Below are 56,509 nucleotides of genomic sequence, written 5' to 3' on the forward strand. Positions count from 1 at the left end.
CGCCGACAAAAGCATCCTTTGGTAGCACTCTAGCGGTGCCGTGTTAGCTGGTCGAACACGCAGTTGCCGTTGATTATGACGCGTAGGGGTCCGGAGCCACGAAGCTGTTGGGCCGGTTCTTGGTCGTATCGACGAGCGAGTCAGAAGTTTCTGGCGCCATAATTGTTAGATGCACGGCTGGATTGCCGCTATTACTGACCGTCCGGTTATTGGCCGGCAGCAGTCTGTTATCGAGCGTCATCGTCTCGTAGCCGACGATAGCGCGTCCGTAACGCTGGATATGTGACGAGCAAACTGCATTGGAAATTTGGTCTTTAGTCAGAAGCGCTTTTTCTTGTTTAGAAAGCTGATGCCGAGCGCAACGATAAATGATCGAAGTGAAAGGCCTTTATTTTCACCGCGCAAGTCGAGTGTGAGCTTCCGGCGCCAACACAAAGACGATGAGCTACCCAATAAGTCACCCGATATAGGACAAGCGCATCCAACGAGGTGCGCAGCTAGGTAGACCGTGCCAAACACCCGATAGATAATAGTAAAATCCCCTTGGCGCTCAACAAATTAAGTCCTGCCCATTGTCAAACTGGGTCCTGGTCCCGAAATGGCGCGAGCTCGTGCTTTTCCGCACACGTATTAATAATTGAAACTAGGTTTCATAAGTTACGGACTCAACTCTGCTCCATGACCGCTATTGGCGATAGCAACTTTTCTGATAGGCAACGTATGTAGTTGTTGGTCTGGAAGCAACTTTCACTAGAGCCATGCGCTCCGGGCTTGAAAGCCTGCACCACTTTTGTATGACTTTGCACTTAATTCGTGCAAATGTGCTGTAATAACGCTCTTTGCGCTCATCCTTGGTGCAATGCCATCTTTTCTTCTTTCTATCTTGCGGCGCCCGCACCCGGTCGCCTTGCCACCGATCGGCCAGGCGCGGGCCGCGTTCGGTGCATTGTTCGGCCTGGCCCTGTCCGGCGTGCTGAGCCAGGTCGTGCTGGCCTGGAGCGCTCCCGGCGCCCACGTCGCCTGGCTGGTCGCCCCCATGGCCGCCTCCGCCGTGCTGCTGTTCTGCGTCCCCGCCAGCCCCCTGGCCCAGCCCTGGCCAGTCATTGGCGGCAATGTGGTCTCGGCCCTGGTCGGCGTCAGCTGCGCCCAACTGCTGCCCGACCCGATGTTCGCTGCGCCACTGGCCGGGGGGCTGTCGATCGCCATGATGTTCCTGCTGCGCTGCCTGCATCCGCCGGGAGGGGCGGTGGCGATGACGGCGGTGTTGGGCGGGCCGGCGGTGCACGAGGCTGGCCTGTCGTTCGCGCTGGCGCCGGTGGGCCTGAACACCGTGCTGCTGGTGCTGGCGGCGCTGCTGTACAACCGCGTGACGGGCGCGCATCACGTGCACAAGGCCGCTCCGGCGCCGTCCGACGTGGCGGCCGAGGACATCGACGCCGCGCTCGAACACTTCGGTGAAGCGCTCGACGTCTCGCGCGAGGACCTGGCCGTCATCGTCAACGATGCCGAGCACCATGCGGCCGAGCGGCGCGTGCGTCACCTGCATGCCGGCGACGTCGTGGTGCCGCCGCTGGCGCTGCTCGAACCCGACATGCCGCTGGCGACGGCGCGTGCGATCCTGCTCGAACATGGCTTGCCTTCGCTGCCGGTGGTGGATGGAGGAGGGCGGCTGCTTGGCGTGCTGACCTTGAAATCCCTGCTGCGGGCGGCTGCCGAGGCGGAGGCGTGGAGCATCAAGGCGCGAGCGCTGATCATACTGCGTGGCCGCAAGGAGGCCGAGCGGGTGACCGAGTTGATGATCGTCGGGATCGCAGTGCAGGCGGGGCAGCCGGCGAGCGATGTGGCCGCGCTGGCGGGCCGTCATGGCCTGGCGCGGGTGCCGGTGGTCGATGCGGCGGGGATGCTGGTGGGGATGGCAGGGCCGGTCGAAGTGCTCGATGCCCTGCATGGGGTGGCGTTGGCGACGCAAGGGTGGCGGCTGCGGCGCCGGCGCGGGGATTGATGCTGGTTCGGCGCCGATGTCGTACGCGATGATCGCGCTGCCAACGATCACCGCGTCGGCGGCATAGCCGCCGACCCTACAGGTGGATCAGATCGACAAAGTGAATCGGGCCGACACAGGTAAATCAAGCCGATTCAGCCCCGCAGCACTTCTTGTACTTCTTGCCGCTGCCGCAAGGGCAATCGTCGTTGCGGCCGACTTTCGCCTCCTCGCGCACCACGGTCTCGACCGCGGGCTTGCGCAACGGCAGCCAGAAGCGATAGATGGCCGGCACATTCGCTTCGATCTCCAGCGCCAGGGCGTGGATCTTGTGCGGGTTGTCGACCAGGGCCAGTTCTTCTTCCTCGATCTCGTCGGCGCCGAGCAGGTAGATCGGGCGGATCAGTTCGGCCACGTCGGAAGTCCAGATCGGATCCCAGGAATCGGCGCGCAGTTCGACGCCTTCCCAGAAGCCCCAGCACCAGGCTTCCGGATCGATCAGGGTCTTGCCCTCGAAGTCATGTTCGACGAACAGCGGTTCGAACTCCTTCGGCGAGACTTCGAAGGTGATCAGCACTTCGTTCATGAAGCGCATGATCAGGTTGACGATCTTTTCTTCTTCGCGCTTGTTCTTCCACTTCGGCGCGGCCGCCTCGTCCTGGCCCCAGACCAGCGGCAGCCATTCGGCCGGCATGATGGTTTCCGGACCGATCGCGATCGCGGTCAGGTAGCCGTGCAGGGTGTCCATCGTCATCGCTTCGTCGGAGCAACGGTCGGACAAGAGGAACTGGTCGAGTTCGTCGAATTCTTTTTCGGAGAGGGGCTGTTCGAGATGCATGGGAGTGTCTGGTGATGGCGCGCGGGCGCCGGTTTTGCGTAAAGGCGCCAGTGTAACGCCTGCGCCGCCGGGCGGCAGCAAAAACCTCGATTGCAGACGGGAGATGGCGCCGCGGCGCAACGGCCGCGGCGCCGGGACGGCATCAACGCTTGGCGTTGAAGGCCTTGGTCAGCTCGTCGGCCGCGAACTGCTGCGCTTCCTTGGCTTTCGGCACCACCGCGCCCATGCCGAAGAATTCGTGGGTCACGCCGGTGTAGTGGCGGTAGTTGACGGTCACGCCTTCCTTCTTGAGGCGGTCGGCGTAGGCCTTACCCTCGGTCATCAGCGGGTCGATCTCGGCGGTGATCACGGTGGCCGGCGGCAGGCCCTTGAGCGAGGTGGCCTTCAGCGGCAGGGCGTACGGGCTCTTCGGATCGGCGCCGTAGTGCTTGAAGAACCAGCCCATCATCGCCTTGTTCAGCGGCTTGGCGTTGGCGTTCTTCTTGTACGACTCGTTGTTCATGTCGTTGTCGACCACTGGATACACCAGCAGCTGGTGCACCGGCAACTGGGCTTTCTGGTCGCGCGCCATCATCGAGACCACGGTCGCCAGGTTACCGCCAGCCGATTCGCCGGCCACCGCCACGCGGGTGGCGTCGCCATTGAAGCTCTTGGCGTTTTCGATCGCCCATTTGTAGGCGGCGAAAGCGTCTTCCGGCTGGGTCGGGAACTTGTGTTCCGGCGCCAGGCGGTAGTCGGCCGAGACCACGATCGCCTTGGCCCCCTTGGCCAGCGCGCGCACCGACGCTTCATAGACCTTGGTGTCGGCGATCACGAAGCCGCCGCCGTGGTAGTACACGATGATGGGGAACGGGCCCTTGCCTTCAGGGGTGAAGATATGGACCGGGAAGCTGCCGCCTTTGCCCTGGACCGTCTGGGTCTTCATAGTGACGCCCGGCTCCGGCGCCGTGCTCTGGCCGGCATCGGACAGCACTTTTTTCACCGCATCGGCGGCCGACGGCTGCTTGCGCGCTTCTTCCGGGCTCAGGGTGTCGATCGGCTTTGGTTTCAGCGATGCCATCGCGTCGAGCACCTTCTGCATGCTCGGTTCGGCCTTCGGCGGCTGGGCGGCGGTCTGGGCAATCGCGGTGCCGGCCAGCATGCCGGCGGCCAATGCAACCATGGTCAGGGTCAGTTTCTTCATATTTTTCCTTATCGGGTTTCTCGCCCGGCGCGACATGCGCCAGGGGTGTTTCTGACATGAGGCCTTGTAACAATGTCGCTCACTGTGCGTGAACGAACTCAGCGCGGGTGAAATGCGGTCCATTTCCGCTTCGCGGTGCGCCGCCGTACAATAGGGACATGGATAACTTAACCACCGACAACGAAACGCCCGAGAATCCGTATGCGCGCCTCGATCCAGCCCTGGTGCTGGACGCGCTCGACAGTGTCGGCATGCACGGCGATGGCCGCCTGCTGGCCCTGAACAGCTACGAGAACCGCGTGTACCAGGTCGGCCGCGAGGAGGGCGGGCCGGTGGTGGTCAAGTTCTATCGTCCCGAACGCTGGAGCGATGCCGCCATCCTCGAAGAACACGCTTTCGTGGCCGAGCTGGTGGAGCGCGAAATCCCGGTCGTGCCCGCGCTGCAGATCGATGGCAAGACCCTGCATAGCTTCGAGGGCTTCCGTTTTTCGGTCTTCCCGAGCCGCGGCGGACGCGCGCCCGAGCTGGGCGACCCGGCGGTGCTGGAGTGGATCGGCCGTTTCATCGGCCGTATCCACGCCCAGGGCGCGGTCAAGGCCTATGAGCACCGGCCGGCGCTCGATCCGGTCACGTTCGGCCGTCAGCCTTATGACTGGCTGCGCAGCCATGATTTCATCCCGCCCGAGCTGATGGCAGCGTGGTCGAGCGTCGTGGAGCAGGCGCTGGACGGCGTGGCGCGCTGCTACGAGCGCGCCGGAGAACTGCCGCTGCTGCGCCTGCACGGCGACTGCCATGGCGGCAACGTGCTGTGGACGCCGGACGGCCCCCATTTCGTCGATTTCGACGATAGCCGCATGGGCCCGGCGGTGCAGGATATGTGGATGCTGCTCTCGGGCGAGCGCCACGAGATGGTCGGCCAGATGGCCGACGTGCTGGCCGGCTACGAGGACTTCTGCGATTTCCACCCGCGCCAGCTATACCTGGTCGAGGCGCTGCGCACCCTGCGCCTGATCCATTATGCGGCGTGGCTGGCGATGCGCTGGAGCGATCCGGCTTTCCCGGCCGCCTTCCCCTGGTTTAATACCCAGCGCTATTGGCAGGACCGGATTCTGGAGCTGCGCGAGCAGGTGGCCCTGATGGACGAGCCGCCCCTGTGGCCGGTGTGAGGGGCCGAATGGATGAGCTGAGCCAATATTGCCGTCCAGTTCCGCGTAGCATACTGAACGGATTTGCCGGATAATCGAACCGACCGCCGCCATTGAGACCTCGCATGGAACCAAACCCAGCCAAGCAAGACGAAGCCGACTTCTCGATCGACCTGTCGCAGGCCGCCGGGATGGCGCCGCCCGAAACGCCTCCCGAGGCCGCACCCGAAGTCCCTGCAGCCGCTCCGGCGCCAGCCGCGCGCAAGCCGCTCGAGATGCGCGAAATCCAGGAAGCGATCGCGCGCGTGGAAGCGGAGGCCAAGGCCAACGTCGCCTCTGAAAACCGCCAGACCGCCGAGTCGCGCGCACGCACGCTGGCCGACGAGCGCGCCGCCATCGATGTGGCCGCCGCCGCCGCCGCAGTAGCCAATTCGCAGGCATCCGAAGAGGCGATCGCGGCCAACCGCGACCGCCTGGAGTCCCTGCGCGCCGCCTCCAAGGCATCCGCCGAGCGCCTGGAAGCGATCCGGCAAGAGACCGCGGAGCTGCGCGCGCGCGTCAAGAGCGATACCGAGATCCGGCTGGCGCTGGAGGCCCGTTCGCGTTCCGAAGAAGAAGCGCGGCGCCGCGCCGCGGTCCAGATGGAAGCCGAGGCCGAGCTGGCGGCCAAGGCCGCCCGCGCCGCCGACGAGCTGGTGGCGCATACCGAACAGGCCAGGCTGCAGGCCGCCGAGCGCATGGCGGCGGTGGAGGCGGCCAAGGAAGAAGTGCTGCATAACGCCAGCGCCGACGCCCGCATCGCAATCCTGGCGCGCGAGCGCGAGCGCGCCGAAAAGGCCGCGCGCCAGACCGCCGAGAAACTGGCCGAGGCCGAGGCCGAGGCGCTCGACCTGACCCAGCAGCGCGAACGCGCCGACCAGGTGGCCCTGGCCTCGGCGTTCGCGCGCGCAGCAGCCGAAGCGCGCGCGCTGGAAGAAGCGCGCGCCATGGCCCACATCGAACAGGAGCGCGAGGCGATCGCGCTGGCCCAGGCCGAGTCCGAGCGCGTCGCGGCCCAGTCGCTGCGCATGCGCCTGCAGACAGAGAAGGAATTGCGCGACGCCGCCACCCACCGCGAGCGCCTGGAGCAAATGGCGGCCGCCAGCGCCGAGGCGCGGCGCGAGGCCGAGACCCGCATCCTGGCCGCGACCGAGGCCCGGATCGAGACCGACCGCAAGCTGCGCCTGGTGGCCGAAGACCGCGTCCGCGCCGAGGAAGAAGCGGACGAGCAGGTGCAAGCCCGGCTCGAGGCCGAGGCCGAGGCGGCGCTGGACGCGCGCGCGCGCGCCGCGGCCGACGAGGCGGCGGCAGCGGCGGCACTGCGCGAAGCCGAGGAACACCGGCGCGAGCAGGCCCTGGCCGAAGAAAAAGCGGCGCTGGCCCAGGCCGCGGCCGAGGTCCAGGCCAAGCGCAATGCCGACGAAGCGGAAGCGGTCGCATTCGAGGCCGAGCTGGTCGAACTGCAGCGCCAGGCGGCGCAGCTGGCGGCGAGTAAGCGCGAAGAAGCCGAACGCCTGGCCCAGCTCGAACGCGAGCGGGTGGCCGCCGAATCCCAGGCCCTGCTTGAGCTCGAGCAGAAAGTGGCGGCCGAGCGCGAATTGATGCTGGCGGCCCAGGCACGTAGCGAAGCCGAGGCTGCCGCAGCGGCGGCGCTGGCCGCCAAGGCGCAGGCCGAACGCCGCCTGGAAGAAGCCCAGCGCGCAACGTTCGAAGCGCAGCAGACCCAGACGGATGCGGTCGCCGAAGAAGCCACGCAAGCCGAGGCGACCCGCGACGCCCAGCAGGCGCATGCGCGCCGGGCGCAAGAACTGGCCCAGGCCCAGCAGGAACGCACCGAAGTCGAGCGCCAGCAGGTAGCACTCACCGAGCAGGCGATCGGCGCCGAGCGCGAAGCCACGCAAGCCGCGCGCGAATCGCTGGCCCTGGTCGAGCGCAAGCTGGCCGCCCAGCGCGCCCAGGCCACGGCCGACGCCCGCGCCAACGAGGCGCAGGCGGCGCGGCTGGCGTCGGAACATGCCGCCGCCCAGGCCGCCGAAGCGCGCGCCGAGGCCGAGGAAGCGCAAGCCCGGCTGGCGCGCGAGCGCGAGCTGGTCGAGCAGGCGGCGGTGCAGGCGGCGGTCGAGAAACGCGAAGCCCAGCGCGCGCTGCTGGAGCACGCCCAGGCCCACGCCGAGATGCAGCGCAAGGCGGCGCACGCCACCTTGCAGATGGCCGATGCGCGCAAGCACCTGGTGAATTTGGAAAGCAAGCGCCAGGACGAACAGGCCGCCGAACTGGCGGCGACCGAGCGCGTCATCGGCGAGCGCAAGGTCGAAGCCGGCCAGCGCTCGGTGTCGGCCGACCTGACGCGCGAGGTATTGGGACGGTTCAAGCAGTCGCAGGCCCGGGCCGGCGACACCTCGGCCGCGCAGGCGGCGGCGAGGTTGGCGGAAGTGATTGCTGCCCAGCGCGAACTGGACCGGGATCTGGATGGTAAAACGGACCGGGACTAACGGCGTGGGCTGCGCCTGCGTTTAACTGCGGCCCGCACCCCACGCACGTCGTTCCCGCGCAGGCGGGAACCCAAGTTTGCCGGCACTGATGGCACGTTCGAGGTAGCCGGCGACGCGAATAACTTGGGTTCCCGCCTTCGCGGGAAGTCGTTTCTGCCAGTGGCAGGAACGACGTAGCGGTATGCTTACTGTGCAGGCGCCGCTTGCACCGGCGCCCGATTTTCCATCCCACCCTGCGCCTGGCTCGGCGACACCGGATCCACCGGCCCCGTCACCGCACGCTTGACGAAATACTCGGTATCGCCAAAGCAGCTGGTCGGCACGCCCTTGTGCTGCTCGTACGAGATCTGCACGCGGCGGCCGATATTGCTATTGAGTTGCTGCACCACCGTCTCATCGCGCACGGTGAAGGCGAAGCGCTCGGGAATCGCTCCCGGCATGCTCGACAGCAGGATCTCGCCCTCCCAGGTCTTGCACAGCCAGCCTTTCTTGGAGAACGTCTGCAGGTAGCCGGCGCGGTCGCCCTCGGAATACGCCCAGGTCAGGGTGAACCAGGTGTACAGGGAACCGAGCACCGCCACGACGGCGACGACGGACAGCAGGATGGCGGTAGAGCGGGCTTTGGGCATGGTCGGGCAGGCGATCAAAAAGGTTGGCACGGGTTGGCACGGGTTGTCAATATGGCAGCGCATCTGCGGTGCGCGCTCATTCTGCCATGCCTTGCAGTAATCGCAAACTGCGAATCTCATCCGGGCCGCTAATTAACCGGTCCGCGCCGCCACCTCGGCTTCCTGGGCCGCGATCCTCCTGCGATAGCGTATGGACGACCACAGCGATACCAGGATGAAGGCCAGCCCCGACAGCCCGGTAAACCATTCCGGGATGTGATAGTGCACGCTGGCGAACATGATCAGGGCCAGGATGCCGATCGCGTAGTGCGCCCCGTGCTCGAGATAGACGAATTCTTGCAACGTGCCCTTGTAGACCAAAAACACCGTCATCGAGCGCACGAACATGGCGCCGATGGCCAGGCCCAGCATGATGATCACGACATCGTTGGTGATGGCGAAGGCTCCGATCACGCCGTCGAAGCTGAACGAGGCGTCCAGCACTTCCAGGTAGAGAAAGCCGCCGATGCTGCCCTGCGAGATCATGGCGCCGACCGAGGGGTCTTGTTCTTTCTCTTCGAGCAGTCCGCTCAGCCATTTGACGCCGATATAGACCAGCACCCCGGTCACGCCCGCGATCAGCACCGCCAGCTTGCGCTGCTCGGGCATCAGGCGCATGGCGCCGATCACGCACAGCAGGGTGAGCAGCACGGCTAGTCCCTCGGAGCCGTATTTACCGACCTTTTCCTCGAACCAGGTGATCCAATGCAGTTCTTTTTCCGTATCGAAGAGAAAGTTCAGGAACACCAGCATCAGGAAGGCGCCGCCGAAGGCCGCGACCTCGGCGTGGTGTTCGGTCAGGTGGCGCGAATACTCATTGGGATTGTCGATCGCCATATGCCAGACGTCGAACAGGCCGAGGCCGGTGGCGGCGGCGACGATCACCAGCGGAAACAGCAAACGCATGCCGAACACCGCCACCAGGATGCCGACGGTCAGGAACAATTTGCGCCAGAACTCGTTCCAGTGCTTGAGCACCGAGGCATTGACGACAGCATTGTCGAAAGAAAGCGACACTTCCAGCACGCCGAGGATGGCGGTGATCCACAGGGCCTGCAGCAGGCCGGGCAGTCCCCGGTGCTCGTAGCCCCACCAGCCGGCAAGCGCCATCAGGACGGCCGTGACGATGAAAGACCAGCGGAAGTGCCGCATACATACCTCTTGTCTGTATTGACTCGTTGGGTCAATATTACCGTTTCCCGGCCTGATGCATCCGTTCCAAAAGTCGCCCGTCAGGCCTTGCTTCTGAGATAATTCCGCCCAGCATTTTCACCTATAAGACATCATGGAAATTATCTACCTCGCAACGCCCATACTGACCTGGATGGTGGTCGGTCCGATCAAGTTTCTCATTTCCAGCGTCCGCCTGCGGCGTTGGGCCTTCGACCTGGTCGGCAATGGCGGCTTTCCCAGCAACCATAGTGCGGTCGTGTCCAGCATGGCCACCCTGATCGCCCTGCGCGAAGGCATGGACAATCCGGCCTTCGGCGTGGCGTGTGCGCTCGCCTTTATCGTCATGATCGACGCCAACAGCCTGCGCCAGCACGTCGGGCGCCACGCGGTGTCGATCAATCGCCTGCACGACGGCAAAGAGGACTACGTCATCCTGCGCGAACGGATGGGCCATACCAAGATCGAGATCGCTGGCGGCGTCCTGACCGGCATCGGCATGGGCTTCCTGATCAATGCCGTCTTCGGCGGCTTCTGATCATGTACATACGGCGGCGTCCACTTCCCGGACGTCCGCCTGTCCGTTTTACCCTGCATCCCGTCCTGGCAGGAATGCAGCTCATCGCCAAAAAACGCAGTTCATCCATCGAATTCGGCGTTACACAGGTTCGTCAATTGACGCCATCAGGGCCCTCCTGAATACTTCGCGCTGGCTGTATCTATTCTCATTTTTATAAAAAAGACCAAGTCCTTCTCTGGAGAACCACAATGCTGCGCAAAACCCTCCTCGTTCTAGCCATCGCTTCAAGCCTCGTCGCCTGCGGCAAGGATTCCGCCAAGGCCCCCGGCCAGGGCAAGGACAACAAGCCGACGCAGCTGACGGTGGCGCCCGAGGATGTATTGACGATCCAGAGCGATTCGATTTCGTCGGGCCCGGTGGTCACTGGCTCAATCCAGCCGGAACGCAAGGCCGACCTGCGCGCCGAAGTCTCGGCCATCGTGCTGCAGGTGCTCAAGGAGAACGGCGAGCCGGTCAAGCGCGGCGACGTGCTGGTGCGCCTCGATGAAACCTCGATCCGCGACACCCTGACGTCGGCCGAGGATGCCCAGCGCGCCGCCGGCCTGGCGCTGGAACAAGCCAACCGTCAGCTCGAGCGTCTCAAGACCCTGACCGCTTCGGGCATGACCTCGGCCAAGGCCCTGGACGACGCCGAAATGGCGCGCAATAACGCCCTGAGCGAGCTGTCGGGCGCCCGGAGCCGCGTCGCTACCGCGCGCCAGCAACTGGCCCGCACCACCGTCCGCGCCCCGTTCGACGGCATCGTCTCCGAGCGCAAGGTCTCCAACGGCGACACCGCCAATATCGGCAAGGAGCTGGTGAAAGTCATCGACCCGACCAGCATGCGCTTCGAAGGCGCGGTGTCGGCCGATTCGGTCAGCACCGTCAAGGTCGGCCAGAAGGTTAATTTCCGCGTCAACGGCTATGGCGAGCAGCAGTTTGCCGGCATCGTCAAGCGCATCGACCCCGCAGCCAACCCGGTCACCCGCCAGGTCGAGGTGCTGGTGGGCTTCGCCGACAAGGCCCAGCCGCGCGTGGCCGGGCTGTACGCCGAAGGCCGCGTCGATGCTTCCTCGAGCGATGCGCTGACCCTGCCCGAGTCCGCCCTCGTGCGGGTGGGCGACAACAACCATACCTGGCGCATCAAGGACAAGACGCTGTCGAAGGTCGCCCTGGTGGTCGGCGCGCGCGACCCGCGCACCGGCAACGTCGAGATCAAGCAGGGCCTGGCCGCTGGCGACATCGTGCTGCGCTCACCGACGTCGAACCTGAAGGACGGCCAGAAGGTCGACATGCCGGCCGCCCGTGTGGCCAGCGCCACCGCCCCGGCCCAAGGCAAGTAACGCAGGAAAAGAATAAGGAAAACAACGATGTTCCTGTCTAATTTCAGTGTCAAGAATCCGATCCCGACGGTCGTCATCATCGTCGCGATGATGGCGATCGGCCTCCTGGCCTTGTCCAAGTTGAAGGTCAATCAAGAGCCCGATGTCGAGATCCCGATCATCGTGGTCCAGATTCCCTATCCGGGCGCGTCGCCCGAGACCGCCGAGCGCGAGATCGTCAACCGCCTCGAGAAGCAGATGCTCGCGATCCAGGGCGTCAATGACGTCAATTCCGAATCGTACGAAGGCGGCGCCTCGATCTGGATGGAATTCGACTTCGACCGCAACCTGATCGAGGCGTCCGACGACGTTCGTAACGCGATCGCCGCGGTGCGCTACAAGCTGCCGATCGAGATGCGCGAACCGGTGCTGCGCCGGGTCGATCCCTCGGCCCAGCCTGTGATGTCGCTGGCGCTGTCCTCGAGCAGCCAGAGTCACGCCGAAATCTCGCGCTATGCCGAAGACGTGCTGGCCGACGAGTTCCGTGCCATCGACGGCGTCTCGACCGTCAACGTCAATGGCGCGCTGCGGCGCGAGCTGTCGGTGCTGCTCCGCTCGGAAAAACTGCGCGAATTTAACGTCTCGGCGTCGGACGTCACCAACGCCCTGCGCACCGGCAACACCAATGCCCCGGTGGGCAAGCTGCGCAGCGAACTCGACGAGAAAGGCATCCGCCTGATCGGCCGCATCGAGCGTCCGGAAGATTTCTCGCAGATTGTCGTCAAGCGCAATGGCGAACAGATCGTGCGTCTGAACCAGGTTGCCGAAATCCAGGACGGCTTTGCCGACATCAATACGCTGTCGATGCGCAGCGGCAAGCCGAATGTCGGCCTGCAGATTTCGCGTTCGCGTGACGCCTCGACCGTTTCGCTGGCCAAGAAGGTGCGCGAAGTGGTGGAGCGCGAGAATGCGCGGCTGCCGCAAGGCACCAAGCTCGAAGTGGTGCGCGACGGCGGCAAGGACGCCCAGTCGAGCCTGAACAACGTGATCGAAGCGCTGGTGCTCGGCGCCATCCTCACCGTGTTCGTGGTGTACGCCTTCCTCAATTCCTGGCGCTCGACGCTGATCACGGCGCTGGCGCTGCCCACCTCGGTGCTGGCCGCCTTCATCGCCGTGTGGTTGTGCGGCTTCACGCTCAACTTCATGACCCTGCTGGGGCTGTCGCTGGCGATCGGCGTGCTGATCGACGATGCGATCGTGGTGCGCGAAAACATCGTGCGCCACATGGAAATGGGTTCCGACCGCCGCACCGCCGCCCTCGAGGGCACCGCCGAAATCGGCCTGGCGGTGGCTGCCACCACGTTCTCGATCATGGCCGTGTTCGTGCCGGTGGCGTTCATGCCGGGCGTGTCCGGCGAGTGGTTCCGGCCGTTCGCCCTGACCGTGACGTGTTCGGTGATCGTGTCGCTGTTCATCTCGTTCACGCTCGACCCGATGATGTCGGCCTACTGGGGCGATCCTCCGGGCCACCACAGCGCGCCCAAGAAGGGCATCGGCGGCATGCTCGACAAGTTCAACGCCTGGTTCGATCACCAGGCCGACCGCTACGGCAACGTGATCGCCTGGGCGCTGCACCACCGTCGTTCGATGGCCGTGCTGGCGGTGGCGAGCCTGGTCGGCGCGATGGTCCTGCACCACTTCTTTGGCGGCTCGAGCTTCCTGCCCAAACAGGATTCGGGCAACCTGCAGATCGAGGTGCGTACGCCGGCGTCGTCGTCGATCGAGTATTCGCGCCGCAAGCTGGAAGCGGCCGCCGAGCTGGCGCGCACGCTGCCGGAAACCAAGGATACCAACAGCAACGTGAAGCTGTCTGGCGGGTCGATCTATGTCGACATCGGCAAGCGCGGCGAGCGCAAACGCAGCGCCAGCGAGATCGCGGTGGAATTGCGCGCCAAGATCAGCCGCCTGGTGGGCGCCGAATACACGGTCCTCGATGACCTGAACGGCAACGGCAAGCCGGTGCAGGTCGAATTCACCGGCCCGGATTCGCGCAAGCTCATGGAGCTGACCACCGCCTATATGGAGAAGCTGCGCGAAGTGCCGGGCGCGGTCGACGTCGCCCTGTCCGAGCAGGATCCGAAGAACGAGCTGCAGATCGTGCTCGACCGCGGCCTGGCCAATGCCATGGGCATCTCGGTCAACGACGCCGCCCAATCGCTGCGCGTGGCCTTCGCCGGTATCGAGGTGGGCGACTGGGTCGATCCGACCAGCGAGACGCGCGACGTGGCCGTGCGCCTGCATCCGGACGACCGTGTCAATACCGAAAGCATCGAGCGCCTGCCGATTTCGGTCACCGGCACCGGCATGATGGTGCCGCTCGAGCAGATCGCCACCATCACCATGGGCAAGGGCCCATCGGCGATCCGCCACAAGAACGGCGAGCGCATGATCACGGTCTCGGCCAATGCACAGGGCCGTTCGCCCGGCGAAGTCACGGCCGACGCCATGAAACTGGCGCGCACCTTCGACTTCCCGCCGGGCTACGGGCTGGCGCTGGGCGGCTCCGGCGAAGACCAGGCCGAACTGTTCAACCAGATGCTCATCGCGCTGTTCTCGGGCATCGCCCTGATGTACCTGATCCTGGTGATGCAGTTCGGTTCGTTCACCGCACCGATCGGCGTGATGCTGTCGCTGCCCTTGTCGCTCATCGGCGTGGTGCTGGCGCTGATCGTGACCGGCAACACGCTCAATCTGATGAGCATGATCGGCATCCTGATGCTCATGGGACTGGTGGCCAAGAATGCGATCCTGCTGCTCGACGCTGCCCGCGCCCTGGAACGCGAAGGCGTGGACCGCGAAGAAGCCCTGATGGCGGCCGGCCGCAAACGCCTGCGTCCGATCCTGATGACGACCTTCGCCCTGATCGCCGGCATGCTGCCGGTGGCGCTTGCCCTGGGCGACTCGGGCGAGTTCTACCAGCCGCTGGCGATCGCCATCATCGGCGGCACGATCACCTCGACCGTGCTGACCCTGCTGGTGGTGCCGACCTTCTACGACAGCATCGAGATCGCCCGCGACCGCATGGTGGCCAAGTATGGCCGCCGTGCCGAGCGCTGGAATACGCTGCCGGCCTTCCTGATGACCTTCGTGGAAGCGATCCTGACCCTGACCCTGGTGCGTCTGGTCTACCGCGTGATCGTGCGCATCGGCCGCCTCGTAACCGGCCGCGGCAAGGCCTTGCCGGCCTGATCGTTCCCTGAGTGCGGCGCCAGCCGTCTTTTGTCCCGACAAGGCCAGCCACGCGCTGGCCTTGTCGTTCCGGCGCTGCGCTGTGGGCGCCTGCTGCGGAATCGGCGGTATTGCGCCAGTGTTTCCTGTTGTTATGGTCTAATATCGGGCGCCGTGTGGGCAATTCGATACTGAACTGCTTGCTTTGCAGTACGCAGTTTCTTAAGAATCCCGTCTTCTGTCCCTTGCCGTAAGGTCTTCTCCATGTCCGTACTCCCATCATCCTCCACTCTGGCCGCTTCCGACCTGAACTGGCTCGCCGGCGGCGGCGAGATGGGTGAGCTGATCCGCAGCATGGACTGGTCTAAGACGCCGCTCGGACCGCTGTCCGATTGGCCGCAAAGCCTGCGCACTTCGGTCAGCCTGTGCCTGTCCTCGACCTTCCCGATCCTGGTGTGCTGGGGACCGGACGACATCCAGATCTATAACGACGCCTACCGCCCGATCTGCGGCGACCTGCATCCGGCGTCGATGGGGGCGCCGTTCAAGGTGGTGTGGGCCTCGGCCCTGCCGGTGGTGGGCGCGGCCTTCGAGCGTGCGCACCAGGGGGAGGGCGCCTATATCAAGGACCAGCAGATGTTCCTGGATCGCAGCGGCTACCTTGAGGAGGCGAATATGACCTTCTCGTTCTCGCCGATCCGCGACGAGTCGGGGACGGTGGGCGGGGTGTTCCACCCGATCACCGAGACCACGGCCCAGGTGCTGGGCGCGCGCCGTGCCCAGGGACTGCGCGACCTGACGGCCAGCCTGGCCTCGACCCGCTCGATGGCCGAGATCGGCCAGCAGTTGACGATCCACGTCGAGCGCATGAAGGCCGACGTGCCGTTCCTGCTGTTCTACCAGATCGACCAGGACAGCGGGACGCTGGAACTGCGCGGCGGCGGCGGCCTGCCGCCGCACTGCGCTTTGGCGCCAGGTTCGGCGCCCCTGGACGACGCCTGCTGGCCATTCGCGCGCTGCGCCTCCACCCATGCGGCCGCGCAGGTGGACGACGTCGCAGCGCGCCTGGCCGGGCTCACTTGCGGACCTTACGAGGATCCGCCGCGCTCGGCCCTGGTGCTGCCGCTGTCGCTGCCGGGCCAGCAGGAGCTGTTCGGCTTCGTGGTCGCCGGCGTGAGCGTGCGCCGCGCGCTCGATGCCGACTACCGTAACTTCTACGAATTACTGGGCGCGGCCGTGAATACGGCGGTCGGCAATGTGCTCGCCTACGAGCAGGAACAGCGCCGCGCCGAAGAACTGGCCAAGATCGACCGCGCCAAGACCGCCTTCTTCTCGAACGTGTCCCATGAGTTCCGTACCCCGCTGACCTTGATCCTGGGCCCGCTCGACGACGCCCTGGCCGACGACGCGGACAGCATGAGCGCGGCGCAGCGTAAGCGCATTGAGGTCACCCACCGTAATGCGCTGCGCCTGCTCAAGCTGGTCAATTCGCTGCTCGACTTCTCGCGCATCGAGGCCGGCCGGGTGCAGGCGAGCTACGTGCCGGTGGACCTGGCGCAGTTGACGCTGGACCTGGCCGGTGTGTTCGAATCGGCCATGGCCAAGGGCGGCCTGGCCTACCAGGTCGAGCTGCAGGACCTGGCGCAGCCGGTCTACGTCGACCGCGACATGTGGGAAAAAATCGTCTTCAACCTGCTGTCGAACGCCTTCAAGTTTACCCTGCGCGGCAGCGTCACGATCAGCCTGCGCGAGCATGCCGGGATGGCGCGGCTCTCGGTGCAAGACACCGGCACCGGCATCCCCGAACACGAGCTGCCGCGCATGTTCGAGCGCTTCCACCGCATCGAGGGCGCACCGGGACGCACCTATGAAGGCACCGGCATCGGCCTAGCCCTGATCCAGGAACTGGTGCGCCTGCACGGCGGCGCCATCGCCGTCTCCAGCACGTTCGGTGAAGGCACGCGCTTCGATGTCGACCTGCCGTTCGGCGATGCGCACCTGCCGCAGGACCGGATCCTGCGTGCGCCGGATGGCATGGAAGACCGCCAGCGCATGGGGGCCGCCTTCGTCGAGGAAGCGCTGCGCTGGCTGCCGGATGCCGAAGCCGCACCGCACGAGGAAGGGCCCGCGGCGCTGGTCGACATGGCCGGCCAGGCGCGCCCGCGCATCCTGATCGCCGACGACAACAATGACATGCGCGCCTACCTGAAGGCGCTGCTCGAGCCGCATGCCGAGGTGCGCGTGTGCGCCGACGGCCAGGCTGCCTTCGAGCTCGCGCTGGCCGACCCGCCCGACCTGCTGCTGAGCGACGTGATGATGCCGAAGCTCGATGGCTTCGGCCTGATCGCGCAGATCCGCGCCAGCGAGGCGCTGCGCCTGCTGCCGGTGATGCTGCTGTCGGCGCGCGCCGGCGAGGAGGCCAAGGTGGAAGGCCTGCAGGCCGGCGCCGACGACTACCTGGTCAAGCCGTTTTCGGCCAACGAGCTGCTGGCCCGGGTGCGCACCCAGGTGGAGATGGGGCGCGAGCGGCGCCAGATGGAGCGCGATGCGCGCGCGCGCGAAGCCCACGTGCGGGCGCTGATCGACGCTTCGCCGGCCATGTTCTGGACCACCGACAGCGACGGCCTGTGCACCTACCTCAGCCGGCGCTGGTACGACTATACCGGCCGCACGCCGCAACAGGACCTGGGCCTGGGCTGGCTCGAGAATACGCATCCCGACGACCGCCAGCGTGCGGGAGAGATCTTCCTGGCCGCGAACGCGGCGCATGAGCCGTTCTCGATCGACTACCGCTTGCGTTGCCACGATGGCAGCTACCGTTGGTTCATCGACTCCGGTCTGCCGCGCGTGAATGCGCAGGGAGAGCCGGATGGCTATGTCGGAACGGTGATCGACGTTCATGCGCGCAAGATGTTGCAGGAGCGCTTCGAGCGAGTGTCCGAGGCGGGCGACATCGGTGTCTGGTACGCCGATGCGCCGTTTACCGAGTTCCAGCTCAATGCCGAAATGGCCGTGCACTTCGGCCTCGGTGGCGCGCGCCCGGCCTCGGTCGACACGCTGCTGGCGGCGGTCGATCCGGAAGACCGGGAACGGCTGGCCGCCAGCGTGGCGCACGCGGTAGGTGCCGGCGCGCCGCTCGACCTGGAGTTTCGTACCGTGGCGTGTGGCGCGCCGCGCTGGCTGCGGGCGATCGGCTGGTGCGGCCTGGACAAGCACGGCCAGCCGGAGCGCTTCGACGGCGTGACCCTCGATATCGACAGCCAGAAATACGCCGAGCAGGAGCTGCAGCGCCTGGCCAGCGAGCTGGGACAGAAGAACCGCGCGCAAAGCGACTTCCTGTTCACCCTGGCGCACGAGCTGCGCAACCCGCTGGCCCCGATCCGTTCGGGGCTGGAGCTGATGCGCATCGGCGCCGCCGGCGGCGACGTCCAGACGATCATGCGGCGCCAGGTCGACCACATGGTGCACCTGGTCGACGACCTGCTCGACATGGCGCGCCTGGCCGAAGGCAAGGTCACGCTCAAGCTCGAGTGGGTGCTGCTGGCGGATGTCGTGCGTGAGGCTGTCGACATGAGCATGCCGCTGATGGAGGCCCGCAAACATGCACTGACCGTCCGTGCACCCGACGCGTCGCTGGCGCTCTATGCCGACCGCCACCGTGTGTCGCAGGTGCTGAGCAACCTGCTCAACAATGCCGCCAAATACACGCCGCAGGGCGGCGCGATCGAGATCGCGGCCCGGATCGCGGCGCAGGAAGTGGCGATTACCGTATCGGATAACGGCATCGGCATCGCCGCGCCGGCGCTCGGGACGGTGTTCGACATGTATGCCCAGGCCCATCTCGGCACCGAGATGGCGCAGGGCGGGCTGGGCGTCGGCCTGAACCTGGTCCAGCGCCTGGTCAAGCTGCACGGCGGCCGGGTGACGGCCAGCAGCGCCGGCGCCGGCATGGGCAGCCAGTTCACGGTGTGGCTACCGTTGCCGCAGGATGCGCTGGCTGGGCTGCCCGTCGACGCCGCACCTGAACCGGCGACCGCGCCGGTGTCCGCCACGCCGGGCGGCGTGCTGCGCATCCTGGTGGTGGACGACAATGTCGACGCGGCCGAGACCTTGCAGGCCCTGCTCGAAATGAACGACCACACCGTCAGCGTCGCCAACGACGGCGCCGCGGCCTTGCGCCGCGCGGGCGAAGACCTGCCGCAGGTGGTGTTCCTGGATATCGGCCTGCCCGATATGAGCGGCTACGATGCGGCCGAGGCGATGCGCCGCATTCCGGGCATGGAAGACGCCACACTGGTGGCGCTGACGGGATGGGGGGCGGAGCAGGACCGGCGACGTTCGAGCGAGGCGGGGTTCGATCATCACCTGACCAAGCCGGCCGATTTTACGATGGTGGAGAATCTGATTCGCGACGTTGCGGCGAACATGCGCAGGACGGACTAGCCGACTGCGGCAGGTGTGGGCCTGAAAAAAACAACCCGGCCGTGAGGGGCCGGGTGCTGGTATGGCGTAGGGTGCTACCCGAGCGCTACCCCGAGCGCGCCCCGCGAGCAGGGCGGCGTTCGGTGGCGGGCCAATATTACTGGCCGGTGGTGCCGGTCGGCGGCGTGGTGGTGGTCGCCGGATCGGTGGTGGTGGTGCCGGTGGCGCCTTCCGCGGTGCCGGTGCCGGTGGTGCCGGTGGTGCCCGTTGCGCCGCTGGTGTCGCCTGCGGTGCCGGTCGCGCCGGTGGTGCCGCTGGTGCCCATGTCGGTGGTGCCGGTGCCGGTGGTGCCGGTGCCGGTTGCGCCGGTGCCGACGTCACCCGTGGTGCCGGTGGCGCCCGAGGTGCTGCTTGGCATGGTCGCCGAGGTGTCGGCCGGGGTGGTGGTGGTCGCTGCGTCGTCCTTCTTGCAGGCGCCCAGCAGGGTGGCCAGGACGGCGGCGGTCAGCAGGATTTTTGGTGCTTTGGTCATTGCATTCATTGTTAACTCCTCGTTTACGTCTATCTTTGTGCCGCAGTTTCCAGCTCATTGTGGTGAGGCGCTGGAAGGTCTGCGGCGCCAGTTAGTTCCACCCCTTTGCAATTCAAGGGCGGAACACTCAGGGAACCGACGCAATACGCGGCCCCGGTGCGTACTTCAATCCAACTGTGCCCATTAGACCGGAAGCCCGGCTGCCGGTTCGTTAGATACCGCACTCTTGCGAAACTCCGTAACATTTTTTACAGAGTTTTCTTTCGCCGGGCGTCAGGAACCCAGCTGTTCGTCTCCCGGTACCGGCCGGATGTTCCTGTCATCGGCGTTGCGCTTGATGTGATCGTTGCAGGCGATCTCCTCCAGCAGCGCCGGCACTTCCATAGAAATTTCTCGTGCCAAATATCCCAAGGTGCCCAGGCGCTCTGCCAGGCGGTCGCCGGCGCGTGCGTGCAAGGCCACGCCCCAGCAAGCCGCCTGTTCCGGCGCGGCGCCGCGCGCCAGCAGGCCGGCGATGATGCCGGCCAGGACGTCGCCCGAGCCCGAAATGGCCAGGCCAATATTGCCCGCGCCTTCGTGTTGCCATAGCGTGCCGTCCGGCGTCGCGATCACCGTGCGCGCGCCCTTGAGCGCGATCACCGCATTCCAGTCGCGCGCGGCCTGCAGCGCCGGGGTGTCGGGCTGGCCGACGATGCATTCTTTCTCGAGGCCGGTCAGGTGCGCCATTTCGCCGCAGTGTGGGGTCATGATCACGGGCCGCTCGAAGCGCATCGGCTTGCCCTCGGGCCAGTCGTGCGGCATGTGCAGCATGACGTCCATGGCGCAGGCATCGAGCACCAGGCCGACGCCCGATTCGCCCAGGCGCGGCAGCAGCGCGTGCACCAGGCGCGCGGTGCATGGGGCGTCGCGCATGCCGGGGCCGATCAGCACCGCGTCGACCTTGTCGGCCAGCGGGTCCAGGCTTTCCAGGGCGTCGAGGTGGAAACCGTCGGTGTCGTTTTCAGCCAGGCCGATCACGCGCGCCTCGGGCATCGCCAGCGCTACCAGCTGGGCCACGCTGGCCCCGGTGGCGATGGTCAGCTTGCCGGCGCCGGCGCGCAGGGCCGCGGTGGCGGCCAGGATGATGGCGCCCGGCATTTCGCGCGAGCCGCCCAGCACCAGCACGTGGCCGCGCAATTCCTTGTCGCCCTCGGCCTGGGGCTGGGGCAGCGGCCATGCCGCCAGGCAGGCGGCATCGACGTCATGCACGGTTTGATTGCTGGAATTCATGGTGGGGCGTCAAGCCTTGGGTGAGGTCGGCAAGTCCTTGGCGACGGTGACCGGGGTGCCGGTGGCTTCCAGCGGCGCCACGAAGTTCACCAGGCGCAGGGCCAGGTCGCCGCGCTTGCCGTGGTTGGGATCGAATTCGTAGGATGTGACCGAGCAGTTCGGCACGTCGCCGGCGCGGTCGAATTCCAGGATCTTCGCTTCGTCGAGATGCTCGAACAGGTAGCGGAAGCAATTGACGGTGACTTGGTGCGCGACGATCAGCACGCGCTCGCCGCAAAAGTCGCGCTCGAGGGTATCCATCACGCTGCGCAGGCGCAGGATGACGTCGCACCAGCTTTCGCCGCCGGGCGGGCGAAAATAAAACTTGCCCACGTGCTGGCGTTGCTCGTACAGGTCGGGGAAATGGTGGGCGATGCCATGCGTGGTGAGACGGTCGAGCACGCCAAATTCTTTCTCGCGCAGGCGCTCGTCGGCCAGCACGCAGAGCAATTCGTCGCGCTCCAGGCGCTGCATCAGGATGTTGGCGGTCTCGGCCGCGCGGACGTAGGGTGAATGCAGCACCACGTTGGGACGCTGGTGCGGCGGCAGGGCGGCGAACCAGGCGCCGAGGGCTTCGGACTGGCGCTCGCCCAGCTCGGACAGCGGCACGTCGACGTCGCGATCGGCGATGTCGATGCGGTGCCCGGCGGCGGCTTCGGCGAGGTCACGCGCGACATTGCCCGCGCTTTGTCCATGCCTGACCAGCCATATTTCTTGTGGCCACTTCTGCTCCATCGTCGTCCGCCGAAAAGTTAACATGGCGTCATCTTGACGGATTCGGCAAGGCGTCAGCGCACGATTGCAGCCGCCCGCGACGATGTTTGCAGGTGTTTACACGGCCTGTTCTTCGCCGTCGAGGTTGACGTCGGCGTCGTTCTGGAACACCCGCATATCGGTCTGGCCCAGCACCCGGCTGGTGACGCTGCCGGCCGCGATCGAGCCGCTGACGTTGAGCGCCGTGCGGCCCATGTCGATCAGCGGTTCGACCGAGATCAGCAGGCCGGCCAGCGCCACCGGCAAGTCCATCGCCGACAGCACGATCAGGGCCGCGAAGGTGGCGCCGCCGCCGACGCCGGCCACGCCGATCGAACCGAAGGCGACGATCGCCAGCAGTGGCAGCAAGAAGCTTGCCGTGAACGGATCGATGCCGACCGTCGGCGCGATCATCACGGCCAGCATCGCCGGATAGATGCCGGCGCAGCCGTTTTGCCCGATGGTGGCGCCGAACGAGGCGGCGAAGTTGGCCGTGCCTTCCGGCGTGCCCAGGCGCGCGGTCTGGGTCGCCACGCTCATCGGGATCGAGCCGGCGCTGGTGCGCGAGGTGAAGGCGAACACCAGCACCGGGAAGATCTTTTTCAGGTAGCGCAGCGGGTTGAGTCCGACGCCGGCCACCATCGCCAGGTGTACGCAGAACATCAGCGCCAGCGCCGCATACGAGGCGACCACGAAATTGAGCAGGCCGAGGATGTCCTGCAGGCTGGAACCGGCCACCATCTTTGCCATCAGCGCGAACACGCCGAACGGGGTCAGGCGCAGCACCAGGGTCACCATCCGCATCACGATCACGTGGGCCACGTGCACGAAGCCGCTGAAGGACTGGAACACTTCCGGCTTCTTGCCGGCGATGCCGACCGCCGAGATGCCGATGAAGATCGCGAACACCACTACCGCGATGGTCGAGGTCTTGCGCGCGCCCGTCATGTCGAGGAAGGGATTGGCCGGGATGAAGGACAGCAGCAGCGACGGCAGCGACAGTTGCTGCGCCGTGGCCAGGTTGCCTTGCAGGTATTCGCCGCGCGCGACTTCGGCGCTCGACGCGGTCAGGCCGACGGCCGACAGGCCGAACAGCTTGGCCATCGCGATGCCGATGATGGCCGCGACCACGGTCGTGACGAGCAGGATGCCGATGGTGAGGGTGCTGATCTTGCCGAGCGACGCGGCGTCGCGCAGCTTGAGGATTGCCTGCACGATCGAGACCATGATCAGGGGGATGACGATCATCTGCAACAACTTGACGTAGCCGCTGCCGATCACATCCAGCCAGGCATTGGTCGCCACGATTTCGCTCGCTCCCGCGCCATACACGGCCTGCAGCCCGGCGCCGAGCACGACGCCCAGGCCGAGGCCGGCGAACACGCGCTTGGTGAACGATGCATGGCGGGCCTGCATGCCATACAGGAGTGCGCAGATGGCCAGCGCAAGGGCCAGGTTCAGGAGAACGGGGAAGGTCATAAAAACTTGGGTTGAAGCAGGGAATCGCGCCATTCTATCGGCAAAGTTGCCTTGCCGTAGTGTTAATGTCACATTTGCTTATGCGCTCAGCGCATATTGACTGAGCAATATCGTGTCATACCGTATCTGTTGCTGCACTGCGACGGAAGACGAGTCATAACGCAAGGAAATACTCAATGCTTCCCATAAAGGGAACAATGTTTCTATAATCCAATGGATACCACATTTTTTATCCATGGGCTTAAGGCCAGCGAATCATGTTCAAACATCTCAGCATCAAGTCGCGCCTCATCTTCGTCATCGCCTTCCTGGCGGTCGAACTGGTCGCTGGCGCGGTCATCGGCATCTATAACCTCGGCATCGCGAATACCGAGCTCAAGCAGATGTACGACCACCGACTGGTGGGCCTGGGGCAGGTAGGCCAGGTCACCCAGCTGATCACGACCAACCAGCTGACAGTGGCCAAGGCGGTCAATATGGAGGATGCCGGTGCGCGCAATGCCGCGCTCGAGTCGGTCGACGCTAACATCGTGGTGATCAGCAAGATCCTGGACAGCTACCGCCAGATGCCGATGACCGCCGCTGAGCAGGCCCTGTACGAACAATTTACCGAGGCGCGCAAGGTCTTCGTCGAGCAGGGCATTCGCCCGGCCATGGCCGCGATCCGTGCCGGCGACAATGCCGGCGCCATCGCCCTGCTCAACGGCCAGATGACCAGGCTGTACCTGCCGGTGGCCGATCTCGGCGCCAAGCTGGTCAAGGAGCAGCAGGGCGCCGCGCTGAAGGAATACCAGGCTTCGCAATCGACCTTCGAGATCGTGCGCGCGGTCTGCCTGGCCGGCCTGGTGTTCGGCCTGATCATGGCGGCCTTCGTCGGCTGGGTGCTGGTGCGCGCCATCGTGCGTCCGCTGGAGCAGGCGGTCGCGATCGCCGGCGCCGTGGCCAAGGGCGACCTGACCCAGACCATCGAAGTGACCTCGAACGACGAGACCGGACGCTTGCTCAAGGCGCTGAAAGAGATGAACGATTCGCTGGTGACGATCGTGAGCCAGGTCCGCACCGGCACCGACAACATCGCCACCGCCTCGAGCCAGATCGCGGCCGGCAACCTGGACCTGTCCTCGCGCACCGAGCAGCAGGCCGGTTCGCTGGAAGAAACCGCTTCGTCGATGGAAGAACTGACCTCGACCGTCAAGCAGAACGCGGACAACGCACGCCAGGCCAACGCCCTGGCCACCTCGGCCTCGGAAGTGGCGGGCAAGGGCGGCGCGGTGGTCGAGCAGGTGGTGCAGACGATGGGCGCGATCAACGCCTCGTCGACCCGCATCGTGGACATCATCGCCGTCATCGACGGCATCGCCTTCCAGACCAATATCCTGGCGCTGAACGCGGCGGTCGAAGCGGCGCGCGCCGGCGAGCAGGGCCGCGGCTTCGCGGTCGTGGCGGGCGAGGTGCGCAGTCTGGCGCAACGTTCTGCGGCAGCGGCCAAGGAAATCAAGCTCTTGATCGACGACTCGGTGGACAAGGTGCACCACGGCTCGGAGCTGGTCGAACGGGCGGGCGCCACGATGCAGGAAATCGTGCAGAGCGTGAACCGCGTGACCGACATCATGTCCGAGATCACCGCCGCCAGCCAGGAACAGACCGCCGGCATCGAACAGATCAACGGCGCCGTGGCCCAGATGGACCAGGTGACCACGCAGAACGCGGCGCTGGTGGAAGAAGCATCGGCCGCGGCGGCCTCGCTGCAGGAAGAAGCGACCGCGCTGGCGCACACGGTGGGCGCGTTCAAGCTGAATCAGGCAGGCACCAGCCGCGCCAGTGCCGCCATGGCCCCAGCGCCGCGCGTGACCACGACCTTGCCGGCGGTGGTGGCGAAGGCGCCGGTGAAGGCGGCGAAACCTGCTGCTGCTGCCAAGCCGGCCAAGGCCGCACCAGTTCAGCCGAAGTCGGAAGCCGCTGCCAAGTCGAAGAAAGCCGAAACCGCGGACGTCGGCGACGGTTGGGAAGAGTTCTGATGCAGTAAGGAGGTCGGCTAGCCAGCAGCCTCCAACATTTTAGTTAGCCATACCACGTCGTCGCCGCCATTGGCGACGCCGACTCCCCGCGCAGGCGGGGATCCAAGTTAATATGCACAGCCACCTGGATTTGCTTAAGTGGCGTGCGGAGAAACTTGGGTCCCCGCCTTCGCGGGGACGACGTTTTGGGGGTAACGAAAAAATGGCGTTAGCGTGGGGCGCGCAGCTTGCGTAGCCCGATCGCGACCAATGCGAACGCCAGCACCGCCAGCGCCAGCAACTGGCCCACCGGCAGGCCGCCCGGCACCGCCACATGCTCATACTGCGGCAGCTTCGCCAGATCGTCCTGCGTCATCGCGCGCTCCCCGAACAGATACGGATAGAAAAAGCGCCGTAGCTGCGTGTGATAGGCCGCGATGCGGTCCTGGTACGCCAGCTGCGCCAAGAGGTCGGTATCGGCCAGGCGATGCAGCAGCACCTGCACATTCACCGACGCCAGCACCAGTCCGACGCGCGCCGTCCAGCTTTCCCTCGCCTGCATGCTGGCGCGGTATTGCGCGACGTCGGCGGCCACGGCATCGTCGCCCGCCTGGTGCATCGCGTAATACCATTTCCAGTGAAAGCGTCCTTCGACCGGCGGCGTGTCCTTCCACTCGGGGTGGCTGCGGAAGAATTTTTCGAACGTCTCTGGCTTCGGGATATCCCATCCGGAGTGCACGGCCTGGCGCTGCGCCAGCGCCAGCTCGACGCCTTTGGAGACCGGCGACAGGCGCGCGATCGCGGCATCGGCCAGCGTCGGCAGGATCATCGTCAGGCCGACCAGGCAGGCCAGCAGGATCGCGGCGCTGCTGCTCGATGTGCGGGCGCGCGCGGCGACCCAGCTGGCCAGGCCAAACCAGAAGGCGAGATAGAGCGTGGCCACCAGCGCGATCGCCGCGAAGCCTGTCAGGGTGGCGCCGGCGACCAGCGCGCCGCAGGCCAGCGGCAGCAGGGTGGCCAGCCACACCAGGCCATAGCGCAAGCCGACCCGGCGGCGCCAGGTGTTGGCGGCAGCCGCGGGGAGCGAGGCCAGCAGCCGCAGGCGGCCCGCTTCGCGCTCGCTCGAGACCAGGTCGTGCATCAGCGCGATCACGAACAGCGGCGCCAGGAATACCAGCACGAAGGCGAAGTCGAAGCGGCCCGGCATGGCCAGCTCGGGGTTGATGGTCTCGGATTCATACAGCTGCGAGTGCAGGCCGAGCAGGCGCACGCGCAGGGCCTGCGGCTGCAGGTCGCGCTGGCCGATCGCCACGAAGGCCAGCGGCGATGGCGGGTTCACCGTCAGGTGCGGCAGGTAGTAGCCGACCGAGCCGGCTTCGGCCGCGCCACCCTTGAGCTGCTTGGCGGCGATGGCGGCGTAGTCCTGCGCGTGGCTGGCGGCGATGCGCTCGAGCGCGGCGCGCTGCTGGCCCACGGCTTGCAGGCCGGTCCAGACCGACAGCGCGCACAAGAGCGCCAGCAGCACGACGGCGCCGACGGCCAGCCTGGAATGCGCCACCTGGCGCAGTTCAAATTTCAGCGTAGTCATTTGGCCTTCCTTTCGAGGCGTTTCGCGATCGGGTAAGCGGCGCCGAACAGGGCCAGCAGCCACCCGCCCAGCACGGCGAAGGCCGGCCAGGCATGGCGTGCGGCGACTTCGGCAAAGGGTGGGGGCGGGTAGCCGAAGCGCGGCGTGTCGTCCCAGTGATGCTTGGCGATGCGTTCGTCGCCGGCGCCTTGCGGCGAGACGACGTTGGCATGCAGGCCGTTGAGCGACTGGACGAAGGCGTAGCGGTATTTTTCTCCCTCGACCAGGAAGCGCGCGTGGCTGTCGAGATTGGTGCCGGCCAGCGCGGTCGACATGCGGCGCAGCGCGATCACGGGGCTGAACAGGCTGGCCGAGTGCACGATCGCGTTTTCCTGGCGCTGGCGCGCGAAGTCGGCGCGCATGAACTCGTCGAACAGTTCGCTCGTCATGCGTTCGCCTTCGGCCATCAGCAGTCCGCCGTAGTTCACCGGCAGGTCTTCGACCCGCTGCACGCCGTATTTCCCTAGCGTGCGCGCGCGGAAGGCATTGAAATAAGGGTCGTCAGGATTGTGGCTGTCGCCGATCGCCGCCAGGCGTTCGTGGATCGCGACCTCGGTTTCGATGCGGCTCGGCCGGGCGACGTCGTCGGCGGCGAAGTCGGGCATCACGCGCGGCAGCAGGATTGCAGTGACGATCCAGCCGGCCACCAGGGCCAGCAAGGCGTCGCGCGCACGCGGCAGGCTGCTCGACACCAGCACCGCCGCGACCACCCACAGCAGCAGATAGAGCGCATACCCGAGCAGCATCGTCAGCGCCTGCGGCGCGACGGCCGCATGCAGCAGCGCGATCGCGATCAGCGCGATGAAGGCGGGCGCGCCGAGCAGCAGCGCCACGCCGGCATGCGCGGCCAGCTTGCCGAGCAACAGGGTCGCGCCGGGGATGCCCTGCACGATCTGCAGGCGCAACTGGCCGCGCTCGCGCTCGCGCGCCACGCTGCCGAAGGCCAGGAACACGATCAGCAAGGGCGTGAGCACCTGCAGCACGAAGGCCGGGGTGAGCTGGCCGAAGCGCAGCAGCACCGAGGACTGGCCGGCGTCGCTGAAGTTGGCGCTGTTCTGGCGATGGCCTTCGAGGAACAGCGTGTTGCCGGTGAAGGGATCGACGCCGAAATCGAAGAAGGCCAGGGGGCTCAATGGACGGAACACGTAATGCCCGTAGTGCACGACGCGGTGCGGGTGGCGGTCGGGTTGGTTGTCCCATTGTTCGTCGGCCGTGCCTTGAAAGCGCGCGCGCTCGGCGTTCACCGCGTCCACGCGTTCATGGCTGACCAGGATCGCGGCCAGCGTCAGCACCAGCATCAGGATGCCGGCGGCCACCGCCACCTGGTTGCGCAGCATGGCGCGCCATTCGCTGCGGGCGATGGCGGGCAGCGCCTGCATCAGGGTGGCGCTCATGCCGCATCCTTTGCCTGGCTCGTTCCCGCATATCGCCGGTACAGGTCGCGCACGTCGTAGCGTTCCTCCCCGCTGGCCGCGACTTCGTGGCTGATGTGGCCGCGCTCGAGAAAGCCGATGCGGTCGGCCACTTCGGCCACCCCCAATAGATCGTGGGTGACCATGAAGATCGCGCTGGCGCGTGCACGCAGGCTTTGCAGCAGGGCGTTGAATTCGCTGGTGGCTTGCGGATCGAGGCCGGTGGTGGGTTCGTCCAGCAGCAGCACCGGCACCTGGCGCGCCACGGCCAGCGCGATCGCGACCTTCTGGCGCATGCCTTTCGAATAGCCGCCCAGACGACGCTGCCAGGCCGAGGCATCGAGGCGCACGGCGTCCAGGGCCTCGTCGATGGTGGCGTCGGTCCAGCTGCTGCCTGCCAGGCGCAGGAAGTATTCGATATTCTCGCGCGCGTCCAGGTGTTCGTACAGGGCGACGTTCTCCGGCACATAGGCCAGTTGGCCGCGCGCCGCAAGCGGGTCGGCGGCGACGTCGATGCCGCACACGCGCACGCTGCCGGAGCGGGGCACCGTGAAGCCGAGGAAGGTGTTCATGGTGGTCGATTTGCCGGCGCCGTTGCCGCCCAGGAGGGCGTAGATCTCGCCGCGTGCGACGCGCAGTGACAGCTCGTTGAGCACGGGCGTGGACTGGTAGGCGACGGTCACGCCGTTCGCTTCCAGGGCAGGGGTAGTCATGGTCATCGTGGTCCTTTGTGGTGAAGCTGAAGCAGTGGGCGCACGCAGTGCGCGAATGCGCATGCGCGCCCGCAGGCCGGTTTGACGCGGCCCGCGAGGGATTCAAAGGCGGATCAGTGGCGCGGAGGCGCCTGGCGGGAAGGAATCAGGTAGCGGCGCAGGACGACCGGCGCGGGGCGCGGCAGGCGGGCAAGGACGAAGGCGATGACGAGGAAGAACGCCAGCAGTTGTGGCGATGCCGCGGGAACGTCGGCGGTGGAATGGGAAGCGATCTGGCAGCTGACGCAGTCGGACAGCTGTTCGGACAGGTCATGGTCGTGGAACGAGGCGCCCACGAGCTGCAGGGCAAGGATCAGCGCACACAGGCAGGCCAGCACCCGGCGCAGGGGTGCGCTCGCTGCACAATAAGGTGCGTGCTGACGTGTGGCCTGGAACTGCATGCGATCCCGATCGACGATGATGCGGGGCAGTATAGCCCAGCCGGCATCGAGCCGACAACCGGGCCGCACGCGGCACGGTGTACTTACTCGAAGGCGATCAGCAGCGCGGTCAGGCCGATGCAGGCGGCTGCGATGACGCCGATGCGGGTGCGCAGGCGGCGGCCGCTGGAGACGATGTCCTTGGCGATGCCGCGCTTCGGTGCGCGTGGGTTGCTGCGGTCGACCGCGGTGGCGGCATGGATCGAAGAATGGTGGCGTTCGGTATGTTCGGTGTTCATGGCTGACTCCAGCGCCGTCTCGAATGGAGACTGGCAATTAATGAATGGCCGGCGTGAGCCGGGCGAAATGTGAAGATGGTTCGCCGGTCAGGCGCGTGGTGCGCGCTCGGCGGAAGCGGATTTACTGACAACTGCGCCGGCCCGCCAAGTCGGTCTGGAGACGCTGGCTGGAGTGAGGCGGGCGGTGGATGCGTGACATGCGGATGCCAGTACAAAAGCTTCGAAATCGGGATCCGGGACGGGAGCAAGACCTGCAAGTCTGGCTGCGTTCAGGACGTTATTTATTTTACATGTGTGCCCGGTATATACAAGGGGCGCACGATTGAGACAACGGATGTTTTCTCAGTGCAACAACCAATCCTAGCATGCCATGTGCGGTAGCAGAAGGGCGTATTTGCAGGTTCTCTGCACTGACGCAACAGCTCGTCCAAAATGATGCGCTGCGCAATCGCAGTGCGCCATTTCCGCCATCGCGCGGTGCGCCGGTGGTGCGAAGTGACGGCGCGTCACTCTGCGTACTCGCTGGCATGAAGATTGCGTAATCATCATCAGCGCAATGAAGCGCTGCGTGCGCCGCCAACGAAGGCAGCGCCCACCAAGACAACGACGTCTACCGGAACATGAATGCGTTCATGTCGGGTACGCGTCTTTTTTTTTGCCTGACTACATTGGGATTGCGATGAAAAATCAGAAGCTTGAAGCGAAGAGCGTAGCGACGGCGGATGTCGGCGAAGTCGACGTCACGCGCAGGAAGGTCATTCATGGCGCAGGTCTGGTAGCGGGAGGAAGCTTGATGGGGCTGGCAACGGGCGGCGTGTGGGCGGCGGGTTCGGACAAGCCGGAGAAGACCGAGATCAAGATCGGGTTCATCCCACTGACCGATTGCGCGTCGGTGGTGATGGCGTCGGTACTGGGCTTCGACATGAAGTACGGCGTGAAGTTCGTGCTGAGCAAGGAAGCCTCGTGGGCCGGCGTGCGCGACAAGCTGGCCAACGGCGACCTGGATGCGGCCCACGTGCTGTACGGGCTGCTGTATGGCGTCCAGATGGGCATCGGCGGACAGCGCAAGGACATGGCGGTGCTGATGGGCCTGAACAACAACGGCCAGGCGATCACGCTCTCGAAGCAGCTGGCGACCAAGGGCGCGGTCGACGGCCAGTCGCTGGCCAAGCTGATGCGCGCCGAAAAACGCGAATTCACCTTCGCCCAGACCTTCCCGACCGGCACCCACGCGATGTGGCTGTACTACTGGCTGGCGGCCAACGGCATCAACCCGATGAAGGAAGCGAAAGTCATCACGGTGCCGCCGCCGCAGATGGTCGCCAATATGCGGGTCGGGAATATGGATGGCTTCTGCGTCGGTGAACCGTGGGGCCATCGCGCCATCATGGACGGCATCGGCATCACCGCCATCACCACCCAGGACATCTGGCGCGACCATCCCGAGAAGGTGCTGGGCTCGACGCTGGAGTTCGCGAAGAAGCACCCCAACACCTGCCGCGCCATGATGGCCGCCATCATCGAGGCCGGCCGCTGGATCGACGCCTCAATGGCAAACAAGAACAAGATGGCCGAGGTCATCGCCGCCAAGTCGTACGTCAACACCAGCAAGGACGCGATCGACCAGCGCATCATGGGCCGCTACCAGAACGGCCTTGGCAAGACCTGGGACGACCAGAACTACATGAAGTTCTACAACGACGGCGCGGTCAACTTCCCGTATCTGTCGGACGGCATGTGGTTCATGACCCAGCATCGCCGCTGGGGGCTGCTCAAGCAGGATCCCGACTACCTGGCCGTGGCCAGCGCGGTCAACCAGGTCGCGCTGTACAAGGATGCTGCGACGCTGGCCAAGGCGCCGGTGCCTGCGAGCCCGATGCGCAGCTCGAAGCTGATGGACGGCACCGTGTGGGACGGCAAGGATCCGAAAGCCTACGCAGCCTCGTTCAAGGTCAGGGTCTGATTTTCATTTGCTGTCATCTTGTCTGAATAGGGGAATGCCATGAACGCTATCCTGAAATCCGAGCACCATGCGCCTGCAGGTGGCGGCGCAACCGTTGTTACGTTGCCGCTTGCCGTCGACGCGCCAGTCGCCAGTGCCACGCCTCCTGCACGCAAGCCGGCGCCCGTCGTGCGCGGCGCGCAGCCGTTCGCCCGGGCGGTGAAGGCGGTCCTGCCGCCGGTGGTGGGCATTGCCTTCGTGGTGCTGGTGTGGCAGCTGATCGCCACCCGCAACGAGGCTTTCCCGTCGCCGCTGGTGACCTTCCAGGAAGCGCTCAAGCTGTTTGCCGATCCGTTCTATCACAACAGCCCGAACGACCAGGGCATTGGCTGGAACGTACTGGCCTCGCTCAAGCGGGTGGCGGTCGGCTTCGGGCTGGCGGCGCTGGTCGGCATTCCGCTGGGCTTCGTCATCGGCCGGGTGAAGTTCGTGAACGGCATGTTCGGCCCGATCATCAGCCTGCTGAAACCCGTGTCGCCGCTGGCCTGGCTGCCAATCGGCCTGCTGGTATTCAAGTCGGCCGATCCAGCGGCGATCTGGTCGATCTTCATCTGCTCGATCTGGCCGATGATCATCAATACGGCGGTCGGCGTGCAGCGCGTGCCGCAGGATTACATGAACGTGGCGCGCGTGCTGAACCTGTCGGAGTGGAAGATCCTGACCAAGATCCTGCTGCCGTCGGCGCTGCCGTACATCCTGACCGGCGTGCGCCTCGCCATCGGCACCGCATGGCTGGTGATCGTGGCGGCCGAGATGCTGACCGGCGGCGTGGGCATTGGCTTCTGGGTGTGGGACGAGTGGAACAACCTGAATGTGGCGAACATCATCATCGCCATCGTCGTGATTGGCGTGGTGGGGCTGCTGCTCGAGCAGGCCCTGGTGGCGCTGGCGCGGGCGCTGACCCATGAACAAGTGGCTAACTGATTAAGGAGCGCGATCATGGATGACCTTCAAACCAAATTCATCGACATCACCGGTGTTGAGATGGCGTTTCATACGAAGAAGGGCGTGTTCCAGGCGCTGCAGGGGATCGACCTTGCAGTACGCAAGGGTGAGTTCATTACGCTGATCGGGCACTCGGGCTGCGGCAAGTCGACCTTGCTGAACCTGATCGCCGGCTTGTTGAAACCGACGGCGGGCGTTCTGCTGTGCGCGAATCGCGAGATCGCCGGGCCGTCGCCGGAACGGGCGGTGGTGTTCCAGAATCACTCACTGCTGCCGTGGCTGACCTGTTACGAGAATATCCATCTCGGGGTCGAGCGGGTGTTTGGCGGTGCCGAGACGCGGGCTCAGTTGCGTGAACGGACCATGGCGGCGTTGGCGCTGGTAGGGTTGACCAGTGCCGAGGCGAAGCGGCCGCATGAGATTTCGGGCGGCATGAAGCAGCGCGTCGGCATCGCGCGGGCGCTGGCGATGGAGCCGAAGGTGTTGTTGATGGATGAGCCGTTCGGCGCGCTCGACGCGTTGACGCGGGCGCATTTGCAGGACGAGCTGCTCAAGATCGTGGCCGCGACCAAATCGACTGTCGTGATGGTGACGCACGATGTGGATGAGGCGGTGTTGCTGTCGGATCGGATCGTGATGCTGACGAATGGGCCAGCCGCCACCATCGGCGAAATCGTCGAGGTGGGGTTGGAGCGGCCGCGCGACCGGGTCGCGCTGGCGCAGGATGCGCGTTATACCGAGCATCGCAAGGCAGTGCTGGAATTCTTGTACCGCAAGCAGGCGCATCCGGCGGCCGCCTGAATACGCGTCAGGAACTGAATCAGGGCGTTTCTTCGCTGCACCAGACGCTGTTGCTGCTTGCGCTGCCTCTGGTTACGGTTCTGCTTGGCCTTGTACAGTGCCACGGCGTCCAGTTTGGCCCAGGCGACCGTGCGCAGGTCCTCCTCCTCGTCGTGGGGGACGAAGTAATCGTTGGCCTACGCATTCACCGCTAGTTTGATGGCGGTTTCGTCCTCGTGGTTGTAGCTTTCGGTGAGCAGGGCCGTTACTTCATCAACAAAAGGTGCACGACAAGAAGGGGCGGGTCCGCCATTTAGGCACGAGCTCATCCCTGACAAACGCTAATTGGTGAGCCCATATCTAGATATTAACCTGACCTCCATAAGCAGACCTCGGCCGCGCTGGTGCGGGTGGGGTTGTCGCGCGTGGAAGCCAAGCGGCCGCACGAGATCTCGGGCGGCATGAAGCAGCGGGTCGTGTCGTGCAGGTGCTTGGGATGGGGCCGAGGATGCTGTTGATGGATCAACCGCTTTGCTCAGTCGATGCGCTGACAAGGGCGAATTTGCAGGACGAGCTGCTCAAGATCGTGGCCGCGACCGAATCCACTGTGGTGATGGTGACGCACGAGTGGATGAAGCGGTGCTACTGTCGGGTTGGAACGTCGTGTTAGCCAATGGGACTGCCTCGACCATCGGCGAGATCGTCGAGGTGTCCTGGCGCGGCAACGTGATCGGGTAATACTGGCACAGGATGAGCGTTATGCCGAGCACCGCGAGGTGGCAATTGAACTCCTGTATCGAGAGCAGGCGCATTCAATGGCAATTTCGCAAACTGTGTAGTTGAGGTCACTGTTGCATAGAGTTTCACGGGCGCAGTAGGAAAGGAGTGCAAAATGCTGTTGCGTCAGGTCGTGATGCTCACTTGTTGCGTCATATAGTCTGCGAAAAGCAACACAAGGTCCGCTGTGGTTTGCAAATACGCAACGACTGCCATTACTCTACGCTAGTTCGTTATCCCTGAGTGTCAGTGCTAATCTGCAGAATTGGTTATTACTTTCACTACGTGACAGCCGTCAGCGGTCAATATTTCAGGTTACTTTCATGTGGAACTTACAACGACGTCGAAGGAAGTCGCGCCAGTGGATCAGAGGCCCAATACGCGACTGGGCTGTACCGTACAGGAGCAACGCTTGGTTCCAGCTAGGGCATGTGCTATTCGCTGCAGCAGCGATCAGTGCGCTAATTTTTTTGAAGAATAAAAGCTTCGATACGCTCGCTATCAGCTTCTCTACGCTTGTCGCTTCGGGTGTCGTAGTTGGCATGACCGAGTTTGGTCGGGGAACCGTTAGGGCATACCGTCGAACACGCGAAATCATTAAGAGCCAAGGAAGACTAAGACCGCGGCTGCAAGTCGAGTACGCTAAGAAGCTCTACTGCGTTCGCGCGGGTGTTAGAGCCGCTGCAACCGATTGCGGTGTAGCACGCGAACTGATACCGGCGCTCTCAAATAGGTGGAAACCATACTGAGCAAAAATAGTGAATACCATCGATCGGGCAGAGGAAAGTACGAGCTTGCCTTTCAATGCCTAGTCAGTCATGCGCGTTAATTCTTCGCATTTGAAGTTTAATATATTCTGCGTAAGTGATTTCGTAATTAGCAAAACGAAGGGAATCTTTCCGGGCTTGTTCGCTGATCGTCAATTCTGACAGCTCTACGTTGGCTCGTGCGGCGTCGACTGCTTTGTGTCGTCGCCGCTGTTCTTCGCTCATGCCCCGGCGCTCTTGTGTTTTTCGCGCCAGTTCTTCCTCGTACAGTACAGTACAGCACTGGCTGCGTACTCCTCAGCCATATGAGCGGAACATAAGCCTACTAAACCTCCTTAAGATATGAGTTAGGGTGGATTTGCTTCATTGCTCGACATGACGATGAATCATTTGGTCATTAACGGTAAGAATAGCTGCGATACCTTCAACAGTGATCAATGGTTCCACATCTCTCGGCAGATCAAGGCTCTGCACAAACTGACTTGGTTCAGGCGAGCTGTACGTTGTTAGGCACAGAAAGTCGTAAAATGATCGTTTGAGGCGCCTAGACCGCCCTTCTTGGTGCAAGCGCTTGCCATCAAACCACTCTTCTGCGACGACCTCGCAAAAACTTGAAATTTCGCATGGCTAAGTTTTCCTCTGAGATCCTCTGTGAATTCGTCGCGAAAATTCTGCTTGTTTGCCGTGAAGTAGTTCAAAGCATCTGTACTAAGTTCCGTGCCGTCGACAAACTTAATTTTCTCGTTATTAGGGCTACGCATCAATTGATGCACAATCTACGTGAGCGGCAACCGAAAAACGATCCATAATTGCAGCAGACTCTTGATACTTCGGCAGCAAAGACGTTGTGATGGCTGTTTTTGATTTGTTCATTATTTACTCAAAGCGTTTCAGAATCTAAATTTTTAAGATACGTCGCAAAGTTATCGAATTTAAACAATACGTCACAAGAGGAATATGCTTTCAATTGAATCTGAGGCTGCATGAGCAAATTCGCCAGCGCTTTGTCTGTGAAGAATGCGTGCGTACTTGGGACTGCAGCTTGTGCTGCGGCGAAGTCAGCAATATCGCCTCGCTGAAATTTTCGATTCTCAATATAGCGAACAAATGCGTGCAAATTTGCAAGGATACGAGCCGTCATTATGTTTCTGCTGCTTGGATTCTCTTTCCAGTGAAGCATTGCCATAGCCGCTTGTGCTTTGGCAGGTGTAAGATTATTCACTGGTGGTCCATCGGGAACATGAGACCGCATTATTCCCGCCAACTCAACGAAAAGTGCGTCAGCGAAATTTTTTATCTCATGTCGATGAGCGAATTTCCCTTTATTCATTTCATCAATGCCAGCAGTGTTATCCCAAATTGCATCTTTCCCTGCTGACATTTCGAGGATAGCCTTGAGCGGTAGCGAATAGAGGTGATCCATTAGCGCCTTTTTGAGTGCTAACTCCATCGCAGGAGGGAGCAATTTAGGCATCTCAGGTTCTAGACCACCCATAAGATCCATCGGATGACAGAAGCGATTTGGCTCCAGCCCCGCAACGCGCGTTTCCTTTCGATTGAACAATGCGAGCTCTTGTGTAATCACTTCATCTGGTGGCTTAATCGCGACATTTTTCGAATACCGGTCTACTACGACCATTAGTGATGCTGTGGTCTCCGGATCGCTCATCGATTGTAATTCCATCATCGTTGAAGTTCCAATTGGAAAAACGCAGGCGTCACGAATTTGAGGGCTGTTCATAATCCCTGCGAATTCTCGCATAGCGGTACTTAGCGTCGACTTTCCGCGCTCGTAATCACCTAAGCATTTCCAAGCATTTGTGTCGAGGTAAATTATTTTTTTTCCCGCTAAACCCTTACGAACCTTCTCCCGTTGAGATTCGCGATACTCGTTAATGGAAATATCAGGATTTTTTAGATGGGCATTGAATCTCTCATAGATTTCGCTTTTTTCGGAAATATACTTATCCAGCGGGGCAGGTTGGCTCATTGAATTTTATAAATATAAGTGGTTGCATGAATGACCGGAATTGGCTGACATCGGCCGTTCGTGGGCGCTGCATTTCCATAATGATACTGTCGCGCGCTGTTCCCGCGCGGAATGGTCTTACCAAACAGTCAAGCATCGCTTGCGCAGCGCTATGCTATTTGTTGGAGGTGATTGCACGGCGGTCCAAGGCATCGGCCAGTACAACCAAGCTAGCATCGGCCTCCAGCATGTGCCTCAGGCCGTCCAGCACCGATGCTTGACCTGAGTTTTGCGGTCGCGCACCGCACTGACATTGTTGGCAGGTGATCGTCACCTATACATCTCATCTGGTGCGGACGGAAAGGATCGACTTTCGAAGAATCGCAGCACCATCAGTGGATGCGCTGCATGCAGAAATATATACTGAATCCCTAATCTTAAAGTGAATAAGTTATCTGAATAATTTCTCTAAAGAGTTTGATTTTGTCGCGATAAGAAAAGCTTGTCAGTCAACCTAGAAATCTAAATTTTGTATTGTTGGCGCTGAATTTTCGATTTTGACTCTTCTTTCAGAATTTAAATATTCCATTGCTTCTTTGTTTTTAAGTACGGCAACATAAAAGGCATGGCTCCAGTTCTCGCTCGGTGAGTCAGGGCCGCCTTGCTCAATTAAACGTTGAGAAAATGCAATCGAAGCATCTGCCCCTGTTTTTCGAACCAAGTCAAGCCAATGGTTGAAATTTTGACGGCAATAATTGACTAATCTCTTGCGAATTTTTAATTGTTCCACATGCAGTTCTAGGCGCTGTTTTTCTGCAGTGCTTAAATAACCAGTACTTTTGAATTTAACCGAAAATTTCGGAACTGGCTTAGTGAAGGTCATCTCTACTTGAAAAGCAAGCTTCGAAATTAAATCAGAATAAAAAGGATGAATGAATTTTACTGAATTTTTAGTTTCACAGAAATAATGTTTGCCCTTTGTGGGAGCGCATCCTCTGCATTGAGGTACTAAATTATCTGCTAAAAACGCATATTCGGGCCATTCATCTTTAGGAATAAAATGGTCGAGAGTGTCTGGAATAAATGGATATCCGCAATATGGGCACTCGTGAAGACTAGGATCCGATCTACGCATCACAAGCAGTCGGGATAGTTCAGATGGCGCACCGGAATAGTAGTCAATCAATAGCGACTTCTCATTGAGGAACATACTATTAGGGACTTTTGTCCCTACGTCATAGATAATATTTTCATAGGATTCGTAGGATGTGCGAATCCTGTCTGCATGGAGTGTTAAATCTCCTACATTTTCTTTTCTGCTTCTTAGCGCTATAGTAAGCCATTCGTCAATTGGGCTGATTCGCATGTAATGCAAATATTTCATAATTCAGTGATTTCTATTTTCTGATTATCTTCATCACTTAGGACCGCTATGGCGTAAGCCAGTGCTTCATCACCGACACGTCCGGAAATTTTCTCAATTTCCTCGATCGAAATGTTTTCGTCGCGAATGAGATTTTCGATGTTCTTTTGAAATGGCTTATCTGTGTAGTAGTCATCGAAAACTTCGCCGGAGATTCTATCGGTTGACTCCCCCAAAGTCTGAAACGGTGGACGGAGCACCGTCGTTCTTCCCTCTCGTTTTCTTAAAATGGAAATTGCGTCCTTGTCGACTTCACGAACCATGACAGGAGAGTGAGTGGCGATTACTGCATAAGATTTTGTGACATCCAATATTATCTTGAGCATATCTAATAGAGCGATCTCAAGAGTAGGATGTAGATATAATTCTGGTTCGTCAATTAACACCAAGCTCTCATCTTCTATCTCGGCCATGAGTGAAGGCAACATGTAAGCATAAATGTTCTGGCCCGAACTTAGATTAATTTGTACGCCCCTTAAAAAGAAGCGAACTCCAACTTCTGCCTCGAGTTGGAAAAACTTAGCCTTAAAATTATATTGATTTTCTTTATTGATGTAGAAAAAATCTGCACCTTTTTCTTTTAGCCCAATAGCGTCGAATTCGATATGGCGATTAAGTGCCTCAAACAACTGGTCAAATTTCGATTTGCCCCGCCACCACCTATTCTCAGCGTCGTACGAAATTAGCTTGAGTAAAGAAATTACGCTATGAATTGCTGGCCACTTCAGAGAAAATTCACCGTCTTCCTTTTTAAACCCAATATATGAATAGGAATTAACATTTAATCTGCTCCTCTTTTTTTCTGCTTTTGTTTCTGTTGCGATAGACAGTCCATTAGCCTCATTTAAGGCATCTGCAATTCCACTCTTTGTGTAAAAATTCTCGAATGGTGAGTATGCAATGCAGATTATCTTATGAAAAAAAGGCAACGGCTGATCTGTCTTGTCAATTCCAGTTACGTTGCGAACTAGTGCCAATAATGTATGAGATTTCCCGACACCATTCTCGCCGACAAGTATATTAATGCGGCGTGAGTTAATGCCATTTTCTGTATTGTCGAAATTCAAAGATATCGCGTCGAAACTCTCAGGCAAATTCTTAACTGTGACTTGAAATTCCTTGTCAATCTCATAATTCCCGATGGAAATTTGATGGCCCTTTTTGATTGCAGCTTCGGAGGCACTTCCAGATCGCAATATCCCACTAGAAAACCCTGCCCAACTTCTGAACTCGTCTTGATTTTGATAATAATAGCTAGCATCACAAATTAGCTGCAAGAACTTTTCGATTTCATACGTGCTTGAGAAGATTCTTTTGATTTTCCTGTAATAATCAAGATCGCTTGATAACGATACGAATTTTTCAGGGCTTAAGATATCGGTGATATCGATAATTTTTTCATCGCTATCCTTCGATAAGATATCTGCCGTATTAATTCCTTCCTTGGATAGAATTTTGATATGCCCTACATTGTCAAGATTTTCACCTTTAATGATAAAGCACTTAAATGTAATTACATAGCCATAATCATTCCACGGACTAGTATAATTACTTCCAACATGGTCTTGAGTTATGTAGCATCCATCGCCCATTGCGCTAGAAGGCTTTACTTTGCTAAAGAATATTTTCATTTTTATACAAATTTGGAATTCGAGAGTAAAATATATGCGCTAGTTCTGAAATGATGACATCTTTGAAATTTCTCCACTGCCTATGCAAATTGCGGACGTTAAAGAATACGCTTCTTGATAAATTAGTGATTGGGCGGTATTTTGCCTGATTTGGCTGGTTAAAATTCTCTCACATTGTCACTTAAGTTATTAATGCTCGTGAATCGGATCCTTCCTCGCAAAAAATGGTCACGTCTGAAATTCGCAATCGAACTCAGCCCTAATAAGCGCTAATTGTCGAGGATTTATCTAAATAGACCTGCCCTACTGTATGTCATGTATTTGCCGGATGGCATGTGGTTCATGACCCGCTTGAAATCTGAAGACCATGCGCCGCCCGGTAGCGGCGCGCCTCCATGGTCGAGCTCCCGGTTGTTGCCGGTGCTGGCAGCGGCGCGCCCCAAGTGCGCAAACCGGTGCCCGTCATACGCGGCGCACAGCCATTCGTCCGGGCGGTCAAAGCGGTCCTGCCGCCGCTGGTGACTTTCCAGGAAGCGCTCAAGCTGTTCGCCGATCCCTTCTATCACAACAGCCCGAACTACCAGGGCATCGGCTGGAACGTGCTGGCCTCGCTCAAGCGGGTGGCGGTCGGCTTCGGGCTGGCGGCGCTGGTCGGCATTCCGCTGGGCTTCGTCATCGGCCGGGTGAAGTTCGTGAACGGCATGTTCGGCCCGATCATCAGCCTGCTGAAACCCGTGTCGCCGCTGGCCTGGCTGCCAATCGGCCTGCTGGTATTCAAGTCGGCCGATCCAGCGGCGATCTGGTCGATCTTCATCTGCTCGATCTGGCCGATGATCATCAATACGGCGGTCGGCGTGCAGCGCGTGCCGCAGGATTACATGAACGTGGCGCGCGTGCTGAATCTGTCGGAGTGGAAGATCCTGACCAAGATCCTGCTGCCGTCGGCGCTGCCGTACATCCTGACCGGCGTGCGTCTCGCCATCGGCACCGCATGGCTGGTGATCGTGGCGGCCGAGATGCTGACCGGCGGCGTGGGCATCGGCTTCTGGGTGTGGGACGAGTGGAACAACCTGAACGTGGCGAACATCATCATCGCCATCGTCGTGATTGGCGTAGTGGGGCTGCTGCTCGAGCAGGCGCTGGTGGCGCTGGCGCGGTCGCTGACGCACGAACAAGTGGCTAACTGATTAAGGAGCGCGATCATGGATGACCTTCAAACCAAATTCATTGACATCACCGGCGTGGAGATGGCGTTTCATACGAAGAAGGGCGTGTTCCAGGCGCTGCAGGGGATCGACCTTGCAGTACGCAAGGGTGAGTTCATTACGCTGATCGGGCACTCGGGCTGTGGCAAGTCGACCTTGCTGAGCCTGATCGCCGGCTTATTGAAACCGACGGCGGGTGTGCTGCTGTGCGCGAATCGCGAGATCGCCGGACCGTCGCCGGAGCGGGCGGTAGTGTTCCAGAATCACTCGCTGCTGCCGTTGCTGACCTGCTACGAGAATATCCATCTCGGGGTCGAGCGGGTGTTTGGCGGTGCCGAGACGCGGGTCCAGCTGCGCGAGCGGACCATGGCGGCGTCGGCGCTGGTGGGCCTGACCAGTGCCGAGGCGAAGCGGCCGCATGAGATTTCGGGCGGCATGAAGCAACGGGTGGGTATCGCGCGGGCGCTGGCGATGGAGCCGAAGGTGCTGTTGATGGATGAGCCGTTCGGCGCGCTCGATGCGTTGACGCGGGCGCATCTGCAGGACGAGCTGCTCAAGATCGTGGCTGCGACCAAATCGACTGTCGTGATGGTGACGCACGATGTGGATGAGGCGGTGTTGCTGTCGGATCGGATCGTGATGCTGACCAATGGGCCGGCTGCGACCATCGGTGAAATCGTCGAGGTGGGGCTGGAGCGGCCGCGCGACCGGGTCGCGCTGGCGCAGGATGCGCGCTACACCGAGCATCGCAAGGCGGTGCTGGAGTTCTTGTATCGAAAACAGGCGCATCCGGCGGCGGAGGCGGCGTAGCTAGCCAGGCGCCGGTCGCGGATAGAACTTCCACAGGAAGGAGGGTACCGACTGGCGCCATTCTTCCTCGGTCTGGTCCGGTACCGCGCGCAGGTCGAGCAGCCATTCGCGCACGACCCTGCCCGCGGCGATCTCGACGTAGATCTCGTCCGGGTAGATATTCCGAGGTGGGTAGCCGGTCCGGCGGCGCTCGCCGTGCCAGCCGCGGATGATGCCGCTGTACCAGGTCGCGGCGAGTGGTACTACATCGTCCGGAAAGAGTAGCGATAGACCGATTTGCGGGTTGAATCCGGTCAGGTACAAGATGCGCTCATAGCCGCATTCCCGGACTTCCCAAGTGCCGTAATAGCCATTCGAGCAACCGGGCCAGGGCTTGAAGCGGGGCGGCGAAGCCAGTGACTTGCGATATGGCTCGAGCGCGAAGGTGTCGATCGAATAGACGGTGCCATCGACAGTCATGCGCTCGGCGAAGTCCATCGTCATGGGCGTTCCTCCAGCTCAGATCGGGCTCAGGGGGCCTTCTTCTTCTGCACCTGGCGCTGCTGCTGCTTGCGCTGCGTCTGGTTGCGGTTCTGCTTGGCTTCGTACAGCGCGACGGCATCCAGCTTGGCCTGGGCGACCGTACGCAGTTCTTCCTTGTCGTCGTGCGCGACGAAGTACTCTGCGTCCTGCGCATCGACCACCAGTTTGATAGCCGCTTCGTCGTCGAGGTTGTAGATCTCGGTGAGCAGGGTCGTTACTTCATCGAGGAAGTCTTCGTAAGTCATGGCGCTATCGTCCTTGATCAAAAGGGAAATAATAAGGTAAAAACAAAAACGCCAGCCCGAAGGCTGGCGTTTCTGAGAATCTTTGGTAGGCCGTGCGTGGCTCGAACACGCGACCAACGGATTAAAAGTCCGCTGCTCTACCAACTGAGCTAACGACCCGAAGAAACGAGATTATAGGGCCCGCCCTCGAACCTGTCAATTGCCGAGCCCGATCAGGGCGATGCTATCGCGCGACAATCACTTCAGCGAAGCCAACCGATCGCGCGCCGTCTGCGCCGCGCTCGAGTCCGGATACTTGGACACCAGCGTCTGCAGCGACTTCTTCGCGTTCTTGTTGTCCTTCAGCAGAGCGTAGCTGCTGGCGATGTTCAGCATGGCGTCCGGCACCTTGGCGCTGTCGGCGTAGGTGGTGGTCACGACCTGCTGGGCCGCGATGGCTTTCTTGTAGTCGCCCAGTGCGTAATAAGTGTTGCCCAGCCAGTACTGCGCATTCGACGCGTAGGCCGATTGCGGATACTGCTTGACGAATTCCTGCAGCGCGACGGAAGCGCCCTTGTAGTCGCCCGACTGGAACTGGGCGGTGGCGGCCTCGTAGGCGGTCTTCTCGGTCGGCATCACTTCGGCGGTCTGGCCGTCGATGACTTCCTGGCGCGGCTCGAAGCGTTTCATGCGTGCGTCGAGGTCGGCGTACAGTTGCTTCTGGCTTTCCTGGGCCTTGGACAATTCATTCTGCAGCACTTCGATCTGGCCGCGCAGGCGCGCGATCTCGCGCATGGTCTGCTCGTGCTGGTTGAGCATCTCGATCTGGACCGTCTTGTCCGACTTGCCGTCGATGCGCGTGGTCAGGTCGCGCGTGATGTTGTCGACCTTGGTGCGCAGGTCCAGGATGGCCTTGCGCGCTTCGTCGTCATCGAACGGGCCGGCCACGGCGTGCAGCGGCATCCACAGGGCCAGGACGAGGCAGGCGAGGCGGGACGGAGACAGTTTGATCATGAACGTTGCTCTTTCTAAACCGGTTGCTGAGATAAAACGGGGCGGGTAGCAGTCTGCACTGCGTCCCGCCCCCTGTCAATCGGCTGAGTCAGCCGTATTGATTACTGGTAAACGATGTCAGCGCGGCGGTTTTCAGCCCAGGCTTCTTCGTTGCTGCCGGTTGCCTTCGGCTTTTCTTCGCCCAGCGAGACGGCTTCCATCTGACCTTCCGACACGCCCAGCGATGCCATCGAGCGACGGACGGCTTCAGCACGCTTCTGGCCCAGGGCCAGGTTGTACTCGGTGCCGCCGCGTTCGTCGGTGTTGCCTTGGATCAGGACTTTACGCGAGGTGTTCTTGGTCAGGTAGCCCGAGTGGTTCTGCACCACTGGCTGGCCGTCGGCGCGCACCACGAAGCTGTCGTAGTCGAAGTAGACGCTACGGTTGGCCAGGACGCCTTTTGGATCGTTCAGTGGATCGACGGTGCCGGTTTCCACTGGACGGATGTCACGTGCGTCAGCCACTGGTGCTGCTGGCTCTGGCGATTTTTCAACGACTGGGGTGTCTTCCAGTTTGGTTGGCGACGAGCAAGCGGCCAGCAGGGCGGCAGCGGAAGCGATGAAGGCGAGACTCTTGAAGTTGCGCATGGATTTTCTCCTGTTCTGGTTAAGGTTTTACTTCTTACTTCATGAAAGGACCCCAGCTGGGCTCCCGAATGTTTCCCGCTTTGGTCGTCAAGCGTTGCTTGACCCGTCCATCCACAGACACCACTGCAAGCGAGACGCGCCCGCCGCCCTTGGTTGCATACATGATGTACTTGCCGTTAGGCGAAAAACTCGGTTCGGTGGCCCCATCGGCCAGGCGAAGTTCCCGGCCGCTTGCCAGGTCCATCGCGTATAAGGAGAAAGCGCCGCCGCGCTGCGAAATCCAGGCCAGCGTCTTGCCGTCGGACGACACGCGTGGGCTGATGTTGTAGTTGCCGTTGAACGTCACGCGGGTGGCGTTGCCGCCCGAGACGCTCATCTTGTAGATCTGAGGACCGCCGCTGCGGTCGCTCGTGAAGTAAATGGTCTGGCCGTCGGCCGAGAACTGCGGCTCGGTATCGATGCCGGGATTATTGGTCAGGCGGCGATGGCCGCTGCCGCTCGAATTGACGGTGTAGATTTCCGTATTGCCGTCCTGTGACAGGGCGACGGCCAGGGTCGAGCCGTCCGGCGACCAGGAAGGCGCTGAATTGTTGCCCTTCTGGTTGGAGATCACGTTGCGGCGGCCGGTCATCAGGTCTTGCAGATAGACCACCGGCTTGCGGTTTTCCATCGAGACGTAGGCGACCTTCATGCCGTCCGGCGACCAGGCCGGCGAAATGATCGGTTCCTTGCCCTGGGTGGCAATGATCTCGTTCTCGCCGTCGGCGTCGGCCACGGCCAGCGCGAAGCGGCTCGCCGCGCGGTCTTCCTTCACATACGCGATGCGGGTCGAGAAGATGCCGCGCACGCCGGTCAGCTTTTCATAGACGTCGTCGGCGATGCGGTGCGCCTGCAGGCGGGTGTAGCGGGGCTGGACTTCGCCGCCCAGCTGCGAGATTTCGCCGCCCTTGACGGTGTCGAGCAGCTTGTAGCGGATCGCGAAGCGGCCGTCCGGCTGCCGCGCCACGCTGCCGACCACGAGCGCGTCTGCGCCACTGGCCTTGAATGCGCCCAGGTTGACCTTGCCGACGTCGGCGTCGCTGATCACCTGGCCGGCGTCGATGACCTTGAACACGCCGCTACGCTCGAGGTCGGCACGGATGACGGCCGAGACTTTATCGGGCGCGACGGATTCGTCGGCAAAGGCGGCGATGGCCACCGGAATCTGGTTGCTACCGACGCCGGCGATTTCGATCTGGATCTGCGCATTGGCTGTAGTCCCTATCGCCAGGGAAACGCTGAACAGCAAAATGTGAAGTTTTTTCATGGTGTCTCTAGTAAAACTGGTTCGAACCGAATCAATCGTAATCTTTCATCGAGAAATTCACGTCAAGCGTACGCTCCACGGTCCCGTCCTTCTTCTTGGGAAGTGGAGATGCTTTCTTGATACCATTTTCCACTGCTCTGTCAAATTCTGGCACACCGCTGCTTTTCACCAGGCGAACCGACATGATTTCGCCAGTTGGCAGCTGCTCGACCCGGAACGTGGCGCGCGGATTGCCGGATACATCGGTATTGCCCGGATAGGCCGTCGCGCTCTTGATCGCGGCCGTGATCGCGGCGATATAACCGCCGTCGCTGCGCGGACCGGTCGATTTCGCGGCGGTGCCACCGCTGCCCATGGCGCCAGCCATGCGCTGCAGTTCTTCCTTGCGCAGCTTGTCGAGTCGTGCGTCTTCGGCCTTGGCTGCGGCAGCGTCCTTTTTCTTCTTCTCGGCAGCAGCAGCGTCGGCCTTCTTCTTGTCGGCGGCTTCCTGCTTCTTGCGCTCGGCTTCCTCGAGTTTCTTCTTCTCGGCCTCGTCGCGCTTTTTCTTTTCCGCCTCGTCGCGTTTCTTCTGTTCCGCCTCGTCGCGCTTCTTCTGCTCGGCCTCTTCGCGCTTACGCTCCTCGGCTTCCTTGCGCTTCTTGTCTTCAGCAGCAGCCTTCTTCGCTTCTTCTTCCTTGCGCTTCTTTTCCTCGCGCAGCGCGATCTCAGGATCGGGCGTCGGCGCAGGACGCTCCACCACCGGCTCCGGTGGTGGAGGAGGCGGCGGCGGTTCCGGCGCGGGTTCCGGTTCCGGCTCAGGTTCCGGCGCCGGCTCGGGCGGCAATTCGGGCGCCGCGGCGGTCTGCACCGACATATCCCACACCTCGGCCTCGACCGATACCGGATTGACCTTTTGCCAGCTCACGCCGATCGCCAGGAAGGCCAGCAGCGCCGCGTGCACCGCCACCGCCAGCAGGAACGATGGCAGTGGTTTCGGTTCTGGCGGCACGTAGTAGGGCGCGCCGTCGTTGGCTGACTTCTTTGCGGTCATATCTTCGGCGTCACTGGGTGGCCAGGCCGACCCGGTTGATGCCCATCTTCTTGGCTTCCGAAATCAGCTGGATCACGTCGTCGTACTTGCTGTCGCGGTCGCCTGCAATCAGGACCGGAAAGTCCGGATTCTCTTCGTGTAGAGCGCGCAGGCGCTGGAGCAGGGCGGAGCGGTCGGCCACTTCGTCCTGGGCAACTTTTACCTTGCCGTGCACGCCGATCGACAGCTTGTTGCCCGGCTCGATCGAAATCTGGATATACGTGTCCGGCGGCAGCGCGGATTTCTCGGCGCGCGGCAGATTGACGACGCTCGGCGCCTCATTCGCAGGCACCGCCATGAAAATGATGAGCAGCACCAGCATCACGTCGATATACGGCACGACGTTGATCTCGGACTTGAACTTGCGGCGACGTCCGCCGCGCATGCTGCTGGAAAATGACATCCCGATGCTCTCCCGGTTCTCGTGGGCGGATCAGCGCGACTGGCGCTGGAGGATGTTCGAGAATTCTTCGACGAAGCTCTCGAAGCGGTTCGCCAGGCGGTCGATGTCGTGGGTGAAGCGGTTGTACGCGACCACGGCAGGGATGGCGGCGAACAGGCCGATCGCGGTCGCGATCAGCGCTTCGGCGATGCCGGGAGCGACCACCGCCAGGGTGGCTTGCTCGACGCTGGCCAGGCCGCGGAACGAGTTCATGATGCCCCACACGGTGCCCAAGAGACCGATGTACGGCGAGACCGAACCGACCGAAGCCAGGAAGTTCAGGTGCGAATCGAGGGTGTCGAGTTCACGCTGGAACGAGGCGCGCATGGCGCGGCGGGCGCCGTCGAGCACCGAGTTCATGTCCAGCGCTTCGCGCGACGCTTGCTTGCCCTTGATGAATTCGCCCATGCCGGCTTCGAAGATGCGGGCCAGGGGACCGCTCTGGTCGCGCTGGCTGCTGGCGCTCTGGTGCAGGGTGTGCAGGTTGCCGCCAGCCCAGAAGCTGCGCTCGAACTGTTCGGTCTGCGCGCGCGCGGCGCGGATTGCGAAGATCTTACGGAAAATATAAGTCCAGCTCACGATCGACAGCAACAGCAGCAAAGCCATGATCAGCTGCACCAGGATATGGGCATTGGCGATCAGGGAGACAAACGAAAGGTCGTGGGTTGCAGTCATCGTAAGCTTATTTGTGTAAATATTCAGGCGGCACGCATTTTAGCAGCCACGTCGTCGGGCAGGGAACGGGGGCGGGTGGTTCTGACGTCAACGCAGCCGATTTTCACGTTGGCCGAATTGAGCAGCACCTCGCCGCGCCATGCTTCCTGGAGAAACTGAACCGAAGCTCCGCCCACTTTTGCCACGCTGGTGCGGATGCAGAGTTCATCGTCGAGACGGGCGGCCGAGCGGTAATCGAGGGTCATGCTCCTGACGACGAAGGCCGTATGGCCGGCGTCGATCAGTGCTTGTTGTTCGATTCCGAGCGCGCGCAGGAACTCGGTACGGCCACGCTCGAAATACTTCAGGTAATTGGCATGATAGACAATGCCTCCGGCGTCGGTATCTTCGTAATAAACCCTGACTGGCCAGTTGTACACTGAAGGCATTCTTTGTTGCCGAATTAATGAAAACGGGAAATATTTTACGCGACTTTCCACTTTAATATGTACGCTGACGTACGTTGAAAGTGGAAAAGTTTTACGTACTGATAGCACGGTGTGGTGCTTTTGAGCAGTAGTAGACTTGAAACGTAGTTAAAAGACCAATCACTGTAACACTTTCTCACAAATGATTGGTGAGGGATTGGTCTTCATAGCCAGCTATGGGGGAGGATACAGGGTCGGTTATCCCCGCCGCACGGCAAACGGCGAAAATCCCTGGCACGTCGGCATCAGCTCGATGCTGTTGACGTTGACGTGCGGCGGCAGCGTCGCGATCCAGAAGGCGGTGTCGGCGATGTCCTTCGCTGTCAGCGGTTGCGTGCCTTCGTAGACCTTGGATGCGGCCGCGTCGTCGCCCTTGAAGCGCACGTTCGAGAATTCGGTGCCGCCGCACAGGCCGGGCGCGATATTGGTGGCGCGCACACCGGTGCCGACCAGGTCGGCGCGCAGGTTCAGCGTGAACTGCTCGACGAAGGCTTTGGTGGCGCCATACACATTGCCGCCCGGGTAAGGATAGTGGCCGGCCACCGAGCCGATATTGATCACCAGGCCACTGCCGCGCGCCACCATGTCCGGCAGCACGGCGCGGGTCATGGTCACCAGGCCCTGGCAGTTGGTCGCAATCATGGTGTCCCAGTCTTCCAGTGGCACCTCATGGGCCGGCGCCGTGTTCAGGGCCAGGCCGGCATTGTTCACCAGCACGTCGATCTGTTTCCATTCGGGCGGCAGGCCAGAGACGGCGGCCTCGATCGAGGCGCGGCTGGTGACGTCCAGGGTCACGGCCAGGGCGGCCTCGCCCAGTTCGCGCGCCAGGTCGGCGATGCGGTCGGTGCGGCGCGCGGCCAGGACGACGCGGTGGCCGTGGGAGACAAAAGTGCGCGCCATTTCGGCGCCGAAGCCGGCCGATGCGCCGGTGATGAAGACGTTCATGATGGGTCCTTGGGTGGCAACAGGGTGACAGGCGAGAGAGGCAAGGCGCACTGCCGAACCGTAAAATTGTAGCCGAAACGACTATGAGTCCGCTGATGGCCGGGCATTCTCGGCCGGCACAGCGGTTTCCTTGCCCTACGATGGGGAGTTCAGTACAATTTGGAGTCCTTACGTCTCACGTAACTGGCGAAACACCGCGTGTGCGCACCATTCGGATGCACGGCGCGGCAAAGGTGGGCACCCACCGGGGAACGTGAGACGCCATACGCCGTTCGCCTGGGCAGCCATCAACCGGTACGCGTTCGATCGCGGTTGCCTGCGCCCGTGCCTACGGCCCGCCCCGGCTCCCGCCTTCCCATGCCACCAGTTGCCTGGATTACTATCGATTGGAGTTTTACATGTTTGCCAAAGATCATACGCTCGCCAATATCGACCCGGAACTGTGGGATGCAATTCAAAAAGAAAACGTTCGCCAGCAAGACCACATCGAGCTGATCGCCTCCGAGAACTACACCTCGCCGGCCGTGATGGAAGCGCAGGGCTCGCAGCTGACGAACAAGTATGCCGAAGGCTATCCGGGCAAGCGCTACTATGGCGGTTGCGAATACGTCGACGTCGCCGAGCAGCTGGCGATCGACCGCCTCAAGGAACTGTTCGGCGCCGAAGCCGCCAACGTCCAGCCGAACTCGGGTTCGCAAGCCAACCAGGGCGTGTTCTTCGCCATGTTGAAGCCGGGCGACACCATCATGGGCATGTCGCTGGCCGAAGGCGGCCACCTGACCCACGGCATGTCGCTGAACATGTCCGGCAAATGGTTCAACGTCGTCTCGTACGGCCTGACCCCAGAAGAAGACATCGACTACGAAGCCCTCGAAAAGCAGGCGCACGAGCACAAGCCGAAGATGATCATCGCCGGCGCGTCGGCGTTCGCCCTGCGCATCGATTTCGAGCGCATCGCCAAGGTCGCCAAGGATGTCGGCGCCTACTTCATGGTCGACATGGCCCACTACGCCGGCCTGATCGCCGCCGGTGAATACCCGAACCCGGTGCCGTTCGCCGACTTCGTCACCTCGACCACCCACAAATCGCTGCGCGGCCCGCGCGGCGGCATCATCCTGATGAAGGCCGAGCACGAGAAGGCCATCAACTCGGCGATCTTCCCTGGCATCCAGGGCGGCCCGCTGATGCACGTGATCGCCGGTAAGGCCGTCGCGTTCAAGGAAGCGCTGTCGCCGGAGTTCAAGGAATACCAGAAGCAGGTCGTCAAGAATGCAAAAGCCCTGGCTGAAACCCTGATCGCGCGCGGCCTGCGCATCGTGTCGGGCCGTACCGAATCGCACGTGATGCTGGTCGACCTGCGCGCCAAGGGCCTGACCGGCAAGGAAGCGGAAGCGATCCTGGGCCAGGCTCACATGACCTGCAACAAGAACGGCATCCCGAACGACCCGCAGAAGCCATTCGTCACCTCGGGCATCCGCCTGGGCAGCCCGGCCTTCACCACCCGCGGCTTCAAGGAAGAAGACGCGGTCACCGTGGGCAACCTGATCGCCGACGTGCTGGACAACCCGCACGACGCCGCGACCATCGAGCGCGTCAAGGGCGAAGTCAAGAAGCTGACCGACAAGTACCCGGTCTACGCGCGTTAATTGCAATTCTCCCGGACCGGTTCGCCGGTTCGGTCGCATCATCCAGCAATACTGCAGCCCCGGCGCCATGAAATGTCCCTTTTGCCAGCATGAAGAAACACAAGTCCTCGATACCCGCGTATCGGAGGAAGGGGATGCCATCCGGCGCCGGCGCCGCTGCGGCAAGTGCGACAAGCGCTTCACCACCTATGAGCGCATCGAGCTGTCGATGCCGATCATCGTCAAGAAGAATGGCAGCCGCACCGAATTCGCCTCCTCCAAGCTGCGCGGCAGCCTGATGCTGGCGCTGCGCAAGCGCCCGGTCTCGGCCGAGGCGATCGACGGCGCGGTCGCCTCGATCGAGGAAAAGCTGCTCACCAGCGGCCGGCGCGAAGTCGACAGCGTGTATGTCGGCGAGCTGGTGATGGAACAGCTCAAGCGTCTCGACAAGATCGCCTACATCCGCTTCGCTTCCGTCTATAAGAATTTCGAGGACCTGGATTCCTTCCAGGCGGCGCTGGCCGAAGTCGGCCACCAGCGCAAGCTCGACAACTGACGTCGTTTCCAAGTTCCTTTTTTCGCCCTGCGCATCCTTGCGTCCACGCATGGGCGCCTGAGTCCTGTCTGATAACTTCTCTGCTCGCACATCGTTAGCGGAGGATAGGCATGCAGGCGCATCTCCCCGGCCGGCCGGGCGGTTTCACCATGATCGAAGTCCTGGTGGCCATGTTCGTGCTCGCGGTCGGCGTGGTCGGCGCCAGCGCGGCCCAGCTGGCGGCGCAACGTACGCGCCAGCATGCGGCGCTCAGTTCCGACGCGGCGCTGCTGGCCGCCTCCTTGGCCGCACGCATGCAGGCCAACACCCACGTGGCCAGCCTGCCGGAAGGCGCCAACCCTTATTTTCCGCTCGATTACAAGGCGCTCGATGCTGGCCCGCCCGCGGGTGGCGCGCCGTGTTTTGGCGCGGGCGCCTGCGATCCGCTGGCGCTGGCCGCCTACGATCTGCGCGAGACACGCCTGGCGCTGCACCGGGGTTTTCCAGCGGGTCGGATCGCGGTGTGCCGCGACGGCGCGCCGTGGGATGCGGCGCACAGCCGCTACCGATGGGCGTGCAGCGGGGATGCGACTGCCCCGGTGGCGATCAAGATCGGCTGGCATGGCACCGATGACGGCCCGGGCTACATGTTGCTGGTGGCGCGATGAGTGTCTTCAACCCGCGCGGGCGTCAGGCCGGCCTGACCATCGTCGAACTGATGGTGGCGATGGCGCTCGGCCTGGCGGTGCTGCTGGCCAGTGGCTCGCTGCTGATTACCAGCGTGCGCGCGCATGCCGCCGTGATGGAAGCGTCCGAGATGGACGATAGCGGCCGCTATGCCGTCGATGCGCTGGCGCGCGCCATCCGCCTGGCGGCGCACGTCGACTGGGCCGCGCATCCCGGCGCCGATCCGGCAGCGGCGGCGGCGGCAGCGCCGGCGCGGCTGGCCGGCCTGGATGCCAGTTCGCTGGAGCGCACCGGCGCCGGCATCGATGCGGTCCTGCCCGACGAAGCCAATGGCAGCGACGTGCTGGCCCTGCGCTTTCCCGGCAGCGGCGCACCGCCCAATGGCGATGGCGACACCCTCGATTGCGCCGGCTTCCCCGTGCATCGCGACGAAGAAGGCTGGAGCATCTTCTACGTCGCGCGCAATGCCCAGGGCGATGCCGAGCTGCGTTGCAAGTACCGGGGCGCGAGCAGCTGGTCGTCGGATGCGGTGGCGGGCGGCGTCGACGGCTTCCAGGTGCTGTACGGCCTGGATGCCGACGGCGACCGGGTTCCGGAGCGCTACGTCAATGCGACCGAGCTGGGCGCGCTCGATGCGGCGCTGGTGCTGGCCGGCGCCACGCCCGACGAACGCGCGGCTGACTTGCGCAAGCGCACGCACTGGAAGCGGGTGGCGTTGGTGCGGGTCGCGCTGCTGTTGCGTGGCCCGCGCCTCAATCCCGGCGCCGACGCCAGCATCGTCTACGACTTGTTCGGGCCAGACCATGGCGCTGCCTTTTCCACTGGCGACCACGGCACGCGGCTGACGGGAACGGCGCTCGACGAAGGCCGCGAGCCACGCATGCGCAAGGTCTACGGCGCGACCATCGCCTTGCCGGTGGCGCCGGAGTGAACTTCGCATGGATACCCTTGACTCACCTTCCCGGCGGGAAGGCGGTATTGCGCTCCTGACCGCCCTGGTGCTGATGCTGGCGGTGCTCATGACCGGCATTGCGTCCACCCGCGGCGCCTTGCAGGGGGCGCGCGCCGCCGCCCACGAACGCGACCGCGTGCTGGCGCTGCAGATGGCCGACGCCGCGCTCGTGGATGCGGAGCGGGACATCGAAGGCGGCGCCGAGCCTGGTTCGGCGCGGGCCAACGCCATCGCCGGCGGCAGCGCCGACGCTTTCGTCGCCGGCTGCGGTGGCGGACGGCCATACAGCGGCCTGTGCGCCTACGCGGCCAATCCCGACCAGCTAGCCGAACTGCTGGCCGACGACGACGGCCCGGCCATCCTGTTCGGCAGCTTTACCGGCTTGAGCATGCCGGAAGGCGAGGGCGCGCTGCCACTCGCGGCGCCGCGCTATCTGGTCGAGCTGATGCCGGCGGCGCCCGACGGTCAGCTGTACCGGATCACGGCGCGCGGCGCCGGCAGCATGCCCGGCACCCATGCCGCGCTGCAGGCCTATTACCGCAAGCCGCCCGACGGCGCCCCCGGCCGGCGCGTCGGCTGGCGTGAGCTGGGGAACTGGAGTGAAGCGTTCGCAATGCCTGCCTCTACCGCCAGCGCGGCGGGCCACCCGAAAGGAAAGGGCAGACGATGAGGCAGGGCAGCAAGGGATTCACGCTGGTCGAACTGATGGCCGTGCTGGCCGTCCTTGCCATCCTGGCCGCGCTCGTCTATCCCTCATATACGCAGCAGATCGTGAAGGCGCGCCGCATCGAGGCCCAGCTGGCGCTGCTGGACCTCATGCAGCGCCAGGAGCAATACCGCGCGCTGCACCATTCCTATCTGGCGTTCTCGATCGATACGGAGGACGCCGACACCGCCCAATTCCCGGCCTGGACCGGCAACAGCGCCGCCACCAGCGCCTATGAGCTGGACGGCGACGCCTGCCCCGGCCAGGATATCGCCCACTGCATCGAGTTGCGCGCCCGGCCGGGCACCGCCAATGTCGATGCCGGTTTCGCCGATCCCGACTGCGGCGTCCTGACGCTCGACAGTGCCGGCCGGCAAGCGGCCAGCGGTCCGTCGTCGCGCTGTTGGCCATGAGGCCAACAATGCGACTGCGCTGCTCCGCCGGCCTGTCCCTGGCCGAGCTGGTGGTGGTGCTGGGCATGGTCGCGGTGACGGCGGCGGTGGCCGCGCCCGACCTGCGTGCGCTGGTGCGCAGCCAGCAGCTGCGCACCGCCTCGGGCGACCTGCATGGGGCGATCCAGCTCACCCGTTCGCAGGCGATTGCGCGCAACGAGCGGGTCAAGCTCACGCCCAACGACGAGGCGGGCCGCGACTGGTCGCGCGGCTGGACCGTCTACGTCGATCGCGACGGCGACCGCCGGCCGGGGGAGGGCGACGAGATCCTGGCCGTGCGCTCGCCTCTGCCGAACGGAATGCAGGTCAGCTATTCCTTCACCAGCCCTGCGCCGCCGCAATACATCGCCTACAATGGCGCGGGACGCAGCTGCAGCGACACCAACAGCGCCGCATCGCGCCTTGGCACGCTGTCGCTATTCCATGGCGGCCAGGTGCGCCGTATTAAAATCAATATGCTCGGGCGCGCACGCCTGTGCAACCCCGCCCGCGAAGACGGGTGCGACGGCGCCGCGGCGCCGCCCTGAAGGAAAGACATGCCGACAAGCTACAGCGAACTGATCCTGAACGATACCGACGGCATGGCCCTGGCCCTGGACTGGGCGGCGCGTGGCATGTACATCACCGCGCCGAACCCGCGCATTGGGTGCGTGATCGTCAAGGACGGCATCGTGATCGGCGCCGGACACACCCAGCCCGCCGGCCAGGCGCATGCCGAGATCCAGGCGCTGCGCGACGCCGCGGCGCGCGGCAACGACGTGCGCGGCGCCACCGCCTACGTCACCTTGGAACCGTGCAGCCACCATGGCCGCACGCCGCCATGCTCGGACGCCCTGGTGCAGGCCGGGTTGAAGCGGGTGGTGGCGGCCATGGTCGATCCGAATCCGCTGGTGGCCGGCCGCGGCCTGGCCCAGCTCGAAGCCGCCGGTATCGAGGTCAAGGCCGGCGTGCTGGCCGAGGCGGCGCAAGAGCTGAACGTCGGCTTCTTCTCGCGCATGGTGCGTGGCCTGCCGTGGGTGCGCCTGAAGGTGGCGGCCAGCCTGGATGGCGCCACCGCGCTGGCCGGTGGCGAGAGCCAGTGGATCACGGGAGAGGCGGCGCGCGCCGACGGCCATGCCTGGCGCGCGCGCGCCAGCGCGATCGTGACCGGCATCGGGACCGTCAAGGCCGATGATCCGCAGTTGACCGTGCGCGGCGTCGAGACGCCCTTGCAGCCGCGTCGCGTGATCGTCGACAGCCGCCTGGAGATCGACCCCGGCGCCCGCATCCTGCAGGGCGAACCGTGCTGGATCGTCGCTGCCGTCGAGAACACGGAAAAAGCCGCTGCCCTGACGGCGGCCGGCCATGTGGTTTTGACGCTGCCGAACGCGCGCGGCAAGGTCGACCTGCCGGCCTTGATGCGCGAGCTGGGCCGGCGCGAGATCAACGAAGTGCACGTCGAGGCGGGTTCAAAACTGAACGCCTCGATGGTGCGCGAAGGCTGCGTCGACGAGCTGCTGGCCTACCTGGCGCCGAGCCTCATCGGACCGGGGCAGGGCATGTTCGACCTGCCAGCGCTCGAGCGCCTGGCGGACCGCCGCCAGCTGCGCTTTTACGACGTGGCGCGCGTGGGCGACGACCTGCGCATCCTGGCCCGCTTCGTCGAGCCGGCCGCCTGAAACTGAATTTGATTTAACACGAAGGAATCATATGTTTACTGGAATCGTCGCCGCCGTCGGCAACATCACTTCCGTCGCGCCGCTGGCGGGCGGCCTGGACGCCGGCGTGCGCCTGGTCGTCGATGCCGGCCCCTTGCCACTGGCCGACGTCGCCCTGGGCGACTCGATCGCCATCAACGGCGCCTGCATGACCGTGGTCGAAAAGACCGACAAGGCCTTCACGGTCGACGTCTCGCGCGAGAGCCTGAACAAGACGGTCGGCCTGGAAGCCCAGGGTGAAGTGAACCTGGAAAAGGCCCTGACGCTGGCCGAGCGCCTGGGCGGCCACCTCGTATCGGGCCATGTCGATGGCCTGGGCGTGGTACATAGCTTCGAGCCGGTCGGCGAGTCGTTCGAACTGATCGTCGACGCGCCGCAGGAGCTGGCCAAGTTCCTGGCCTACAAGGGCTCGGTCGTGATCAATGGCGTGTCGCTCACCGTGAATCGGGTCGAGGACCTCGACGCGCGCGCCAACAAGGTGTGCCGCTTTTCGATCAACCTGATTCCGCACACGATCGAGGTCACGACCCTCAAGCACCTGAAGGCCGGATCGCAGGTCAATCTGGAGATCGACCTGATCGCGCGCTACGTCGAGCGCATGCTGGCAAGATCCGGCGGCGTCCCGTTGTAAGAACCGCGGTGCGCATCGACCGTCGTCAGGCCCGTCAGT

General features: G+C 62.8%; 50 protein-coding genes, 1 tRNA gene, 1 pseudogene and 1 riboswitch (1 of these 53 running past the window's edge). Of the genes and pseudogenes, 23 read left to right on the forward strand and 29 right to left on the reverse strand.

Translation table 11 applies throughout. The annotated features are described in order from the left end of the window. The first annotated feature begins 907 nt into the window (after positions 1–907). Positions 908–2,002: an HPP family protein gene (locus AC3A6F_RS04950; RefSeq protein WP_487678857.1), complete on the forward strand. Its 1,095-nt coding sequence runs from the start codon at positions 908–910 to the stop codon at positions 2,000–2,002. Between the two features lie 124 nt (positions 2,003–2,126). On the opposite strand, the gene AC3A6F_RS04955 is transcribed toward AC3A6F_RS04950, so the two are convergent. Together AC3A6F_RS04955 and AC3A6F_RS04960 are read right to left on the reverse strand one after the other, a co-directional pair. Then, positions 2,127–2,819: a UPF0149 family protein gene (locus AC3A6F_RS04955; protein ID WP_487678858.1), complete on the reverse strand. Its 693-nt coding sequence runs from the start codon at positions 2,817–2,819 to the stop codon at positions 2,127–2,129. 142 nt (positions 2,820–2,961) lie between these two features. Beyond that, entirely contained in the window at positions 2,962–4,002 is a 1,041-nt protein-coding gene (locus AC3A6F_RS04960) for an alpha/beta hydrolase (RefSeq protein ID WP_487678859.1), read from the reverse strand. 158 nt (positions 4,003–4,160) lie between these two features. Here AC3A6F_RS04960 and AC3A6F_RS04965 point away from each other — a divergent pair, with 158 nt between their 5' ends. Together AC3A6F_RS04965 and AC3A6F_RS04970 are read left to right on the forward strand one after the other, a co-directional pair. Further along, a complete protein-coding gene (locus AC3A6F_RS04965) occupies positions 4,161–5,168 on the forward strand; it encodes a serine/threonine protein kinase (RefSeq protein ID WP_487678860.1) in 1,008 nt (335 codons plus the stop codon). Positions 5,169–5,272: 104 nt separating this feature from the next. Further along, positions 5,273–7,678 carry a coiled-coil domain-containing protein gene (locus AC3A6F_RS04970; RefSeq protein WP_487678861.1) on the forward strand — a complete coding sequence of 802 codons (2,406 nt, stop codon included), beginning with the start codon at positions 5,273–5,275 and terminating at the stop codon, positions 7,676–7,678. 185 nt (positions 7,679–7,863) lie between these two features. Here AC3A6F_RS04970 and AC3A6F_RS04975 read toward each other — a convergent pair whose 3' ends face one another. Together AC3A6F_RS04975 and AC3A6F_RS04980 are read right to left on the reverse strand one after the other, a co-directional pair. Next, positions 7,864–8,337, reverse strand: coding sequence for a hypothetical protein (locus tag AC3A6F_RS04975; protein WP_487678863.1), 474 nt, complete (start codon positions 8,335–8,337; stop codon positions 7,864–7,866). Between the two features lie 102 nt (positions 8,338–8,439). Beyond that, the gene (locus AC3A6F_RS04980; protein ID WP_487678864.1) at positions 8,440–9,498 is read right to left on the reverse strand and encodes a DUF475 domain-containing protein; all 1,059 of its coding nucleotides are present in this window, start codon (positions 9,496–9,498) and stop codon (positions 8,440–8,442) included. A 133-nt stretch (positions 9,499–9,631) separates the two neighbouring features. Here AC3A6F_RS04980 and AC3A6F_RS04985 point away from each other — a divergent pair, with 133 nt between their 5' ends. The 4 genes from AC3A6F_RS04985 (at position 9,632) to AC3A6F_RS05000 (ending at position 19,068) form a co-directional block, all read left to right on the forward strand. Further along, a complete protein-coding gene (locus AC3A6F_RS04985) occupies positions 9,632–10,054 on the forward strand; it encodes a divergent PAP2 family protein (protein ID WP_320474801.1) in 423 nt (140 codons plus the stop codon). A gap of 230 nt (positions 10,055–10,284) precedes the next feature. Then, positions 10,285–11,418 (forward strand): efflux RND transporter periplasmic adaptor subunit, encoded by a 1,134-nt coding sequence (locus AC3A6F_RS04990; RefSeq protein WP_487678865.1) that lies wholly within the window; start codon positions 10,285–10,287, stop codon positions 11,416–11,418. Positions 11,419–11,445: 27 nt separating this feature from the next. Then, positions 11,446–14,646, forward strand: coding sequence for an efflux RND transporter permease subunit (locus tag AC3A6F_RS04995; protein ID WP_487678866.1), 3,201 nt, complete (start codon positions 11,446–11,448; stop codon positions 14,644–14,646). Between the two features lie 243 nt (positions 14,647–14,889). Continuing rightward, positions 14,890–19,068: an ATP-binding protein gene (locus AC3A6F_RS05000; RefSeq protein WP_487678867.1), complete on the forward strand. Its 4,179-nt coding sequence runs from the start codon at positions 14,890–14,892 to the stop codon at positions 19,066–19,068. A gap of 136 nt (positions 19,069–19,204) precedes the next feature. Here the strand turns inward: AC3A6F_RS05000 and AC3A6F_RS05005 are convergent, their stop codons facing one another. The 4 genes from AC3A6F_RS05005 to AC3A6F_RS05020 all read right to left on the reverse strand — a co-directional run bounded on the left by AC3A6F_RS05005 (position 19,205) and on the right by AC3A6F_RS05020 (position 23,119). Further along, the gene (locus AC3A6F_RS05005) at positions 19,205–19,588 is read right to left on the reverse strand and encodes a hypothetical protein (RefSeq protein ID WP_320474797.1); all 384 of its coding nucleotides are present in this window, start codon (positions 19,586–19,588) and stop codon (positions 19,205–19,207) included. A 264-nt stretch (positions 19,589–19,852) separates the two neighbouring features. Then, a complete protein-coding gene (locus tag AC3A6F_RS05010) occupies positions 19,853–20,848 on the reverse strand; it encodes an NAD(P)H-hydrate dehydratase (protein ID WP_487678868.1) in 996 nt (331 codons plus the stop codon). A gap of 9 nt (positions 20,849–20,857) precedes the next feature. Beyond that, positions 20,858–21,622 (reverse strand): histidine phosphatase family protein, encoded by a 765-nt coding sequence (locus AC3A6F_RS05015; protein WP_320474795.1) that lies wholly within the window; start codon positions 21,620–21,622, stop codon positions 20,858–20,860. A 96-nt stretch (positions 21,623–21,718) separates the two neighbouring features. Then, entirely contained in the window at positions 21,719–23,119 is a 1,401-nt protein-coding gene (locus AC3A6F_RS05020) for an L-cystine transporter (RefSeq protein WP_487678869.1), read from the reverse strand. A gap of 257 nt (positions 23,120–23,376) precedes the next feature. Here AC3A6F_RS05020 and AC3A6F_RS05025 point away from each other — a divergent pair, with 257 nt between their 5' ends. Next, positions 23,377–25,137 (forward strand): methyl-accepting chemotaxis protein, encoded by a 1,761-nt coding sequence (locus AC3A6F_RS05025; RefSeq protein WP_487678870.1) that lies wholly within the window; start codon positions 23,377–23,379, stop codon positions 25,135–25,137. Between the two features lie 208 nt (positions 25,138–25,345). Here AC3A6F_RS05025 and AC3A6F_RS05030 read toward each other — a convergent pair whose 3' ends face one another. The 5 genes from AC3A6F_RS05030 to AC3A6F_RS05050 form a co-directional block, all read right to left on the reverse strand. Continuing rightward, positions 25,346–26,704, reverse strand: coding sequence for a DUF3526 domain-containing protein (locus AC3A6F_RS05030; RefSeq protein ID WP_487678871.1), 1,359 nt, complete (start codon positions 26,702–26,704; stop codon positions 25,346–25,348). Next, the gene (locus AC3A6F_RS05035; protein ID WP_487678872.1) at positions 26,701–28,137 is read right to left on the reverse strand and encodes a DUF3526 domain-containing protein; all 1,437 of its coding nucleotides are present in this window, start codon (positions 28,135–28,137) and stop codon (positions 26,701–26,703) included. Before AC3A6F_RS05035 ends, AC3A6F_RS05030 begins: the two co-directional genes overlap by 4 nt. Continuing rightward, the gene (locus tag AC3A6F_RS05040; protein ID WP_487678873.1) at positions 28,134–28,868 is read right to left on the reverse strand and encodes an ABC transporter ATP-binding protein; all 735 of its coding nucleotides are present in this window, start codon (positions 28,866–28,868) and stop codon (positions 28,134–28,136) included. The genes AC3A6F_RS05035 and AC3A6F_RS05040 overlap by 4 nt, the downstream gene beginning before the upstream one ends. 113 nt (positions 28,869–28,981) lie before the next feature. Continuing rightward, a complete protein-coding gene (locus AC3A6F_RS05045; RefSeq protein WP_487678874.1) occupies positions 28,982–29,308 on the reverse strand; it encodes a hypothetical protein in 327 nt (108 codons plus the stop codon). 83 nt (positions 29,309–29,391) lie between these two features. Continuing rightward, a complete protein-coding gene (locus AC3A6F_RS05050; RefSeq protein ID WP_123068704.1) occupies positions 29,392–29,586 on the reverse strand; it encodes a hypothetical protein in 195 nt (64 codons plus the stop codon). A gap of 793 nt (positions 29,587–30,379) precedes the next feature. Here AC3A6F_RS05050 and AC3A6F_RS05055 point away from each other — a divergent pair. The 4 genes and pseudogenes from AC3A6F_RS05055 to AC3A6F_RS05070 form a co-directional block, all read left to right on the forward strand. Next, a complete protein-coding gene (locus AC3A6F_RS05055) occupies positions 30,380–31,549 on the forward strand; it encodes a CmpA/NrtA family ABC transporter substrate-binding protein (RefSeq protein WP_487678875.1) in 1,170 nt (389 codons plus the stop codon). A 39-nt stretch (positions 31,550–31,588) separates the two neighbouring features. Continuing rightward, positions 31,589–32,512 carry a nitrate ABC transporter permease gene (gene ntrB / locus AC3A6F_RS05060; RefSeq protein ID WP_487678877.1) on the forward strand — a complete coding sequence of 308 codons (924 nt, stop codon included), beginning with the start codon at positions 31,589–31,591 and terminating at the stop codon, positions 32,510–32,512. 15 nt (positions 32,513–32,527) lie between these two features. Beyond that, on the forward strand, positions 32,528–33,334 hold the full coding sequence (locus tag AC3A6F_RS05065; RefSeq protein WP_487678878.1) for an ABC transporter ATP-binding protein: 807 nt from the start codon (positions 32,528–32,530) through the stop codon (positions 33,332–33,334). Positions 33,335–33,690: 356 nt separating this feature from the next. After that, positions 33,691–34,152: pseudogene (locus AC3A6F_RS05070) on the forward strand (ATP-binding cassette domain-containing protein); the annotation flags it as partial. Between the two features lie 750 nt (positions 34,153–34,902). Here AC3A6F_RS05070 and AC3A6F_RS05075 read toward each other — a convergent pair. From AC3A6F_RS05075 to AC3A6F_RS05090, 4 genes are all read right to left on the reverse strand, one after another. Next, on the reverse strand, positions 34,903–35,082 hold the full coding sequence (locus tag AC3A6F_RS05075) for an antitoxin VbhA family protein (RefSeq protein WP_487678880.1): 180 nt from the start codon (positions 35,080–35,082) through the stop codon (positions 34,903–34,905). A gap of 655 nt (positions 35,083–35,737) precedes the next feature. After that, positions 35,738–36,847, reverse strand: coding sequence for a hypothetical protein (locus AC3A6F_RS05080; RefSeq protein ID WP_487678881.1), 1,110 nt, complete (start codon positions 36,845–36,847; stop codon positions 35,738–35,740). A 493-nt stretch (positions 36,848–37,340) separates the two neighbouring features. After that, positions 37,341–38,192: an HNH endonuclease signature motif containing protein gene (locus AC3A6F_RS05085; protein ID WP_487678882.1), complete on the reverse strand. Its 852-nt coding sequence runs from the start codon at positions 38,190–38,192 to the stop codon at positions 37,341–37,343. Positions 38,193–38,206: 14 nt separating this feature from the next. Next, on the reverse strand, positions 38,207–39,880 hold the full coding sequence (locus AC3A6F_RS05090; RefSeq protein ID WP_487678883.1) for an AAA family ATPase: 1,674 nt from the start codon (positions 39,878–39,880) through the stop codon (positions 38,207–38,209). Positions 39,881–40,275: 395 nt separating this feature from the next. Here AC3A6F_RS05090 and ntrB (AC3A6F_RS05095) point away from each other — a divergent pair, with 395 nt between their 5' ends. Together ntrB (AC3A6F_RS05095) and AC3A6F_RS05100 are read left to right on the forward strand one after the other, a co-directional pair. Continuing rightward, a complete protein-coding gene (gene ntrB, locus AC3A6F_RS05095) occupies positions 40,276–41,067 on the forward strand; it encodes a nitrate ABC transporter permease (protein ID WP_487678884.1) in 792 nt (263 codons plus the stop codon). 15 nt (positions 41,068–41,082) lie between these two features. Then, positions 41,083–41,895: an ABC transporter ATP-binding protein gene (locus AC3A6F_RS05100; protein WP_487678885.1), complete on the forward strand. Its 813-nt coding sequence runs from the start codon at positions 41,083–41,085 to the stop codon at positions 41,893–41,895. Here AC3A6F_RS05100 and AC3A6F_RS05105 read toward each other — a convergent pair whose 3' ends face one another. The 11 genes from AC3A6F_RS05105 to AC3A6F_RS05155 form a co-directional block, all read right to left on the reverse strand. Then, positions 41,896–42,378, reverse strand: a complete 483-nt coding sequence (locus tag AC3A6F_RS05105; RefSeq protein WP_487678886.1) for a hypothetical protein — start codon at positions 42,376–42,378, stop codon at positions 41,896–41,898. It abuts the gene before it with no gap. A 26-nt stretch (positions 42,379–42,404) separates the two neighbouring features. After that, on the reverse strand, positions 42,405–42,662 hold the full coding sequence (locus tag AC3A6F_RS05110) for a hypothetical protein (RefSeq protein ID WP_123068712.1): 258 nt from the start codon (positions 42,660–42,662) through the stop codon (positions 42,405–42,407). An 83-nt stretch (positions 42,663–42,745) separates the two neighbouring features. Continuing rightward, positions 42,746–42,821 (reverse strand) — tRNA-Lys (locus AC3A6F_RS05115). 78 nt (positions 42,822–42,899) lie between these two features. Continuing rightward, entirely contained in the window at positions 42,900–43,655 is a 756-nt protein-coding gene (ybgF, locus tag AC3A6F_RS05120; RefSeq protein WP_487678888.1) for a tol-pal system protein YbgF, read from the reverse strand. Positions 43,656–43,756: 101 nt separating this feature from the next. After that, complete coding sequence (gene pal / locus AC3A6F_RS05125) at positions 43,757–44,281, reverse strand: peptidoglycan-associated lipoprotein Pal (protein ID WP_487678889.1); 525 nt, start codon at positions 44,279–44,281, stop codon at positions 43,757–43,759. Positions 44,282–44,315: 34 nt separating this feature from the next. Next, positions 44,316–45,587 carry a Tol-Pal system beta propeller repeat protein TolB gene (gene tolB / locus AC3A6F_RS05130; RefSeq protein WP_123068695.1) on the reverse strand — a complete coding sequence of 424 codons (1,272 nt, stop codon included), beginning with the start codon at positions 45,585–45,587 and terminating at the stop codon, positions 44,316–44,318. A 31-nt stretch (positions 45,588–45,618) separates the two neighbouring features. Then, positions 45,619–46,617, reverse strand: a complete 999-nt coding sequence (gene tolA, locus AC3A6F_RS05135) for a cell envelope integrity protein TolA (RefSeq protein WP_487678890.1) — start codon at positions 46,615–46,617, stop codon at positions 45,619–45,621. Between the two features lie 10 nt (positions 46,618–46,627). Then, on the reverse strand, positions 46,628–47,059 hold the full coding sequence (locus AC3A6F_RS05140) for a biopolymer transporter ExbD (RefSeq protein ID WP_487678891.1): 432 nt from the start codon (positions 47,057–47,059) through the stop codon (positions 46,628–46,630). A 30-nt stretch (positions 47,060–47,089) separates the two neighbouring features. Next, positions 47,090–47,773, reverse strand: a complete 684-nt coding sequence (gene tolQ / locus AC3A6F_RS05145) for a protein TolQ (protein WP_147933456.1) — start codon at positions 47,771–47,773, stop codon at positions 47,090–47,092. A 23-nt stretch (positions 47,774–47,796) separates the two neighbouring features. Beyond that, positions 47,797–48,201, reverse strand: coding sequence for a tol-pal system-associated acyl-CoA thioesterase (ybgC, locus tag AC3A6F_RS05150; RefSeq protein ID WP_487678892.1), 405 nt, complete (start codon positions 48,199–48,201; stop codon positions 47,797–47,799). Positions 48,202–48,438: 237 nt separating this feature from the next. Next, on the reverse strand, positions 48,439–49,185 hold the full coding sequence (locus AC3A6F_RS05155; RefSeq protein ID WP_487678894.1) for an SDR family oxidoreductase: 747 nt from the start codon (positions 49,183–49,185) through the stop codon (positions 48,439–48,441). Between the two features lie 169 nt (positions 49,186–49,354). Next, positions 49,355–49,474, forward strand: a riboswitch (ZMP/ZTP riboswitch). Between the two features lie 109 nt (positions 49,475–49,583). Between AC3A6F_RS05155 and glyA the strand changes: the two genes are divergently transcribed. From glyA to AC3A6F_RS05200, 9 genes are all read left to right on the forward strand, one after another. Then, complete coding sequence (gene glyA, locus AC3A6F_RS05160) at positions 49,584–50,831, forward strand: serine hydroxymethyltransferase (protein ID WP_320469133.1); 1,248 nt, start codon at positions 49,584–49,586, stop codon at positions 50,829–50,831. A 67-nt stretch (positions 50,832–50,898) separates the two neighbouring features. Next, positions 50,899–51,366, forward strand: a complete 468-nt coding sequence (gene nrdR / locus AC3A6F_RS05165) for a transcriptional regulator NrdR (protein ID WP_123068688.1) — start codon at positions 50,899–50,901, stop codon at positions 51,364–51,366. 110 nt (positions 51,367–51,476) lie between these two features. Continuing rightward, positions 51,477–52,013 carry a type IV pilus modification protein PilV gene (pilV, locus tag AC3A6F_RS05170; protein ID WP_487678895.1) on the forward strand — a complete coding sequence of 179 codons (537 nt, stop codon included), beginning with the start codon at positions 51,477–51,479 and terminating at the stop codon, positions 52,011–52,013. Further along, positions 52,010–52,963: a PilW family protein gene (locus AC3A6F_RS05175; RefSeq protein ID WP_487678896.1), complete on the forward strand. Its 954-nt coding sequence runs from the start codon at positions 52,010–52,012 to the stop codon at positions 52,961–52,963. The genes pilV and AC3A6F_RS05175 overlap by 4 nt, the downstream gene beginning before the upstream one ends. Positions 52,964–52,970: 7 nt before the next feature. After that, on the forward strand, positions 52,971–53,654 hold the full coding sequence (locus AC3A6F_RS05180; protein WP_487678897.1) for a pilus assembly PilX family protein: 684 nt from the start codon (positions 52,971–52,973) through the stop codon (positions 53,652–53,654). After that, complete coding sequence (locus tag AC3A6F_RS05185; protein ID WP_487678898.1) at positions 53,651–54,103, forward strand: type IV pilin protein; 453 nt, start codon at positions 53,651–53,653, stop codon at positions 54,101–54,103. The genes AC3A6F_RS05180 and AC3A6F_RS05185 overlap by 4 nt, the downstream gene beginning before the upstream one ends. An 8-nt stretch (positions 54,104–54,111) precedes the next feature. Further along, a complete protein-coding gene (locus AC3A6F_RS05190) occupies positions 54,112–54,669 on the forward strand; it encodes a GspH/FimT family pseudopilin (RefSeq protein ID WP_487678899.1) in 558 nt (185 codons plus the stop codon). Positions 54,670–54,678: 9 nt separating this feature from the next. Then, on the forward strand, positions 54,679–55,800 hold the full coding sequence (gene ribD / locus AC3A6F_RS05195) for a bifunctional diaminohydroxyphosphoribosylaminopyrimidine deaminase/5-amino-6-(5-phosphoribosylamino)uracil reductase RibD (RefSeq protein WP_487678900.1): 1,122 nt from the start codon (positions 54,679–54,681) through the stop codon (positions 55,798–55,800). A gap of 31 nt (positions 55,801–55,831) precedes the next feature. Next, positions 55,832–56,470: a riboflavin synthase gene (locus tag AC3A6F_RS05200; RefSeq protein ID WP_487678901.1), complete on the forward strand. Its 639-nt coding sequence runs from the start codon at positions 55,832–55,834 to the stop codon at positions 56,468–56,470. A 34-nt stretch (positions 56,471–56,504) separates the two neighbouring features. On the opposite strand, the gene AC3A6F_RS05205 is transcribed toward AC3A6F_RS05200, so the two are convergent. Then, positions 56,505–56,509 carry the 3' end of an alpha/beta hydrolase gene (locus AC3A6F_RS05205; RefSeq protein ID WP_487678902.1) on the reverse strand. 1,597 nt of this gene lie beyond the right edge of the window, so only the last 5 of its 1,602 coding nucleotides appear in the window; the start codon falls outside the window, past its right edge; it ends in the stop codon at positions 56,505–56,507.

The organism is Massilia sp. Soil_C_3, assembly GCF_057657035.1.

What these genes read in the sequence shown, in the direction of transcription:
- AC3A6F_RS04990 (WP_487678865.1), top strand. Translation starts at nt 10,285, where the DNA reads ATGCTGCGCAAAACCCTCCTCGTTCTAGCCATCGCTTCAAGCCTCGTC.
- tolQ (WP_147933456.1), bottom strand. Translation starts at nt 47,773, where the DNA reads ATGACTGCAACCCACGACCTTTCGTTTGTCTCCCTGATCGCCAATGCC.
- AC3A6F_RS05015 (WP_320474795.1), bottom strand. Translation starts at nt 21,622, where the DNA reads ATGGAGCAGAAGTGGCCACAAGAAATATGGCTGGTCAGGCATGGACAA.
- pal (WP_487678889.1), bottom strand. Translation starts at nt 44,281, where the DNA reads ATGCGCAACTTCAAGAGTCTCGCCTTCATCGCTTCCGCTGCCGCCCTG.
- AC3A6F_RS04955 (WP_487678858.1), bottom strand. Translation starts at nt 2,819, where the DNA reads ATGCATCTCGAACAGCCCCTCTCCGAAAAAGAATTCGACGAACTCGAC.
- ybgF (WP_487678888.1), bottom strand. Translation starts at nt 43,655, where the DNA reads ATGATCAAACTGTCTCCGTCCCGCCTCGCCTGCCTCGTCCTGGCCCTG.
- AC3A6F_RS05155 (WP_487678894.1), bottom strand. Translation starts at nt 49,185, where the DNA reads ATGAACGTCTTCATCACCGGCGCATCGGCCGGCTTCGGCGCCGAAATG.
- AC3A6F_RS04980 (WP_487678864.1), bottom strand. Translation starts at nt 9,498, where the DNA reads ATGCGGCACTTCCGCTGGTCTTTCATCGTCACGGCCGTCCTGATGGCG.
- AC3A6F_RS04970 (WP_487678861.1), top strand. Translation starts at nt 5,273, where the DNA reads ATGGAACCAAACCCAGCCAAGCAAGACGAAGCCGACTTCTCGATCGAC.
- AC3A6F_RS05065 (WP_487678878.1), top strand. Translation starts at nt 32,528, where the DNA reads ATGGATGACCTTCAAACCAAATTCATCGACATCACCGGTGTTGAGATG.
- AC3A6F_RS05190 (WP_487678899.1), top strand. Translation starts at nt 54,112, where the DNA reads ATGCGACTGCGCTGCTCCGCCGGCCTGTCCCTGGCCGAGCTGGTGGTG.
- AC3A6F_RS05045 (WP_487678874.1), bottom strand. Translation starts at nt 29,308, where the DNA reads ATGCAGTTCCAGGCCACACGTCAGCACGCACCTTATTGTGCAGCGAGC.
- AC3A6F_RS05055 (WP_487678875.1), top strand. Translation starts at nt 30,380, where the DNA reads ATGGGGCTGGCAACGGGCGGCGTGTGGGCGGCGGGTTCGGACAAGCCG.
- AC3A6F_RS05025 (WP_487678870.1), top strand. Translation starts at nt 23,377, where the DNA reads ATGTTCAAACATCTCAGCATCAAGTCGCGCCTCATCTTCGTCATCGCC.
- AC3A6F_RS05040 (WP_487678873.1), bottom strand. Translation starts at nt 28,868, where the DNA reads ATGACTACCCCTGCCCTGGAAGCGAACGGCGTGACCGTCGCCTACCAG.
- ybgC (WP_487678892.1), bottom strand. Translation starts at nt 48,201, where the DNA reads ATGCCTTCAGTGTACAACTGGCCAGTCAGGGTTTATTACGAAGATACC.
- nrdR (WP_123068688.1), top strand. Translation starts at nt 50,899, where the DNA reads ATGAAATGTCCCTTTTGCCAGCATGAAGAAACACAAGTCCTCGATACC.
- AC3A6F_RS05090 (WP_487678883.1), bottom strand. Translation starts at nt 39,880, where the DNA reads ATGAAAATATTCTTTAGCAAAGTAAAGCCTTCTAGCGCAATGGGCGAT.
- AC3A6F_RS05010 (WP_487678868.1), bottom strand. Translation starts at nt 20,848, where the DNA reads ATGAATTCCAGCAATCAAACCGTGCATGACGTCGATGCCGCCTGCCTG.
- AC3A6F_RS05020 (WP_487678869.1), bottom strand. Translation starts at nt 23,119, where the DNA reads ATGACCTTCCCCGTTCTCCTGAACCTGGCCCTTGCGCTGGCCATCTGC.
- ribD (WP_487678900.1), top strand. Translation starts at nt 54,679, where the DNA reads ATGCCGACAAGCTACAGCGAACTGATCCTGAACGATACCGACGGCATG.
- AC3A6F_RS05050 (WP_123068704.1), bottom strand. Translation starts at nt 29,586, where the DNA reads ATGAACACCGAACATACCGAACGCCACCATTCTTCGATCCATGCCGCC.
- glyA (WP_320469133.1), top strand. Translation starts at nt 49,584, where the DNA reads ATGTTTGCCAAAGATCATACGCTCGCCAATATCGACCCGGAACTGTGG.
- AC3A6F_RS04960 (WP_487678859.1), bottom strand. Translation starts at nt 4,002, where the DNA reads ATGAAGAAACTGACCCTGACCATGGTTGCATTGGCCGCCGGCATGCTG.
- AC3A6F_RS05110 (WP_123068712.1), bottom strand. Translation starts at nt 42,662, where the DNA reads ATGACTTACGAAGACTTCCTCGATGAAGTAACGACCCTGCTCACCGAG.
- AC3A6F_RS05100 (WP_487678885.1), top strand. Translation starts at nt 41,083, where the DNA reads ATGGATGACCTTCAAACCAAATTCATTGACATCACCGGCGTGGAGATG.
- AC3A6F_RS05200 (WP_487678901.1), top strand. Translation starts at nt 55,832, where the DNA reads ATGTTTACTGGAATCGTCGCCGCCGTCGGCAACATCACTTCCGTCGCG.
- AC3A6F_RS05175 (WP_487678896.1), top strand. Translation starts at nt 52,010, where the DNA reads ATGAGTGTCTTCAACCCGCGCGGGCGTCAGGCCGGCCTGACCATCGTC.
- AC3A6F_RS05085 (WP_487678882.1), bottom strand. Translation starts at nt 38,192, where the DNA reads ATGCGAATCAGCCCAATTGACGAATGGCTTACTATAGCGCTAAGAAGC.
- ntrB (WP_487678877.1), top strand. Translation starts at nt 31,589, where the DNA reads ATGAACGCTATCCTGAAATCCGAGCACCATGCGCCTGCAGGTGGCGGC.
- AC3A6F_RS05140 (WP_487678891.1), bottom strand. Translation starts at nt 47,059, where the DNA reads ATGTCATTTTCCAGCAGCATGCGCGGCGGACGTCGCCGCAAGTTCAAG.
- AC3A6F_RS05005 (WP_320474797.1), bottom strand. Translation starts at nt 19,588, where the DNA reads ATGAATGCAATGACCAAAGCACCAAAAATCCTGCTGACCGCCGCCGTC.
- AC3A6F_RS04995 (WP_487678866.1), top strand. Translation starts at nt 11,446, where the DNA reads ATGTTCCTGTCTAATTTCAGTGTCAAGAATCCGATCCCGACGGTCGTC.
- AC3A6F_RS05075 (WP_487678880.1), bottom strand. Translation starts at nt 35,082, where the DNA reads ATGAGCGAAGAACAGCGGCGACGACACAAAGCAGTCGACGCCGCACGA.
- AC3A6F_RS05105 (WP_487678886.1), bottom strand. Translation starts at nt 42,378, where the DNA reads ATGACGATGGACTTCGCCGAGCGCATGACTGTCGATGGCACCGTCTAT.
- AC3A6F_RS04965 (WP_487678860.1), top strand. Translation starts at nt 4,161, where the DNA reads ATGGATAACTTAACCACCGACAACGAAACGCCCGAGAATCCGTATGCG.
- AC3A6F_RS05180 (WP_487678897.1), top strand. Translation starts at nt 52,971, where the DNA reads ATGGATACCCTTGACTCACCTTCCCGGCGGGAAGGCGGTATTGCGCTC.
- AC3A6F_RS04985 (WP_320474801.1), top strand. Translation starts at nt 9,632, where the DNA reads ATGGAAATTATCTACCTCGCAACGCCCATACTGACCTGGATGGTGGTC.
- tolB (WP_123068695.1), bottom strand. Translation starts at nt 45,587, where the DNA reads ATGAAAAAACTTCACATTTTGCTGTTCAGCGTTTCCCTGGCGATAGGG.
- pilV (WP_487678895.1), top strand. Translation starts at nt 51,477, where the DNA reads ATGCAGGCGCATCTCCCCGGCCGGCCGGGCGGTTTCACCATGATCGAA.
- AC3A6F_RS05000 (WP_487678867.1), top strand. Translation starts at nt 14,890, where the DNA reads ATGTCCGTACTCCCATCATCCTCCACTCTGGCCGCTTCCGACCTGAAC.
- AC3A6F_RS05030 (WP_487678871.1), bottom strand. Translation starts at nt 26,704, where the DNA reads ATGACTACGCTGAAATTTGAACTGCGCCAGGTGGCGCATTCCAGGCTG.
- ntrB (WP_487678884.1), top strand. Translation starts at nt 40,276, where the DNA reads ATGGTCGAGCTCCCGGTTGTTGCCGGTGCTGGCAGCGGCGCGCCCCAA.
- tolA (WP_487678890.1), bottom strand. Translation starts at nt 46,617, where the DNA reads ATGACCGCAAAGAAGTCAGCCAACGACGGCGCGCCCTACTACGTGCCG.
- AC3A6F_RS05080 (WP_487678881.1), bottom strand. Translation starts at nt 36,847, where the DNA reads ATGAGCCAACCTGCCCCGCTGGATAAGTATATTTCCGAAAAAAGCGAA.
- AC3A6F_RS05185 (WP_487678898.1), top strand. Translation starts at nt 53,651, where the DNA reads ATGAGGCAGGGCAGCAAGGGATTCACGCTGGTCGAACTGATGGCCGTG.
- AC3A6F_RS05035 (WP_487678872.1), bottom strand. Translation starts at nt 28,137, where the DNA reads ATGAGCGCCACCCTGATGCAGGCGCTGCCCGCCATCGCCCGCAGCGAA.